The organism is Nocardia sp. NPDC050712 (assembly GCF_040654295.1).
GTDB lineage: Bacteria > Actinomycetota > Actinomycetes > Mycobacteriales > Mycobacteriaceae > Nocardia.
On record NZ_JBFAHT010000001.1, the window covers coordinates 1,747,023 to 1,801,941 of the forward strand.

Sequence of the window (54,919 nt, forward strand, 5' to 3'; positions counted from 1 at the left end):
CGATCCCACGGCTCGATGTCCATCCGGATCCGGCGGGCGACGAGATAGCTGCCGCCGGTGAGCCATTGGGCCGCGGCCGGGTTGTCCTCGGCCCCGACCCAGACGTGCTTGTCGAGCCGGTCGGTCTGGTCGGCGGTCAGATTCCGGGTGCCGTCCTTGAAGCCGAACATGTTGCGCGGGGTGGCTTGTCCGCGGGTGGTGCTCGAGGTGCGGCCGAAACCGAGCTGCGACCAGCGCACGCTGACCACGCCGAATCCCATGCGCGCCAGGTTCCGGATGGCGTGCACGGCGACCTGCGGGTCGTCGGCGCAGGCCTGCACACAGATGTCGCCGTAACTGCGGGAGGGTTCGATCGCGTCCTTGGCGAAGATCGGCAGGTCGGTCAGCGCGGCCGGGCGATGCGCGGCCAGTCCGAATCGGTCGGCCTGGCCCGGCGCGGCCGCGCTCGGCCCGAACAGGCCGGGGCCGAACCCGATGGTCAGGGTCAGCGCGGCGGGCGAAAGACCCAGTGCCTCACCGGTATCCGGCGGCGGGAGCAGTTCGCCGTGGCCGACCGCGCCGCCGTCGACGGTTTCCAACCCCCTGGTCATCCGCTCCGCGGCGAGCGTCCAGCGTCGCAGCAGGTCGACGAGTTCGGCGCGGGAGGTGGTGATGACATCGAAGGACGCGAAATGCAGCCGGTCCTGCACAGCGGTGACGATGCCGGCCTGCCGGCCGCCGCGGAACGGCACGACGCGGTCACCGGGGTTGTCCGCGGCCGGGTGCGTCGCACTACTGATCGCGGCGCCGGCGGCGGCCGCACCGGCCACCACCCCGGCACCCGCGGCCGCGCCGCCCAGCAGGGCGCGGCGGGAAACTCGGCGCGACGGCTGGGCGTCGGCCGCGGGTGCGTCGGTCATGGCGGGTCCTTCTCCGGGTGTGACGTACTTACTGTCCGAGCACCAGCGCGGGTACCTGGCTCAGGGTGGCGGACAGCGCATCGATCTTGTCCGACAGATCTTTTCGCTGCGCCGCGGTGACGGTGTCGTAGGCGGCGAAACCATCACCCTGGCGGAACTGGCTGATGCCGTCGCGCACCGCCTGGAACTGGGCGGTGATCTTGTCCATCAGCGGCGCGTTCTTCGCCGCGATCATCGGCTGCAATTCGGCGATCAGGGTCTCCGAGCCGTCGATGTTGGCGGCGAAGTCCCACAGGTCGGTGCGCGAGTAGCGGTCCTCCTCGCCGCCGACCTTGGTCGCGGCGATCTCGTCGACCAGGGCCTGCGGGCCCTTCACGAAGGACTGGTTCTCGAAGCTGAAGTCCGGCTTCTTCACCTCGTCCCGCAGCGCGGTGACGTCCGCGAGCAGCGCGTCGGCCACGGTGTCGATCGAGGCCTTGGTGTCGGCCTTGGCGTTGTCGAGATCGGCCTGGGTGATCTGATCGGCCTTCTCGCCCACCTGGCTCTGCTGCGGAGTCCACAGAAAACGCTCCAGGCGGTGGAAGCCGGTGAACTCCTGCTTGCCGTCTTCGGTGTCGTCCCAGCGCATATCGATGGCCGGGTCGAGGTCGGCGAACGACTCGGCGACCGGTTCGACCCGCTCGTAGAAGGTGCGGGTCAGCCCGAACTGGGCCTTGGCCGCGGCCAGATCGCCGGACTTGATCGCGGTGGTGAACGTGGTGGTCTGCGCGACCAGACCGTCGAGCTGCCCGCGCACGTAATCGAGGTAGCGCGCCTTGGCCTGCTCGACGTCGGGGGCCTCCGACTTCGCCTTGCTGTCGCCGGTCACCTCGAGCTTGCCGCGAATGCCGTTGCCCACCATGCCCGGCTTGCACGCGGTCTCATAGGTTCCGGGCTCGGTGATCTCGACGACCAGCTTGCCGGTGATTCCGGGTCCGATGTTCTCGACCTCGCCCAGCACCCGGTTGTTCTTGCCGTAGACGTAGAACTCGGTGACCTTCGACCCGTTGTTGGCGACGTTGAAGGTCACGGTGCCCGTCGAGGCGGTGCCGGCCGAGAGCTCGCAGGCGCCCTCGGTGGAGGTGACCGCGATGGCTCCGGCCGTCGAGTCGGACTTCGCGGTGCACGCCGTCACGATCATCGGCGCGGTCAGCAGCAGGCCGACGGCGGTGACCGTCCGGCGAGACAGATTCGGTTTCACTCAGTTTTTCCTTTCACCAGCCGGCAGTTACGCAGCCGGAGCCTGCTCACCCGCCGCAGCGAGGGAAGATCGGTTCGCCGCGGGCCGGCGGGGGCGCAGGAACAGCGTCAGCACCACGATCAGGTAGCCGGCCCAGGCGATCAGCTGCAGCACCGTCGGATCCGGGCGGAAGTTGAACAGGCCCGCCAAGGTGGTTCCGTACCAGGACGATTGGTCGTAGTGGGCGCTGATGTCGAAGGCGATGTCGGAGATGCCGGGTATCCAGCCGACGATCTGCAGGGCACGAATGCCGTAGGCCAGGATGCCGGCCGCGACGACCACCAGCACCGCGCCGGTGTAGGTGAAGAACTTGCCCAGATCGACGCGGATCGCGCCGAAGTAGAGCCCGATGGTCACCAGTACCGCGATCGCGATGCCCAGGACCAGGCCGAGTAGCGGCCAGCTGCTGCCCGAGGTGTTCTCGGCATAGCCGACCATCAGCAGCGCGGTCTCCACGCCTTCGCGCCCGACCGCCAGGAACGACAGCGACAGCACCGCCAGCGGGCCCACTTCGGTGGCGCGCGACATCCCCGCCCGGAGGTCACGAGAGATGTGGGCGGCGGCGCCGCGCATCCAGAGCACCATGCCGGTGACGATGACCACCGCGATCAGCGAGGCGACCCCGGCGATCGCCTCGGCCGCCAATCCGCTGACCGTCGAGGTGCCGTAGTGGATGCCGGCGAAGATCGCGATCACCATGAGCACGGCCGCGGCGACGCCCGACCAGAGCCACTTGAGGCTGTCCCGCCGTTCGGACTTCACCAGGAACGCCGCCAGGATCATGACCACGACCCCGGTCTCCAACCCTTCCCGGAGCCCGATCAGCCCACTGCCGACCAGCTGGGTAGCGACGGAGGGTGTCGAAACCGCGAGCAGTACTGCCACTTCACCTCGTCCTTTACAACTCAGACCCCAGCTAAGTAGGCAAGCCTGTGCTTATCTCGTCGCGCCAGCGTACCGCCGATCCGCCCGGACCACTAACAGGATGTGTGCGGTGGCCAGGGAAAATCGGACATTCGGTCTCACCCGATCTGGGTGAAGCGCATCCGGGTGGGCCGGACCACGCTGGAGGGTCCGGAGTTCGACCCCGATGGGAGCGTCCATGTGCCAGCAACCCAAACCTGCCAGTTCCGCGACCGCGCGGGTCAACCAGGAGGCCACCCAGCGCTACGACATGGCCGACCGGACGGACTTCACCGATGCCCAGCGCGGCCTGATCGCCCCGCTACCGGGCCCGGTGTACGCCGACGCCGACACCTCGAAGGTGGTCTTCGATCCCGCCGATTTCGACTATCTGCGTGGTGACCCGCCGACGCCGGACTCGGTGAACCCGAGCCTGTGGCGGCAGTCGCAGCTGATCGGCATGGGTGGGTTGTACGAGGTGACCAAGGGTGTCTACCAGGCGCGCAACAACGACATCGCCAACCTGACCGTCGTCGAGGGCGAGGACGGGATCATCGTCATCGACTGCATGGCCGGGGTGGAGTCCGCCCGCCAGGGCATGGCGCTCGTGCGCGAGCACGTCACCGACAAACCGGTGCGGGCGGTGATCTACACCCATACCCACGTCGATCACTACGGGGGCGTGAAGGGCGTGGTGTCCGCCGAGGAGGTCGCCTCGGGCAAGGTGCCGATCATCGCGCCGGGGCGGCAATTCGACAAGTTCGCCCTCGGCGAGAACGTGATCGCCGGAAACGCGATGGCGCGCCGCAGCTTCTACGCCTTCGGCTCCATGCTGCCATCAGGTCCGCAGGGTTTCGTCAGCTGCGGAATCGGTCTGGTGGCCACGCGGGGCCCGCAGGTTTCCTATATGTCGCCGACCGATCTGATCACCGAGACCGGGGCCCGCCGCGAGATCGCCGGGATCGAATTCGAATTCCTCTATGCCCCCGACACCGAGGCGCCCGAGGAGATGCACATCTGGATTCCGCAGCTCAAAGCGCTGACCTGCGCGGAGAACGCGAACCACTCGCTGCACAATATCCAGACCCTGCGCGGTGCCCGCACCCGCGACGCCCGCAATTTCGCGCGCTACCTCGACGAGACGCTGGAGCGCTGGGGCGCCGAGGCCGAGGTGCACTACGGCCCGCACACCTGGCCGGTGTGGGGCAACGACAATGTCACCGCGTTCCTCGAATCCCAGCGTGACACTTACAAATACATCCACGACCAGGCGCTGCGCCTGGCCAACAAGGGCTACACCCCGCTCGAGGCGGCCGAGGTGATCGAGCTGCCCGACGAACTAGGCCGCACCTGGGCCAATCGCGGCTACCACGGCACGCTGCACCACGACGTGCGCGCGGTGTACACCAAGGAACTGGGCATGTGGGACGGCGACCCGGTCTCGCTGCACCCGCATCCGCCCGCCGAAGCCGCCGCCCGGTTCGTCGAATTCGCCGGAGCCGACAGCATTCTCGCCGAGGGCCGGCGCGCGTTCGACGCCGGCGACTACCGGTGGGCCGCCCAGATTCTGCACGGCCTGGTCTTCGCGCAACCGGACAACCAGCAGGCCAGGGATTTACAGGCCGACGCCTACGAACAGATGGGTTATCAGGCGGAGGGGCCACAGTGGCGCGGCATCTTCTTGTCCGCCGCCCTGGAACTGCGCGCGGGCGTGCAGCCGCCGCCGTACGTAACCGCCAGCCAGGACAGCATCCTGGCCATGCCGATCGAGATCCTGTTCGACTTCGTCTCGGTGCACGTCATCGGCGAGCAGGCCGCCACGGCGGACCTGCGCATCGACCTGGACTTCACCGATGTCGGCGAACAGTGGCACCTGTGGGTCCGCCGGGGCGTCCTCAACGCCCGCCGCGGCAAGTCCGGCCGTCCACAGCTGTCGGTGACCGGCCCGAAGCCGTACCTGGTCTCGGTCCTGCTCCAGCCCGGCACCGCGGCCGAGCTGGCCCAGAGCGGCAAGATCGCCCTCGACGGCGACGCCGCCACCCTGGACCGCTACGCACTCCTGCTCGACGAGTTCGACCCGGCTTTCCCGATCGTCACTCCGTGACGGCGGCGCGCTCGGCGGCGCCGATGATGTTGCGGACCATGCCGCCGAAGACGACGGCGTGGAAGGGGGAGATGGCTTTCCAGTAGAGGTGGCCGGCCAGGCCGTGGGGTTCGAAGAGGGCGCGCTGGTGGTAGCGGGTGACACCGGCGGGGGTGGTGGTGACGGAGAGTTCGAGCCAGGCGCGGCCGGGGACCTTCATTTCGGCGCGCAGGCGCAGCAGGTGGGGGCGGTCCAGGTGTTCGACGCGCCACCAGTCCAGGGCCTCGCCTTCGCGCAGGCGGCGCGGGTCGCGGCGGCCGCGGCGCAGGCCCGCCCCGCCGGCGACGCGGTCGATCCAGCCGCGCAGCGACCAGGCGAGCGGGAAGGAGTACCAGCCGTTCTCGCCGCCGATGGCCTCCAGTACCGACCACAGGGTGGCGGGGTCGGCGCTGGTGTCGCCTTCGCGCACATCGGAATACAGGGTGCCGCCGGACCAGTCGGGGTCGGAGGGCATCGGGTCCGAGGGCGCGTCGGCGGAGCTGGCGTCGGACCAGCGGGTGGGAATGTCGACATCGCGAATCTTGGTGAGCGCCAACGCGACCGCGCGGCGGTACGGGATGAGCCCGGCGTCGGGATCCGGAATGTGCTCGGCGATCCGGTGATCGGCGCAGACGACGTCGTTGACGAGCGATTCCATCAGCGGCACCGCGATCGAGCGCGGCACCGGGGTCACCAGGTTCACCCACTGCGCCGACAGCCACGGGGTGAGGACCGGCACGGGCACGATGACCCGGCGCGGCAGGTCGGCCACGGTCGCGTAGCCGCGCATCATGTCGAGATAGGTCAGTACGTCGGGGCCGCCGATGTCGAACCCGCCGTCGACCTCGGGCGGCAGCGCGGCCGCGTGCACCAGGTAGTACAGCACGTCGCGCACCGCGATCGGCTGGATGCGGTTGCGCACCCAGCGCGGGGTCACCATGACCGGCAGCCGCTCGGTGAGATAGCGCAGCATCTCGAAGCTGGCCGAGCCGGATCCGATGATCACCGCCGCCCGCAGCACCGCCGCGGGGGTGCGCGCGTCGAGCAGGATCTCGCCGACCTCGGCGCGCGAGGCGAGATGCCGGGACAGCGACTGCCCCGGCGGCGTGATCCCGCCCAGGTAGACCAGCCGGGTCAGGCCCGCCTTGTCGGCCTCGGTGGCGACGATGTGCGCGGCTTCGCGATCGACGGTGTCGAAATCGCTGCGGGTCAGCGAATGGACCAGGTAATACAGCACTTCCTGACCGTCGAGGGCGGCCCGCACGTCGTCCGCCTCGGTGACATCACCGCGCAGCACCTCGACCTGATCCCGCCACGGCGCGTCCTGCAATTTGCGGGGATCACGGGCCAGCACCCGCACCGCATGCCCGGCGCTCAGCAATTCCGGAACCAGGCGGCCACCGATGTACCCGGTCGCCCCGAACACCACACAGCGCACGCGGATCACCTCTTCCGGTCGTTGTTCTCGACGATAGTGACCCCGGGCGCTGAACACTCCGCCCGGGCGAGGGGCGGTTGTCGGCGCGTTGCAGGCACAATCAGGTCATGCCCGACCGTTCGAACCCCTCGTCCGAGCTCGCCGGCTACCCGGTCCGCGCGGCGGCCGAGCGGCTCGGCATCCCGACGGCGACGCTGCGCAGCTGGACGCGGCGCTACAACGTTGGCCCGCAGCCGGAGCGCCCCGGCCGGCACCGCCTGTACACCGAGGCCGATATCGCGGTGCTCACCCGGATGGTGGAGCTGATCAAGGCCGGGGCGACACCCGCCGGGGCCGCCGTGACGGCGCGCGGCCCCGCGCTGCCGCTGGGCGACAAGGTCGCGCTGCTGACCGCCGCGTTCGCGCTGGAGAGCCGCTCGGTCTGCGCGCTGCTGGAGTCGCACCTGCGCGACTACGGCGTGATCGACACCTGGGAGCGGCTGTGCCGTCCCGCGTTCGCCGACATCGTGGCGCGCCAGCTCGGCGGCGAGGGCTGCGTGGACGTGGAGCATCTGCTGTCCTGGTGCATCACCGCCGCCCTGCATCGCGCCGCGCCACCGCCGAGCGTGCCGCCCATCCCGCTGGTGCTCGCCTGCACCAGCGGCGAGACGCATGCCCTGCCGGTGGAGGTGCTGCGGGCCGCGCTGGCCGAGCGCGGCGTCGGCGCGCACATGCTCGGTCCCGATGTGCCGACCGCCGCGCTCGGCGACACCCTGGCCCGGCTGACCGGCCCGGCCGCGGTCCTGCTGTGGTCGCAGCAGGAGGCGACGGCGCTCACTTCGGCGCTGCGCTCCTGCGCGGACGCGGGCGCGACCGTCTATGTCGCCGGGCCCGGCTGGGACACCCTCATCCTGCCGGGTGTCGCCACCCGGATCGCGACGCTCGAGGAGGCGGTCGAGCGGTTCGCCTGAGCCGCGGCCGGTTACACCGTGCACAGCGGCACGATCTCCTCGTATCCGCCGGTATTGGGTGAGGTCAGGAACAGGCAGGAGTCGACACCCGCCGCGGCGACGGCGTCGCGGATCTCGGCCCAGCGCTCGGCGTCCACGGCAGCGGTCCGGGACAGTACGAAGCCGGAGGTGCGTTCCGGGTTGACCACCAGGGCCCACGAGTAGTCCGGATCGACGGCTGTCACAACGTAATTGGTGCGCGGATCGGCCTCGCCGCGGAAGCTCACTCCGAGCTGGGCGTTGGTCGCGGTGTCTTTCACCTTGGCGACGCCGGTGATCTCGTTGGGGCCGCCGCTCCAGGTCGTGCACGAGTTCCGCACGGTGATGTCACCGGCCGGATTCAGGGTGTAGTTCGCCCGGGTATCGCGGGCGCACACCAGATTGAACGGCTGCGGGATCGCCGCCAGCTGCTGCCATGTGCCCAGGTACCGCTCCACCTGCAGCTGCGGCACCGGCGTGACCGGCTCGGCTCCCGCGGACGCGGGAACCAGAGCCAGTGCGCCGGCCGTCGCGGCGACGGTGCACGCCGCCAGTCCGAATCGAATGCTGTTCATCGTTCCTCCACCCGTGAGCTGCGTCAGTTGATCTACCGAGGGGACATACCCGGGACATCCCGGGGGAAACGATGCAGAACCGATGCGGAACCTACATTCCGTTGAATTCGATGATCGGCGCCGGATACGTCGAGGCGAGCAGCCCGGCCCGCCACGGCCGATGGATCGTCTCGTCGGGCAGCTCCGCAAGTTCGGGCAGCCAACGGCGCACGTAGGCGCCGTCGGAGTCGTAGCGGTCGGACTGGCGCAGCGGGTTGAGCACCCGGCTGGACCGGGTGTCGGTGCCGGTGCCCGCGACCCACTGCCAGTTCAGCCGGTTGTTGGCGATATCGGCGTCGACCAGCCAGCGCTCGAAGTGCGCCGCGCCCAGCCGCCAGTCCACCTTCAGCGACTTGGCCAGGAAGCTGGCCGCGATCAGCCGGGCCCGCCCGGGCATCCAGCCCTCTTCCAGCAGCTGGCGCATGCCGGCGTCGACGATCGGATAGCCGGTGCGGCCCGCCTCCCAGGCGGCCAGACCATCCGGCTCCAAACGCCAGGAACGACTTTCGGAACGGTAGTCCCGCACGGCGACCTCGGGCCGGTCGGCCAGCACCTGGTGATGGAAGTCGCGCCAGGCCACCTGCCGGGCAAAGGCGTAGCCGCCGGAGGTGCCGGTGTCGGTGCGGTGCACGATCTCCACCGGGGAGAGGCAGCCGAAGTGCAGATACGGGGACAGCCCGGAGGTGCCCTCGACCCCCAGCTGGTCCTTCTGCTCGTCGTAGGCCGCGACGCCGCCGGAAAGCCAGCGCGACAGCAGCTTCCGGCCGGTGGTCTCGCCGCCGACCCGCAAGCCGGGCGACCCCGGCGCCTTGCACAGCTCGTCCAGTTCGGGAATCGGATCGCTGAGGACCGCGGGCACGGTGAACTTCGCGGGCGCGGGCAGTGGCTTGCGCATCGGCGTTTCGATCCAGCGGCGGAAGTAGGGGGTGAACACCGCGTAGTGGCCGCGGCCGGTATCCGGCTTCATCTCGGCCGGATCGACGGCGGTGATCGTCGCCGGATGCGTGCGCACATGGCATCCGCTGTCCGAAAGGCGTTCCCACAGCGCGGTTTCCCGGGCCCGGCTGAAGCTGCTGACGTCCTCGGCGACATGCACGGCCGAGGCTCCGACCTCGGCGGCCAGCCGCTCGACCACGTCGACCGTCTTGCCGCGGCGCAGCACCAGCCAGCCGCCGCGGGCGCGGAGCTCGGCGTCCAGCTCGGTCAGCGCGGCCAAGAGGAAGCGCAGGCGGTTCGGCGCGTGCCTGGTCTTGTGGACGATGTCGTCGTCGAGAACGAAAAGCGGTAGCACCTCGGTCGATTCGCGTGTCGCGGCCGTGAGAACGGGGTTGTCGCGCAGGCGCAGATCGCGGGTGAAGAGCGCGATGGCGGTCGGCATCCTGTCAGCATACCCGGATAGCGATGCACAAATGATGCACTGTCCCGGTAGAGTGTTCGTGTCGAACCGACCGGTCTGCGGCGTGTTCGCGCGGAGCGGGGGTCCTCCTCGGTTACCGTCGGCGTCCATGACATCGATGCGTAGTTGCCGGTGGGTTGCCGCCACCGTGCTCGCGGGCCTCCTCTGTGTCACCAATTCGCCAGCGGCAGCGGGATTCCCGGCGGTCAACAGCGACGCCTCGCGGCTGTTGCAGGCCACCCTGTGCGAGACCTCCTGGGACTACACGGAAAAGGGCTTGCGGGCCATCGCGGCCGCGCAGAACATGTACTACACCGAGATGACGAAGTGGCCGCACGAGGAAGCCCGCCGCCGGCTCTTCGGCGCACCCGAGGCCACCAACGCCGCCCGGCGCAAGGCCTGCGCGCAGCCGCAGGACTACCTGGAACTGGTCGGCGAGCTCGAGGTGCAGTACGCGGGCAAGGTCAAGAAGGAATACGAGCGCGCCGCCGAGCTCAAGCAGTTCCCCGAGAAGCGCCGCACGGCCTTCGAGCGCGCGGTGTGCCTGGATCTGCCGGACGTGCAGAAGAAGGGCGGTTCCCCCTCGACCGCCATCTGGAATCGCTGCCGGTCCCAGGGGTTGCTGTCGTAGTTCTCAAAGTGAACCTTGCGCCGTGAAAATAGCGCGGAAAATGGCCTGCAATATACGAGGTTTGTATACGAGATGTCCTGGGGCGGCGTCGATTTCGGCTCTATACGGCGTCAGTTTCATAAATTAGCATTGCTCACTATGTTTGGAATTGGGTGGTTTCACAAGATCACGCGCTGCCTGGACACCGAGCTGAGCCTGACCCGGCTGTTTCGGAAGCAGACACTGCAAGACGTGATCGCGGGACGCACGGTGCTGATCACCGGCGCGTCCTCGGGTATCGGGCGGGCCGCGGCCACCCGGATCGGTGCGGCGGGAGCCACGGTCGCGCTGGTGGCCCGGCGGGAACCGGAACTGCGCGAGGTCGCCAAGGAGATCGAGACGCTGGGCGGCAAGCCCTACGTATACCCTTGCGATCTCACCGATTTCGACGCATTGGACGCGATGGTGGCACAGGTGCTCGCCGATCACGGCGGGGTCGATGTGCTGATCAACAACGCGGGCCGGTCCATCCGGCGCCGGCTGGACGAGTCCTACGAGCGCTTCCACGACTACGACCGCACCATGCAGCTGAACTATTTGGCGCCGGTGCGATTAATGCTCGCGGTGGTGCCGGGCATGCGCGAGCGCCAGTTCGGCGCGATCGTCAACGTGCTCTCGATCGCCAACATGGCCGGTGCGCCCGGCTACGCCGCCTACACGGCGTCGAAGGCCGCCCTGGACGCGCTCTGCGCCAACCTCCAGGTCGAAACCCGTTCCGACAACGTGCGATTCAGCTCGGTGTTCATGCCGATGGTGCGCACGGCGATGATCGCGCCCAACGAGCTCTACAAGAACGCCCGGGCGCTGACCCCCGAACAGGCCGCGGAAGCCATCGTCGCCGGCATCATCGACCGGCCCCGGCGCGTCGCCCCGATCCTGGGCCGGTTCACCGTGCTGCTGGATCAGATCATGCCGGAGAAGCTGGACGACATCCGCGCCAAATTCTTCCGCAAGGGCCTGTGACCGCTCAGCGGGACAGGTAAGCGGCGGACTGGGATTCGGCGATCCGGATCAGATCGCCGAGGGCCAGATCCAGGTCGACGATGTGCAGGCCCCACGTCGCGTCCGGCACGTCACGCAGGGTCCGGCTGCCCGGTTCCGGCGTCGCCAGCAGCACGTGCGCGTCACCGGCGCGCACGCATTCGACTCGATAGGTCTCGGCGGGGACGATCCAGGGTGTCGGCGCCGCGGCGGTGAGCCCGTTGTAGTTCAGCGCCGCGCCCAGACCGACGACCGTCGGCGCGACACCCGACCGCACGATGGTCCGTGCGACGCGGGATTCGTTGTCGCGCAGCGAAGCCGGGTTCGTGCACGCCACCTCGTAATCGGGACCGTAGGGGGCCGTCGGCGCGTCCGGCGGCGCCGGATTGCGGCCGAAGCGGGCGTTCGCCGGTGGCGTGGATCCGTAGGTCTGCCAGGCGATCACACAGCCGGTCTGCTGTTCGGCCCGGCACAGCGGCAGGTGCTGGAAGTCGCCGCCGACGTCGGCGTTCTTCGGCACCGCCACATTGCCGCCGAGCAGCATCGCCGAGACGACGCGAGCACGCACCGCGGGAACGGGATCGACCTCGGTGCGCAGCAACTGCCGCAGCATGCCGGTGCCCTGGGAATGCCCGATCAGCAGCACGCCGCGACCGCGGTTGTGCACCGTCAGATACTCCCGCCAGGCCGCGAGCACGCCCGCGTAGGCGATCCGGGTCGTCTCGGCGCGCTGCTGCGGGTCGGGGTTGCTGTTCTCCCTCAGCAGCCCGGCCAGGGTGCGCTGGCGGTAGACCGGCGCGTATACATCGCACACCTGCGAGAACCGGGCCGCCTGCTGCCTCGCGACGGCCTGGACCTCCGGGGTAGCGCTCGGCCCGGCATTCACCGAAAGATCCTGCGAGACCGTCGGATAGACATAGAAGCAGTCGATATCCCGCTTCGCCGCGGGCTCCTCGCGAGTGTCGGGCTGCCCCGCCCGCCGGACCGTGGTGGCCAGGCTGCCCGCACACGGATTGTCGGCCGGACCCGGCTCGCACAGCCACTCCACCCCGGCCGGTTCCGCACTCGCCGCACCGGGCTGCGCGACCAACACGCCACCACCCAGCAGTGCGGTAATGATCAGTCGCGTCCACCGGCGCTCGCGCATCCCACGTCCCTCTCCGGAAGCCCTGGGCCGCAGCGCGACCCGGGGTGATCTCGGCGAGCAGCCTAGCGGGTGGTGATCGCCGCGCCCAGCCCTTCGGCCCAGGTCCGCGCGGCCGCGAGATCGCTGGCGTCCGGCCGGCCCTTGCGGATGCCACCGACCAGCTTGAACGGGAGGTAGGTGTCATGGGCTCGGCAGGAGAAGGTGTCGACCACGTCGAAACCCTTCTGCGTCAACTGCCGCACCAACGGTCGCGAGAAGCGCTGGAACCCCGCATCGGGAAAACCGCTGGTAGCGAAGACGAAGGCCTTGGTCTGCGGAGCTGGGGGCAGCGCTTGGACGAACTCGCGCAGCCGAGCGTGGAAGGACCCCAGGAAGATTCCCGATCCGAAGCCCACCAGGTCGTACCCGGCGAGCTGGGTCGCGTCGACTTCCTCCGGCGTGACCACCCGGGCTCCGATCACCTCTCCGACAACATCGGCGATCTGCTTGGTGTTGCCATGCGACACCGAGGTGCACACGATGATGGCCTTCATGCTGACGCTCCTTCTCCGATCGATCACGGAACTCCCGGCGTCAGCCTAACCCGCGCGTCCGGTGACGTGAAACACGTTGTGGCACTGCCCTCCTCGTCGGATGTCAGGCGACCAGCGCGAGACGCGGAACCCGGCTGACCCCACCGGCCCGGCCCATGAGCCGGGCCACGGCCTCGGCCACCCGCTGCGGCTGCTCCATGATCACCGAGTGCCCGGCCCCCTCGACCAGCACCAGGTCGGAGTACTCGACGGCGCTCGCCATCGCGACCGAATGCGCGGGCGGTGTCATCAGATCGGCCGAGCCGCACAGCACCAGCGTCGGAATCCGCGACAGCAGGGGCAGGGCCGCGGTGCGGTCGAACACCATGAACGCGCTCAGGAAGGCGGCCATCGTCACGATCGGCGTCTGGTTGTGCATGGCGTTGGCCAGGGTGAGGACGCGCGGGCTGACCTTGCGGTTGCCGAACTCGGCGGTGCGGATGATCGGGGCGAACACCTTGGCGGCCAGCAGTTTCGCGTGCCGCATCAGGGTCGGGGCCCACCGCACGGCGGTCTGGAAGGCCGACACCGCCGGGTTGCGCAGCAGGCGGCCGAAGCCCGCGTCGGCCAGGCCGCCGGCTGCCGTGGCGATCAGCGCGACACCGGTGATGCGGGTGCCGATCTGGTGCGGGTTGCGGGCGGCGTAGGTGAGCACGGTCATGCCGCCCATCGAGTGGCCCACCAGGACGACCGGACCGGCGGGAGCGACGGCGTCGAGCACGTCGCGCAGATCGTCGGCGAGCTGTTCGAGGTGGTAGGTCTGCCGGGACGCGGCGGCGGAGTCGCCGTGGCCGCGGTGGTCGTAGCAGACGATCCGGGCGCCGGTGTAGCGGCGCAGCAGCGCGTCGCGGACGTCGGTCCACGATTCACTGCGCAGGCAGTGGCCGTGCAGGAGCACGACCGTGAGGTCCGCGTCCCGGGGTCCGTACTCGCGCACCGCCAGCGGCACACCGTCGGTCGCCGGCACCGTGGCACGACGCTCCGCCTGGGCGGCGATCGTGGTGGTGGTCGACATGCTGTGCTCCGGTTCGCTGGGGGTTCCTCAACTTTCCGCCGGAACCGCCCAGCTCCCCAGAGCCCCGAGTGCTGGGGCCGCCGCACCGCAGGGGGACCGGATCCCCACCCAGGGTGCGGCGTTCAGACAGCCAGCTCCGCGACGCGATCGTGGGCGGCCGCCAGCGAGGCGCTGAGCCGCTCGCCGCCGAACTCGTCGTTGCCGGCGTAGACGAACTCCAGGTCGTCGAGCCCGATGAAGCCGAACACGGTGCGCAGGTAGGGCTCGACCTGGTTGAGCCCGGCCAGCGGACCGCCGGACTGGTAGCCGCTGTCGCCGGTGGAGACGATGACGTAGGCGCGCTTACCCGCGGGCAGCAGTGGGGTGTAAGGGTTTTCGGCCTCGGGGTCGAAGCCGAAGGTGCGGCCGACGCGGACGATCTGATCGATGTAGGCCTTGAGCATCGCGGGAATGCCGAAGTTGTACATGGGAACTCCGAGCACCAGCACGTCGGTGCCGAGCAGTTCGTCCACCAGGTCCTCGCTCACCGCCAGGTCCGCGCGCATCTGCGGGGTGCGCGTCGCGGGGTCGGCGAACGCCGCCGCGATCCAGCCCTCGGTGACGTGCGGCGGGGGCCGCACCCCGAGATCGCGGTGCGCCACGGTGACTTCGGAACGCTGGCTCACCCAGCGCGTGACGAAGTCGTCGGTCAGGGTGCGGGTGTGCGAGCGGGGTCCGCGCGGGCTGGCGTCGAGGTGCAGCAACTTGGTCATGTCGGCAAGCGTGCCGGAGCCGCCCATCAGGCGTAAGAGCGCACAATTCTGTAACTCGGTACCATTTTTGTCACCATGACGCGACGCAAAGACGACCTACTCCTGGACTGCCCCATCGAGGTGACCCTCGATGTGATCGGCGGCAAGTGGAAGGGCATGGTGCTGTACCAGCTGATGGATGGCACCGCCCGGTTCAACGAGCTGCGCCGCGTCATTCCCGGCGCGACCCAGCGCATGCTGACCCTGCAACTGCGCGAACTCGAACGCGACGGTGTGATCACCCGCACGGTGTACCCCGAGGTGCCGCCGCGGGTGGAGTACGAGCTCACGCCGTTCGGGCGCAGCCTCGGCCCGCTGCTGGAGCTGATGGAACGGTGGGGCGAGCGGTACCTCGCCGAGGTGCGCGATACCGAGCCCGCCCCGGTCCGGGCGGCCGGATAACCCGGCCTCAGCGCGCCAGGAAGCCCTTGTCGACCGGTACCTGCGCGCCCGTGACGGCACCCGCTTGCGTGCCCGCCAGCCACACCACCACATCGGAGATCTCGTCCGGCTCGACGAGCCCGTCGGTCTTGAGCAGGTTCGGCGGGTAGCTGTAGACGAAGGCCGGATGTTCCTCGAACAGCTTGTACATCGAGGTGTCGGTGCCCAGTGGAGTGTTGGTGCCATAGGGGAGCAGGACATTGGCGCGGATGCCGTATTCGCCGAGTTCGACGGCCAGCGACTTGGTCAGCCCGACGACCCCGAATTTGCTGGCCGCGTAATGGCCGCACCCGGGCGGGGCCTTGACCCCGGCCGAGGAGCTGACGGTCATGATCGAGCCGCCGTTGCCCGCCGCGATCATCGCCGGGACCGTGGCCTTGATGGTGTTCCACACGCCGGTCAGGTTGATGTCGATGGCTTCGCGGAACTGCTCGGCCGAGATCTCCCAGATCCGGCCCCAGCTACAGACACCGGCGTTGGCGACCACGACGTCCAGGCGGCCGAAGGTGGTGATGGTGTCGGCGACGACCGCCTGCTGGGCGGCCAGATCGCGGACGTCGAGCTGACGGGTCACGACCTTGCGCCCCTCGGCCTCCACCAGGCGCGCGGTCTGCGCGAGATCGTCGGGTTCGGCCATCGGATACCCGCTGAACTCGGCGATCGGCGCGCAGACGTCGACCGCGACGATGTCCGCGCCCGCGCGGGCCAGGCGGACCGCGTGCGAACGGCCTTGGCCGCGTGCGGCTCCGGTGATGTAGGCGACTCTGCCTGTCAGCGTCTGCTCCGGTTGTGCGGTCATTTCCCTGCCTCGATTCTTTCGGTGCCGGCCGCGTGCCGTGGTGCGGCGGGCCGGAACTGGTAGTCGCTCAGCGCGGAGTACCGGCTGAACCACAGTGCGCCGCTGATGGTTTGCGGCCGGTAGTAGAGCGCTTCGCCCTGTGAGTTGACGAAGTAGGTGCGCAGGCCGGGGTTGCAGTCGACGACGTAGGTGCTGATCACCTTGTCGTGGCGGCGCATCTTGGCCACCCAGCGCCGCAGCGCCTCGGCGCGCACCTGCGCGACTCCGGTTCCGCGCCGCCGGGTTTCGGCGATGACTCGCACGGCATGGCGTGCGGTGAGATCGACGAAGGTGTGCCAGGCGATGCCGACATAGCCCTGCGGCCCGACCAGCGACCAGCGGTTGGGCAGACCCGGGTGCGCGCTGCCGCCGTAGGCGCGCACACCGTTGGCGCGATAGTCCGCGGCGAGGTCGAAACCGTTGGGGCCCAAGACGGTTCCGCTGCGGTAGGCCTCGGGATCGGTGAACAGCTCGTAGCCGGTGGCCAGGACGATCAGGTCGTAGGGGCGTTCGGCGCCGTCCGCGGTGCGGATGCCCGGCTCGGTGACGCGGTCGATGGCGTCGGTGATCAGGCGCACCGTCGGCGCGGCCAGCGCGGTCAGGAAGCCACTGGACAGGATCGGCCGCTTGGCCAGGATCCCGTAGGCGGGGACCAGCGCCCGGCGGTCGGCCGGGTCGGCGACCTTCGCGCGCAGCAGGAGCCGGTAGAGCCCGCGCCAGATCTTGTCGTACTGCGGCAGCGCCTGCGCCAGCAGCGGGCGCGGTAGCAGCGGCAGCACATTGCAGATCAGTTGCAGCGGCAATTCCATTGCGGCCAAGGCCAATCCGTTGATCGCGGCATTGACGCCGGGCAGCGCGAGCAGTCGCTGCGTCCGCGCGGAGAGTTCGGCGTCGGGCTTGGGCAGGATCCACGACGGGGTGCGCTGATAGACGTCCACCTGCGCCGCGGTCTCGTAGATCGCCGAAACGATCTGGACCGAACTGGATCCGGTGCCGATCACCGCGACGCGCTTGCCGCGCGGGTCGTAGCCGGGATCCCAGGCGTTCGGCCGCAGGATCGTGCCGGAAAACGCGTCGGTGCCCGGGATGTCGCCGGCGGACTTGGCATTGATGTAGCCGCCCACCGCGTTGATCACGAACCGCGCCCGCAGCGGCTCACCTCCGGCCAGATGCAGCACCCACAGCTGCTCGTCGTCATCCCAGACTTCGCGCCGGACCTCGGTATCACCGCGAAAGTACTGATACAGGCCGAGATCCGCGGCGACCTGCCGGTTGTAGCGCTGGATCTCGGGGCCGTCGGGGAACAGGCGCGACCAGTCGAATTTCCGCGCGAACGGGAACTGGTAGAACAGCGTCGGCACGTCGACGAACAGGCCGGGATAGACATTGTCGCGCCAGCTGCCGCCGAAATCGGCGGCGCGGTCGAGGATGACGAAATCGGTGATGCCCGCCTGCCGGAGATGGTGGGCGGCGGTGATGCCGCCGGGCCCGGCCCCGATGATCGCGACCTCGGCATATTCACTTGTCATACGGTTACTTCCTACGAATCACGTTTCGGCGCAAGGCCGTTGAGCAAGAGATCGCTGGTGCGCGTGCGCGCGTCGTCGGCGTCGGTGAATCCGGCGACGGTGAACGGCAGTAGCTCCAGACTCAGCAGCACGCGGACGATCCAGTCGCCGGCGTGCAGGGGTGTCAGCCCGGCGTCCACCTCGCCGCGCTCTTGGGCCTGGATCACCAGGCCCGCCCAGAAGGCCGCCCAGCTGTGGGCGAGTTCGTCGCCGTAGTGCTCGAGCAGGGTGGCGATGATGCTGTCGGTGCGCAACGGCGGGGCCAGCATCGGCGGTGTGCTGGCGTGCTGGTAGATCATCGCCGCCGCCTCGCCCACCTGCTCGCGCAAGGTCGGCCGCGGGGCGACGGTGGCGGCCAGGCCGTCGATGAAGGCGTTGCACAGGAAATTCAGCCCGGCGTTGATCGCGGTTTCCTTGTCGCCGAAGCAGTTGTACACGGTGCCGCGCGCGACGCCCGCGGCCTTGGCGACATCGGTCAGCCGGAACCCGCGGACGCCGGCCCGGCGCACGCATTCGGCTGCGGCCAGTACCAGTTCGATCGGCGGGTCGGCGGGGAGTGCCCGTGCGGCCGCATTGTTCATGTTGAACACATTACGTCAAAGTGTTCAATCGTCAAGAGGCGATTCCGCGTCGCGGACGGCGGTCAGTTGGGCTGAGGCGCTTCGGCTCTCAACGCGTCGACGGCCAGGCGGGACGCCCGGGACATGGCGAGATCGACGTCGATGCGACGGGCGCCCAGCTCGTCGGTGCGGGCGAAGATCGCCAGCGCGTACCGCCCGCCGTCCGGGTACTCGACCACGCCCGCCTCCATGTGCAGTCCCGGCAGGGTTCCGGTCTTGGAGGCCACCCGCACCTCGTCGGGGAAGCCCGCGGCGATACGAGTCCAGAACATCTGATGGCGCAACAGATCTCGCGTCGCCGCACAGGCCGCCGGCGTGCCGGCGGTGTCCTGCCAGATCATGGTGAGCAACCGGGTGATGTCGCGGGCGGTGCTGGCGGTGGTGTGCTCCGGCTGGAAGACCCGCATCCCGGCCACCTGCTCGCGGGTGAGCGTCGGGTAGATCGCCGCGAACTCGGCGCTGTCGCGGGCGCCCACGTCGGCGAGCATCGATTCGAGCAGCTGGCGCGGCCCGCCGAGCACGCGGGTGCGGTCCAAGCCGAGTTCGGCGGCGAGCAACGCCGGTGTGTCCCTGCCGATTCGGTGCAGCAGCAGATCGGCGGCGGTGTTGTCGCTGACCGACATCGCGAAATAGGCCAGATCCCGCAGCGAGATCTCCAGATCGTCCGCGCAGCCCGCGGTACCCCAGCCGCCGAGCCGATCCGCGGCCCGGATCAGCACCCGCTCGGTCGGATCGAGCTGACCCGCGTGCACCTGGCGGCAGAACTCCAGCACCAGCACGATCTTGAAGATCGACGCGATCACCACCTGCTCGTCGGCCCCGAGGGCGACCTCGCGGCCGTCGGCGAGATCGACCGCGTGCAGGGTGCCGCGCACCGGGATCTCGTCGAAGAGCCGCTGAATCCGTTCCACTACCGCCACCCGGCCACGATAACCGGCACCGATACCCGATCGAATATCGTTACCCGGGTGGACTTGGCCCGGCACCTGCACTACTTCCTCACCGTCGCGGGTGAACTGCACTTCGGGCGGGCCGCCGAAACCCTCGGCATCGCCCAGCCGCCGCTGAGCCAGTCCATCCAGCGGCTGGAACGCGAACTCGGCGTCCAGCTCTTCGACCGGTCCCGCCGCAGCATCACCCTGACCGCGGCCGGGGAACTGCTGATCGAGGAGGCTCGCGCGCTGCTGGCCGCCGAACAGCGCCTGCGGACGCTGATGCGCAAGGCCGGAGCGGGCGACCTCGGCGCGTTGCGCGTCGGGGTGCTCGCGGAGACACCCGCGCCCGCGCTACAGGCGCTGCTGCGGTTGCTCGGCGAGCAGGCCCCGGAACTCACCGTCGACCTCCAGGAATTGACCACCGCCGAACAATTGCGGCTGCTGGCCACGGCCGAACTGGATGTGGGACTGGTGCTGCAACCCATCGACGCTCCCGATCTGGTGTGCGGTCCCGCCGCGGCCGTCCCGCTCGGGGTGGTGCTGCCGCGCACCTCCCCGCTGGCGCGCCTGCCCGAAATCGCGCTGGCCGATCTGGCCGGCCACGACCTGATCCTGCCGCCGCGCGCCACCGCCGCCGGCTGGCACGACCACGTGCTCGAGGTATGCCGGGGTGGTGGCTTCGAGCCCGGCCGGATCCGGCACGCCCGCAACCAGGAATTCGCGCTCGGGCTGGTGCTCGCGGGCAGCGGGGTGGCATTCCAGCAGGAAGCGCTGGCGCGCCGCGAGCCGCGGGTGGCGTGGCGGCCGTTGACCGGGAATCCGCTGGTGCGCCGGGTCGCGGCCGTGTGGGCCGGTACCGCCGTGCACCCGGCGGTACCGCGGTTCGCGCGCGCCGCGACCGCGGTCATCGCCGGGGACGAGGCGCCCGCGCCCTTGATCGCGCCGGGGGCGAGTCAACCGTGGTCGGTTGTCTACGCGCGCAACGCTGTTGATCCGCGGTAGCGATGAAGCCGGTCAGCGCAGCTGCGCGACAGCATCTTTCGCCGCCGCGGCGACCAGCGCGTTGTTCGGTTCGGTCTGCGCGTCCGCGTGGGTGGACAGCACCGCGATGACGATCGGCGCACCGCCGCCGGCGGGCCAGGTGACCGCGACGTCGTTGGCCGAACCGTAGGCGCTGGAGGTGCCGGTCTTGTCGCCGGTCGTCCAGTCGGCGGGCAGGCCGGCGCGGATCCGACTGCCGCCGGTCGTGTTGGCCTTCAGCCACGTCACCAGCTGCTCCCGCTCGGGGGCGGGTAGGGCGTCGCCGAGGGTCAAGGCCTGGTAGTCGCGGACGATCGCGGCCGGGGTGGTGGTGTCGCGTTCGTCGCCGGGGATGGCGGTGTTGACCTCGGGCTCCCAGCGGTCCAGCCGCGACACCTGATCGCCGATGCTGCGCAGGAACGCGGTGACCGCCTGCGGGCCGCCGAGCAGTTTCAGGATCTCGTTCGCGGCGGCGTTGTCGCTGTAGGTGATGGCGGCGTCGCAGAGTGCGTGCACCGTCATGCCGTCGGCGATGTGCTTGCCGCTGATCGCCGAGCCCTCGGCCTTGGCCACGTCGGCCTCGGTGAACCGGATCACCTGGTCGAAGTATCCGGTGGCCAGTGGATGCGCCTTCAGCAGCGCGGCGCAGGCCAGTGTCTTGAACGTCGACAGCATCGCGAACCGCTCGTCGGCGCGGTGGCCGGCGGACTTCCCGGAAGAGGTGTCGAGGGCGAAGACGCCGAGCCGGGCTCGATGCTGGGTCTCGAGGCTCGCCAGCCCGGAGTCGGGCGTCGGCATGACTGCGGTGGCGGTGGCGGCCGGTTCGGCCGCGTCGGTCCCGCAGGCGCCGAGCAGGGGGAGTAGCGCCGCCGCCAGGATCGCGATCTTTTTGCTCTTGATCATGCCGACACGACAACACGCGGGCGGGCGGGCTGTCCAAGACCAGTCCACGTGTCGGCCGATACTCGAACCCATATCACCCCAGCGTGTGGCCGGTGAAGAAATATCGGAGCCGGGCCGTGGCGTTGCAAACTGACATGCCCTTCGCACTCTCGATCCTCGATCTGGCGACCGTGTCGCGCGGTCAGACCGCGCGCGACAGCTTCCACAACAGCGTTGCCCTCGCGCAGGCCGCGGAACGCAGCGGATTCCGCCGCGTCTGGTACGCCGAGCACCACAACATGCGGTCCATCGCGTCGAGCGCCACGAGCGTGCTGATCGGCTACGTCGCGAACCACACCGACACGATCCGGCTCGGCGCCGGCGGCGTCATGCTGCCCAACCACTCGCCGCTGGTCATCGCCGAGCAGTTCGGCACCCTGGAATCGCTGTTCCCGGGTCGCATCGACCTCGGGCTGGGCCGTGCGCCCGGCAGCGACCAGAAGACCCTCTACGCGCTGCGCCGCGAGCCGTCGACCGCCGAGAACTTCCCGCGCGACGTGCTCGAACTTCAGGGCTACCTGACCGGCGAATCCCGAGTCGCCGGTGTGCAAGCCGTACCGCGCGCGGAAACCGTTGTCCCGCTCTACATCCTGGGCTCCTCACTGTTCGGCGCCCAACTCGCCGCCCACCTCGGCCTGCCCTACGCTTTCGCCTCCCACTTCGCACCGGACGCGCTATACGAGGCCGTCGCCGTCTACCGCGACACCTTCAAGCCCTCCGAGCAACTCGCCGAGCCCTACGTCATGGCCGGCGTCAACGTCTTCGCCGCCGAATCCCACGACGCCGCCGTCGAACACAAAACCATCGCCTACCGCACCCGCGCCCGCGCCATGATCGCCCGCGGCCCCGCCGGCGGCGACTTCAGCGACGCCGAAATCGACGCCTTCCTCGCCTCCCCCAACGGCCGCCAACTCTCCGGCATGACCCGCTACACCGCCGTCGGCACCCCCGACGAAGTCGGCACCTACCTCGCCGAATTCGCCGCCTCCATCGGCGCGGACGAATTGATCACCACCCACCAGGCTCCCGATATCGCCGACCGGGTGCGGTCGGTGGAGCTCACGGGACAGACGCTGGCAGTGCAGTCGGCCACGCCGTAAGCCGCCGCCGATCAATCCCACGCCCACAACTGCCAGTAAGGCAGCTCTGGGACCGCGCCCGGCTCGGTCTCGATCGGTTCGACCTGACGGTGTACTCGGGGTGCCAATTCTTAAGAGCGCGTGCGAATCTCGCAATGACATCCGCGGGTGCGCTGTAATGCACGGCAGGCGAACAGTTTGGTGGTCGCTGCCTCGGCTGTGGTGTGTGACGACAGCGACGGCGAGGTCGGACGCCAATTCAATGTGTGCTTTCGAGCCCGTGTCATCGGGGGCGATCTCGGACGAGTCCACTGAACTCCGGTTTGTCGCTCCGGCGGAATTGGAAGGCTTGGAGATGCACCACACGCAGCGGCTCCGGCTGGCGCACTTCCTAGAGCACGGCTCGAAGCCCTACCTCGGCTGACCGAAGCTATGCTGCCGTGCGGAATCGGCCGGGGAGCGAGGCCGTGCTGAGGTTAGCGGTGAGCTCGAGCGCGCTCAAGGCAGCTGAGCATGAATTCGGCGGCTGCACTTAACCTTTCGCCGCGCTGCGGATCGGGTCGATTGACAAACATCACAAGGCAAGTCAGGGTGAGGTCGCCCGCTCTCGGCGGGCGGCTTCAGGCCATGGGGGGTTGATGAGCGAGGGCGCTCGACGTACGACGTTGGTTCAGTCGGGTTTCGTGGCGATGATCCTCAGCGCCGGTTCGGCATTGATCGCGGTAGTTAGCGAAGTACCCGGGTGGCGGGTTGTCGTGGTCGTCATGTCGGCTGTGTTCGCTGTGCAGCTGGCGGGAATCGTTATCGGCTGGCGTGCGGTGCCGACGGGGCGTGTTCGAAAAGGGCTCGGTGCGGCATTTCTGGCTGCTTGGGTCGCGTGCCTGGTGCTGTTGTTGGTCGGGTTGCTAGGGGAGTTCGACACTCTCCTGTTCCCGTTTTACCTGGGCGTTCTAGTTGGCCTGGTTTTGCAGGGATACGTCTGTATCGGCAAGGGGCGCTGACGGTGCGCGATAGCGGCCGGGGGCGAGGCCGTGCCGGCGTTTGAAGGCGGCGGCGAACGCGTATTCCGAGGCGTAGCCGACCTGTTGGGCGATGACTGCGAGGGTGGCGTCGGTGTCGCGGAGGAGGCGGGCGGCGGTGGTCAGGCGCCACCAGGTCAGGTAGGTGAGGGGTGGGCGGTCGATCAGGGTCGTGAAGCGGCGGGTGAGGGTGGCGCGGGACATGCCGGCCAGGGCGGCGAGTTCCGGGATGGTCCACGGGTGGGCGAGGTCTTCGTGCATGGCGCGGAGGACGGCCGCGATGCCGGGATCCCGTAGGGCCGCGGACCAGCCGGTTGCCGGTTGGGTCGATTCGTCCAGCCAGGTGCGCAGGATCAGCAGCAGGAGTACGTCCAGGAGGGCTATTACGGTGCTGCTGCTGCCGGGGAGTTCGCGTTCCAGTTCGCTCGCCAGGAGGTCGACGGTGGCGCGTACCGCGGCGTCGTGGCCGAGTCGCGCGGGCAGGTGCAGGATCTCGGGCAGGCCCTGGAGCAGCGGATGCGTTCGGCCGGGGTCGAGTTGGTAAGCGCCGCAGAGTAATACCGTTTCGGGCTCGCCGGGGGCGGAGGACAGGGCGTGGCCCCGGCCGTGGGCCAGGAACGCTACGTCTCCGACGTGCAGCATCAGGGGCGGGCCGTCGTCAGGGGTGAGCACACAAGAACCGGCCAGGACGATGTGGAATCCGGCGCCGGGCGCGGCCTCGAAGTGGTCCTGCCAGGGGGCGGTTCGGTGCGTGCGAGAGGAGTGCGGCACGCCGATGCGCATTGCCGCGATCACGTCACTCAGCACATCCACGAAAACCATTGTGGCACAACACGCAGCATTGAGTTTTTCGCGTATTAATCTGAGCTACCGAATCATTGGCTGGCTCAATGAGGCTTCCTACGGTTGATTCATGTCGAATCACACCATTGCCGTTTACGGCGCGAGCGGCTTCCAAGGCGTCCTCGTGCTCACCGAACTCGCGCGTCGCGGCCTCACCGCGGTGCTCGTCGGCCGCGACGCCGACAAATTGAAAGCCGCCGCGGCCCGAGCCGGCACGCCCGATGCGGAACTGCGCGTCGCCGCAGTGGACGACCACTCGGCTCTGGTAGCCGCGTTTCAGGACGTGGACGCGGTCATCAACTGCGCGGGCCCGTTCACTCCGACCGGCGACCGCGTCGTCGCCGCGGCCATCGCGGCCGGGACGCACTACGTCGATACCTGCGGCGAGCAACCGTTCCTGCGGCACGTCTACGAGACCTACCCCGCCGCGGCGGAATCCGCCGGTGTCACCGTCGTCCCGGCGGCCACCGACGGCGGCATCCCCGGCGACCTGCTCGCCCACCTGCTCGGCGATCACCTCGGCCCACTGGCCGAACTCACCTCCGTGCACCGCTTCGGCGGCGAGACCGCCATGTCCCGCGGCTCGCTGCGCAGCATGCTCGGCATTGCCGAGGCCATGACCGACGGCGGCGTGGCCTATGTCGACAAGGCTTGGCGGAGCGGTCCTTTCGCGCCGCTGGCGCCGGTGCCGCTACCGGGCGCGCCGGAACCTGTTGCCTTGGCACCTTTCCCGCTGCAAGAACCGATCTCCGTCCCGCGGCACCTGGCCGTACGGACCGTCCGGGGCGCGGTGGAGGAGTCCACCCGCGCCCTGTTCGCGACCCCGCTGACCGACGAGACGATCGCGACCCTGCCGGTCGGCCCGGACGCCGGACAGCGCGGTGCGGGCACCTGGACCATCGTGCTCGACGCGGTGGCCGAGGACGGCCGCCGCGCCCGCGGGGTGGTCTCCGGCCCCGACACCTACGGCACGACCGCCTGGACCGCCGTGGCGGCCGCGCAACGGCTCGCCAGGGGCACCGCGCCCGCCGGTGTGCTCGCTCCGGCCCAGGCTTTCGACCCGGCCGATTTCCTGTCCGCGCTCGCCCCGTTCGGGGTGCGGTGGGCCATCGAGGACCGCTAGCGGAGTGAGCTGGTTCACTGTGGGCTCGCGCGATGTCGGAGCTACCTTCGCGCCCGGGTAAAATCGGTGGTTCTTGTGTTCGATGCGCCGCACAATCGAGCAGCAACCGCCCAGCACCGCTCAATCCGTGAGGAGCCCGTCTGTGATCACCGCGACCGACCTGGAGGTCCGGGCCGGAGTCCGCACCCTGTTGACGGCTCCCGGGCCGGCGCTGCGGGTGCAGGCGGGCGACCGGATCGGTCTCGTCGGGCGCAACGGCGCGGGCAAGACCACCACGTTGCGCATCCTGGCCGGCGAGGGCGAGCCCTACGCCGGAAAGATCTTGCGCTCCAGCGATGTCGGCTACCTCCCGCAGGACCCGAAAGAGGGCGACCTGGACGTGCTGGCGCGCGACCGGGTGCTGTCCGCGCGCGGCCTGGACGCCCTGCTGCACGACATGGAGAAGCAGCAGTTGCTGATGGCCGAGGTGGCCGACGAGAAGGAACGCGACAGGGCGGTCCGCAAGTACGGCCGCCTCGAGGAGCGGTTCTCCTCGCTGGGCGGCTACGTCGCCGAGAGCGAAGCGGCCCGCATCTGCAACAGCCTGGGCCTGCCCGACCGCGTGCTGACCCAGTCGCTGCGCACCCTCTCCGGTGGTCAGCGCCGCCGAATCGAGTTGGCGCGCATCCTGTTCGCCGCCTCCGACGGCAGCGGCGGCCGCTCGGACACGGTGCTGCTGCTGGACGAGCCGACCAACCACCTCGACGCCGACTCCATCACCTGGCTGCGTGGCTTCCTGCAGAGCCACGACGGCGGCCTGATCGTGATCAGCCACGATGTGGAACTGCTCGGCGACGTGGTGAACAAGGTGTGGTTCCTCGACGCCGTGCGCGGCGAGGCCGACGTCTACAACATGAACTGGAAGAAGTACCTGGACGCTCGCGCCACCGACGAGCAGCGCCGGGTCCGCGAGCGCGCGAACGCCGAGAAGAAGGCGAGCGCGCTGAAGATGCAGGCCGCGAAGCTGGGCGCGAAGGCGACCAAGGCCGCCGCCGCGCATCAGATGACCAAGCGTGCCGACAAGCTGATGGCCAGCCTGGACGACATCCGGGTCGCGGACAAGGTGGCGCGGATCAAGTTCCCCGAGCCCGCGCCCTGCGGCAGGACCCCGATGATGGTCAAAAACCTCACCAAGCTGTACGGGTCGCTGGAAATCTTCACCGGCGTCAACTTCGCCATCGACAAGGGCAGCCGCGTGGTCATCCTGGGCCTCAACGGCGCGGGCAAGACGACGATGCTGAAGCTGCTGGCCGGCGTCGAACAGCCCACCGCCGGTGGCTTGGAGCCGGGCCGCGGCCTCAAGGTCGGCTATTTCGCGCAGGAGCACGACACCCTGGACGACAACGCGACGGTCTGGGAGAACATCCGCCACGCCTCGCCGGACGCGGGCGAACAGGAGCTGCGCAGCCTGCTGGGCGCGTTCATGTTCACCGGTCCGCAGCTCGAGCAGCCCGCGGGCACGCTCTCCGGCGGTGAGAAGACCCGCCTGGCGCTGGCCGGGCTGGTGTCCTCCTCGGCGAACGTGCTGCTGCTCGACGAACCGACCAACAATCTGGACCCGGTATCGCGCGAACAGGTGCTCGACGCGCTGCGCACCTACGCCGGCGCGGTGGTGCTGGTGACCCACGATCCCGGTGCGGCAGAGGCGTTGTCGCCCGAGCGGGTCATTTTACTTCCCGATGGCACAGAAGATCACTGGTCGGCCGAATACTTGGAACTTATTCAGCTTGCGTGATTTTCATCACAAACACCCGTTGATCACGGCCCGTTTGTTGCTTAGCCTTGAATGACGCGCTGCTCGGCGACTCGGAGGAAGCCATGAGCGATCGGCCATCATCAGGCAAGTCCACACTGGGTAAGGGCACACGCGTCACGGGAAAATCACGTGACCGTCTGCAATCCCAACTCAAGAAGCAGTACGAGGCGGGTGCCAGCATCCGGTCATTGGCGCGGGCGACGGGGCGCTCCTACGGCTTCATACACAATGTGCTGGTGGAGTCGCATGTGCAGCTCCGCAGCCGGGGAGGCGCTAACCGGCGCAAGGCACAGTAGCCCTCAGAAGCCCGGGACGCTCCCGTCACCCTCGACCAGCAGGTTGGCGAGACTCCGGAACAACGGCAGGCCCGTCTTGATCTCAAGATAAGCGAACTGGCCCTGCGGGTTGACCTCGAGGAAGTAGTACTCACCGTCGAGGCCGAGTCGCAGATCCAGAACGCCGAAACTCAGGCCCAGCGCGCCCATAAGGGTGGCCAGAGACTTGCTGACCGAGGCGGGCAGCTGTTCCCGGCTGAACTCGACCGAGGTGTCGAGGCGGGAGTCCACCCGGCCGACCCCGGCCTGGGAATCGATGCGCACCGTCCACTCGGCGCCGTCGACCCAGACCACGCGCAGATCGCAGTCGGCGTCGATGTAGTCCTGGAATGTGGTCGGGGCGGATCGGATGCCGGTCAACTTCGGAAAGTCGGCGCGGGTGATCAGCCGGGTCTCGGCGAATTCACCGCGCCCCGTGCCGGTGCGCTTGTAAACCACTGCGCCCGGCCGGGATTCGGTGAAGCTGCGAGCCTCGTCGGGGTCGTTGGTGATCAGCGTCTCCGGCACGATGAATCCGGCCCGCTGTGCGGTCTCCAACTGCACGATCTTGCGGCTCGCGGTGCGGTCCGCCCCCGGATCGTTGATCCAGGCGGCGGGGATGGACCAGAGCAGGCCCTGGATGAAGCCGTCGCACTCGGCCTGGCGGAACGCGTCGTCGGACGCGCGCACCCCGGCGGGCACCCGGGCCGGATGCGGCCGCCGCCACCACACCGAGCGGACGTCGTCCAGGCCCAGCAGGTGCGACATCGAGCGGGAGGTGCCGTCGCGATCGAGCCGGAAGCTACCGGACTCGCGCGGGAAATCCCGGAGATCGAGATGAATCGGGTTGAGCCCGTGGTGTTCTCGCAACGTCGCCGCCATCGCCGTGGCGTGCAGATCGTCGGTTTCGGAGACTATGAGGACCGAACCCGGCCGGCGCGCCACCATGGCGGGTCAGTCCAGACTGTCGCAGTTGATGCCGTCGTCGCTGCCGTTCTGGGACTTGGTCTGGCAGTAGGTGTAGGTCGCACCGTTGCCGCCGGCCACGTCGACCAGCTGCAGCCGGTCCGCCCAGGAGGTGGTGAGTTGTTGCAGCAGTTCGTCGCCCAGGGCGGGGGACGGCTCCGCGGTCAGCGTCATCGGGCGGTCGACCAGGTCGACGCGCAGCCGCCGGGTGAAGTCGGCCAGGGCGCCGGGGCGGATGTCGACCAGCACGGAATGGCCGGCCGTGGCCGGGGCGTCCAGGGTTGCCGAATCGCGCAGCCGCAGCACGTCGGCGCGCTGGAAGGTCCAGGTGCCCTCCTCGACGCGCACGCTGATATCGCGCGGCGATTCGGCCACCAGCACGCCTTGCAACGCGGGAGCGCGGTCGCCTGAGGGACGGGCGCCAAGGTTGTGGATTGCGTCGGTCATAGCGTGCACTCCGATCTGCTCGCGATTTGCCAGGGGCCCCGAGCGGGAACTGGATCATAACGCGGGCAGAACGCAGACCGGCCCGGATCGAAAGATTTCACGGCCGGTGGCAAACGGGGTCGTGGACCCGGATGGGCTTGCACCGAAAGATTTTCGGTACCGAACCGACGGGCGCGTAGCAACCATGGAGTTATTTCCGTTCGGGAAATTGTCCAGGTGAATTGCCCGGAATTGGCGGCGGCGCCGGGAGTGCCTGTGTTATTGCAGCCCGAACAGCTCGGGACGCTCGGAGATGGTGCGAAAACGCTCGCGCGGATCGGCGGCCAGCTTGCGGGCGGTCAGGTCCATGACGCCGCCGGTGACCGTCACCACCGCCGAGATGGTGCCGTCCAGCTTGCGGATCTCCTGGTGCATCCGGAAGGTCTTGCCCTCGCCCCAGATGAATTCGCAGGTCACGGTGACCTCGTCGCCGGCGCGCAGCTCGCGCTGGTACTTGATGTTGTTCTCCAGCACCACGGGCGCGTAGCCGGTGCTCAGCAGTTTGTCCTGCCCGACCCCGGCCGCGCGCAGCAGTTCCCAGCGCGCGTGCTCGGCGTACTGCAGATAGACGGCCTGGTTGACGTGGCCCAGGCTGTCGAGTTCGTATCCGCGCACGGTGATCGGGACAGAGAAGGTCATGCTTTGCCGAACCTGTCCCGAGCCCGGATTTGTTCCCGTTCGCGGTGATATCTGGGCCACATTCGCGGCAGCCGCGCTCTCACCGCCGGTGGGCGTTGCGCTCGGCCCACCAGGCGGGCGCGTCGACGAAGTGATTGTCGAATTCCTCCTGGGAGGCCAGCAGCTCCTCGAAAGTGGCCTCGCCCTTGCCGATCCGATCCAGCAGGCGGAAGTACTCGAAGCGCTGCACGCCCGGCATGAGCGCGATCAGGATGCGCGCCGAGCTGTCCGGGGTGGCGCCGAAGGCGTGCGGCATGAACTTCGGGACCACGAGCGAGCCGCCCGCGGCCACCGTGACGATCTCGTCGCCGGCCAGCACCTGCAATTCGCCGTCGGCGACGTAGAACAGCTCGTCGGAGGTGGTGTGGAAGTGCGGGGTGGCGCCGTCGGCGCCCTGCGCCATGGTGACCTCCAGCGTGCTGACCGCGCCGCCGGTGTCGTTCGCGTCGATGAGCAGGCGGACCTGGGTGCTGGGATTGCCGAGGACCTCGGCGTCCTGGGGCTGACGGATGGCGGCGGGGCGGGTGCTGGTGGTCATGCTGTCTCCAAGTGATTCGCTCTTTTATAATTCGCTCCCGAACTATATCTGAGCGAATAGAATCTTGTCCATGGGTGATGTGCAGAAAGATCCGGTGGACCTGATCACCGCGCAGTGGCAGCGCGAACGGCCCGATCTGGACCTGGAGGCGATGGCGATCCTGGGGCGGCTGGGCCGGCTCATGACCGTGGCGATGCCGAAGATCGAGGCGATTTTCGGCGCGCACGGTTTGCAGCGCGGCGAGTTCGACGTGCTCGCGGCGCTGCGGCGCTCGGGGGAGCCCTTCGAGCTCAACCCCTCGGTCATCGCCGACACCCTGATGCTCTCGCGCGCGGGGATGACCGGGCGCCTGGACCGCTTGGAATCCGCCGGCCTGGTGCGCCGCACGGCCGACGCCGCCGATCGCCGCGCCATCCGGGTCGCGCTCACCCCGGCGGGCCGGGAGGTGATCGACACGGTCGTGGCCGAGCACGTCGAGAACGAAACCCGGCTGCTCGCCGTGCTTTCCGCGCGGGATCGCGCCGAACTCGACCGCATCGCGCGGACGCTGCTGGCCAGCCTGGCGGCGGAGTGAGCCGCTAGCCGGTGTGCTTGGGCAGCAGGTCCAGGAAATTGCGGATCATCGCCCGATCGTCGTCGGCGCGGTGGGCCACATACACCGTGGTGTCCGCGTCGGTGCCGGTCAGCGGCAGGACGCGAACGGCGGCCGGAGCGGTGAAGGTCGCGCTGCGCGGGGCGATGGTGACGCCGAGCCCCTCGGCGACGAGATAGAGGACCGTGGTCCAGGTGTTGCCCTCCTGCACCACGCGCGGACGATGCCCGGCCTCGTGCAGCGGCGCGAGATTCTTGTCGTGCGCGAGCCGGCCGGCGGCCCGGGGGAAGAAGACCAGCGGATGCGCGCCGAGTTCGGCTCCGGTGATGGACGACCGGCCGCTGTCGGGATGACCGGCGGGCAGGACCGCCACGAACGGCTCGGTGACCAGGGGATCGACCCGAATTCCGGGCAGGTCGTCCGGGTCGCGCACGATGGCGGTGTCCAGGCTGCCGTTGCGCAGCTGTTCCATCATGCGCGAGGTGTAGCCCTCGACCAGGTCCACCTCGACCAGCGGGTAGCGCTCCCGGAACAGCCGCACACCGCGCAGCGGTTCCAGCGGCAGCACCGACGGGACGAAGCCGAGGTGCAGCCGCCCCTGCTCGCCCTGGCCGACACGGGCGACCTCGTCCAGATCGCGGGCGGCGTGGCCCAGGATCGTGGTCGCGCGGTCGCGCAGCACCGTGCCCGCGGGGGTGAGGGCGACGCTGCGGGAGGTGCGATCGAACAGGCGGGTGCCGAGCAGGGCTTCCAGGCGCTGGATCTGCTGGGTGAGCGCGGGCTGGGCGATGTGCAGGCGGGCGGCGGCCCGGCCGAAGTGCAATTCGCTCGCGACCGCGAGGAAATAGCGCAGGTGACGCAGCTCGACTCCGTCGATCATAAGGTGAGCTTATCAATCGCAGGTATCAAGTATTGGACGTTATGATTCGGCGCCCGCATGCTGGTGCGGTGCCCCAGTCAACGGATTTCCTCGCCCCCGAACAGCGCGACGCCATCGTCGTGGAACCCATGAGCACCCCTGAGGACGCTCGGGCCTTCAAGGAGATCAACGAGGAGTGGATCCGGGCCTACTTCGCGCTCGAACCCGCCGACTCGCATCTGCTGGACAACCCGGAGACCGAGATCGTGGCCAAGGGCGGGCAGGTGCTGATCGCCCGCGACGGCGCCGAGGTGGTCGGTTGTGGCGCTGTGGTGCCCGAGGGGCACGGCGTCTACGAGATCTCGAAGATGGGTGTGGCGCCGCGGCAGCGCGGCCGCGGCATCGGCCGCCTGATCCTCGAGGCCGCCGTCGACTACGCCCGCGCTCAGGGCGCGACCACCCTCTATCTGGAAAGCAACAAGCGGCTCGCCAACGCGGTGCACCTGTACGAATCGGTTGGATTCGCGCACGTGCCGCCGGACGCGGTGCGGCAGAGCCCCTACAGCCGCGCCGACGTGTTCATGAAGTACGACCTCTAGGTGGCGGCGCGGCCGATGACCAGATCGGCCAGCCTGGACAGCGATTCGAGATTGCGGGGGCCGAGCAGCACGCCCTGCGCCAGGCCCGGCAGCAGGCGGCCCGGCCCGCCGCTGACCACCTCGGTCATTCGGATCTCGGTGGATTCCTCGCCGCTCAGCTCCAGCCGGATCGTCGCGCTGCCGAAGGGCCAGGCACGGGCCTCCAACTCCAGCATGCGGGGCGGATCGACGGCGCGTACCACGGTGGTGTCGTCGATCGTCAACGGCCAGGGGCCGACGCTGTGGTGGATTCGGGTGCCGACCTCGGGCCACCCGGCATCAACGTCGCGGATGTGCGACGCGCCCACGACCCAGCCGGTGTACAACCAGCCATCGGCCAGGACGTCGAACACCTGTTTCGGTGGTGCGTTCACGACAAACTTGACTTCGACCATCGGTGCACCGCTTTCCTCGGACCGGCGGGTTGCCGGGTGTGTGCGTCGACTACCGCTGCCACTCCACGGTAAACCCGTCGGCCGTGCGGGCGCTCTTCCCACAGGAGCGTTATCGATGCGCCAGGTGGGCGGGGGCGCAGTCGAGCCGGTCGGCCAGGCGGGCGCTCTGGCGCGCGGAGGCGCGCAGCACGGCGGCCAGGCCGGTACGCAGGTGGTGGGGGCGAGCCGGCGGGTCGGGACGGACCGGTGCGTCGGGCCGGGCCGAGTTGGCTTGGGCCCGTACGGCTTCGACGGCCAGTCCGGCGGCGATGGGTTGCATGGTTATTCCTCTCCCGTGGCTCGGGTGCGCGCCGGACCGCTGCTGGATCGGATGATCAGCTCGGTGGGCAGTACGACGCGTTCTTCGGTGTAGGACGGATCCAGGAGCATGCGGCCGAGTAGCTGCCCCTTCTTCCGAATCGGTTGGCGGACAGTGGTGAGTCCCGCGCTGTCCGCGGCCGGGATGTCATCGAAGCCGGTGACCGAGATGTCGCGGCCGGGGACCAGGCCGCGGCGGCGCAGGGCCTCGAGCACGCCCAGGGCCAGCACGTCGCCGCCGGCGGCGATGGCGGTCGGGGGATCGGGGCGGTCGAGAATCAGCTCGGCCGCGGCGATTCCGGATTCGATCGAGTTGTGGCCGCCGGTGACGACGAACGATGTCGCGTTCGCGCCCAGGCCCTCGCGCACGCCCTGCACGCGCAGTCGCGCGTTGTTGTAGAGCACCGAGAGGTCGGTGATTTCGCGGGGCGTGGCGGGGGAGCGCCCGGAGTCGACCACCAGCGCGACCGTGGTGTGGCCCAGCTCCGCCAGGTGCGCGCCGATGGCGTGCGTGGCGGTGACCTCGTCGATCACCACGCGCCGCCCGGGGAAGTCGTCATCGGAGTGCGCGAACGGCAACCCGCGACTCGAGATCACCTCCAGAGCGGGATGATTCGCGTCGACACAGTAGGCGGCCACGCCGTCGACCACGGCATTGCGCACCGTCTCCACCGATTCCCGGATGGCCTCGTCGTCCGCCCCCGTCTCGTAGCGCGGCAGCGGAATCAGCAGCAGCCCGGTGCGGCTCTTCTCGGCGACCTCGCTGAGCCCCGCCAGCAGCCCGACCGCGAACGGATCCGAGAACGCGTACGACAACTCCTCGGTGAGCAACAACCCGATCGCCCCCGCCCGCCGCCCCCGCAGCGTCCGCGCCGCCGCGTCCGGCCCCGAATACCCGAGCTCCCTGGCCGCCCCGAAAATCCGCTCCCGCAACGCAACCGACAACTGTTCCGGCTTGTTGTAGGCATTCGACACCGTCGTCAGCGAAACCCCGACCGCCGCCGCCACGGACTTCATCGTCGCCTTGGGAGGCATGAACCCGCCTATCTGTATCGTTCTACTTTATCGTTCCACTAAAACGATACAGAAGAAGGTACGCGGCCGCCAGCCGGAGATAGGCGCGGGTCGGGTCAGTCCTTGCGGCGGACCGAGGCTTCGACGAGATCGAGGACGGCGGAGAGGTTTTCGTTGGTGTGGCCCGAGGCGATGCGGGCGATGAGGCCGTCCAGGACGAGGTCGAGGTAGCCGAGCAGGACATCGGTGGGGACGTCGTCGCGCAGGGCGCCGGCGGCCTTGCGGCGCTCCAGGCGGGCCAGGGTGGCGGCGGTCAGTTCGGCCGAGCGCTGGGTCCAGCCGGCTCTGAAGTCGGGGTCGGTGCGCAGGCGTCTGGCGATCTCCAAACGCGTTCCGAGCCAGTTGAATTGCTCGGGGTGGGCGAGCATGTCGCGCATCACCTGCACGAGGCCCTGGTTGGCGGCGACGTCGGCCATGCGCTCGGCGTCCTCCTGGGCGAGGGCGAAGAACAGCGCGTCCTTGTCGCGGAAGTGATGGAAGATCGCGCCGCGGGACAGGCCGATGGCCTCCTCCAGGCGGCGCACGGTCGCGCCGTCGTAGCCGTACTCGCCGAAGCAGCGCCGGGCGCCGTCGAGGATCTGGTTGCGCCGGGCGACAAGGTGATCGTCGCTGACCTTGGGCATGGCGGACTCCTCCGGGCGCTGAGACAGGGTGGTGCGTGGGGCAATACCGAACAAAGCGATGATGCGGAGAGGTCCGCGCACCGCACACTGCGTGACGCAGAAAATGCGGTGCGCGGACCTGTCTTCGAGCAAGCGAACCGGTGACTAGCCCCGGATCATGTTGCGCAGCACGTACTGCAGGATGCCGCCGTTGCGGTAGTAGTCGGCCTCACCGGGGGTGTCGATCCGGACCACCGCGTCGAAGGTGATCTTCTCACCGTTCTCCTTGGTAGCGGTCACCTTCAAGGTCTTCGGAGTCACACCCTCGTTCAGCTTGGTGATGCCCTCGATGTCGAAGGTTTCGGTGCCGTCCAGCTTCAGCGACGCGGCCGACTCGCCGGCCGGGAACTGCAGCGGGACAACGCCCATGCCGATCAGGTTCGAGCGGTGGATGCGCTCGAAGGACTCGGTGATGACCGCCTTGACGCCCAGCAGGCTGGTGCCCTTGGCCGCCCAGTCGCGCGAGGAACCCGAGCCGTACTCCTTGCCGCCCAGCACGACCAGCGGGATGCCCGCGGCCTGGTAGTTCTGCGAGGCGTCGTAGATGAAGGCCTGCGGGCCGCCGTCCTGGGTGAAGTCGCGGGTGTAACCACCCGAGACGTCGTCCAGCAGCTGGTTGCGCAGCCGGATGTTGGCGAAGGTGCCGCGGATCATCACCTCGTGGTTACCGCGACGCGAGCCCAGGGAGTTGTAGTCCTTGCGCTCCACACCGTGCGAATCCAGGTACTGCGCGGCCGGGGTGCCCGGCTTGATCGGGCCGGCCGGGGAGATGTGGTCGGTGGTGACCGAGTCGCCCAGCAGCGCGAGCACGCGCGCGCCCTGGATGTCGCTGACCGGGGTCGGCTCCATCTTCATGCCGTCGAAGTACGGCGCCTTGCGGACGTAGGTCGAGTTCTCGTCCCACGCGAAGGTGTCGCCCTCGGGGGTGCTCAGGCCCTTCCAGCGCTCGTCACCTTCGAAGACGGTGGCGTAGGAGCTGGTGAACATATCCCGGCTGATCGCCGACTTGATGGTGTCGTCGATCTCCTGCGGGGACGGCCAGATGTCCTTCAGGAAGACGTCGTTGCCGTCGGTGTCCTGGCCCAGGGCGTCGGTCTCGAAGTCGAAGTCCATGGTGCCCGCGAGCGCGTAGGCGATGACCAGCGGCGGCGAGGCCAGGTAGTTCATCTTCACGTCGGGGGAGATGCGACCCTCGAAGTTACGGTTGCCCGAGAGCACCGCGGTGACCGAGAGGTCGTTGTCGTTGATCGCCTTGGAGATCTCCTCCGGCAGCGGGCCGGTGTTGCCGATGCAGGTGGTGCAGCCGTAGCCACCGACGAAGAAGCCCAGCTTCTCCAGGTACGGCCACAGGCCGGCCTTCTCGTAGTAGTCCGAGACGACCTGCGAGCCCGGCGCCATGTTGGTCTTCACCCACGGCTTGGAGGCCAGGCCCTTCTCGACCGCGTTGCGCGCCAGCAGGGCCGCGCCCAGCATGACCGACGGGTTCGAGGTGTTGGTGCAGGAGGTGATGCCCGCGACCACGACGGCGCCGTGATCGAGCACGAAGTCACCGCGCTCCGGATCGGAGACCTTGACCGGCTTGGACGGGCGGCCGACATTGCCGTTGGCGGCCGAGGGCAGCACGGCGTCGTCCTCGGCGAAGGACAGCACGGCCGGATCGGAAGCCGGGAAGGACTCCTCGATGGCCTCGTCCAGGTTGGTGTGCGGGGTGACCGACGCGGGGCCGCTCTCCGCGTCGTTGGTGTAGTTGTGGATGTCCTTGCGGAACGCGGTCTTGCTGTCCGACAGCAGGATCCGGTCCTGCGGGCGCTTCGGGCCGGCGATGGACGGCACCACGGTGCCCAGGTCCAGCTCCAGGTACTCCGAGTAGACGGGCTCCTTGTCGGCGTCGTGCCACAGGCCCTGTTCCCGGGCGTAGGCCTCGACGAGCGCGAGTTGCTCGTCGCTGCGGCCGGTCAGGCGCAGGTAGTTGATGGTCTCGCCATCGATCGGGAAGATCGCCGCGGTGGAACCGAATTCCGGGCTCATGTTGCCCAGGGTGGCGCGGTTCGCGAGCGGCACCTCGGCGACGCCCTTGCCGTAGAACTCGACGAACTTGCCGACCACGCCGTGCTTGCGCAGCATCTCGGTGACGGTGAGCACCACGTCGGTGGCGGTGACGCCGGGCTTGATCTCACCGGTCAGCTTGAAGCCGACGACGCGCGGGATCAGCATGGAGACCGGCTGGCCCAGCATGGCGGCCTCGGCCTCGATGCCGCCGACGCCCCAGCCCAGCACGCCCAGGCCGTTGACCATGGTGGTGTGCGAGTCGGTGCCGACACAGGTGTCGGGGTAGGCCTGGCCGTTGCGGACCATGATGGTCGGCGCGAGGTATTCGATGTTGACCTGGTGCACGATGCCGACGCCCGGCGGGACGACCTTGAAGTCGTCGAAGGCGCCCTGGCCCCAGCGCAGGAACTGGTAACGCTCGCCGTTGCGCTCGTACTCCAGGTCGACGTTGCGCTCGAGGGCGTCGGCGCGGCCGAACACGTCGAGGATGACCGAGTGGTCGATCACCATGTCGGCGGGGGAGAGCGGGTTGACCTTGCTCGGGTCACCGCCCAGGGTGGTGACGGCCTCACGCATGGTGGCGAGGTCGACGATGCAGGGCACGCCGGTGAAGTCCTGCATGATCACGCGGGCCGGGGTGAACTGGATCTCGGTGTCCGGCTCGGCGGCGGGATCCCAGTTGGCGATCGCGCGGACGTGGTCGGCGGTGATGTTCGCGCCGTCCTCGGTGCGAAGCAGGTTCTCCGCGAGAACCTTCAGGGCGTAGGGGAGTTTTTCGGTGCCCGGCACGGCCGAGAGACGGAAGATCTCGTAGGAGTTGCTTCCGACCTCGAGGGTGCCCTTGGCGCCGAAAGTATCGATACTCTTCGTCACGTCAGCTCCACTCGTCTGTGAGGGTGGCCGTCGGCGGGGCTGTGCCGTCGGCCTACGTTTCCGGAGGATTACAGCCCCGTCAGGTGCTGGTTCCTCGCCTGCCTGATCCTAACAGTACGCTTGTCCTGTGAAACGCCGGGGGCCGCTCCTGGGCGGCGTGGCGGGCTGAGCCGGCGGCCGATTAGCGGGCGTCGCCCCGCGAATGCGACACTCCGTCACGTACTGTGCTTTCGAGCTATTCGGGGTGAGTGCACCCCGTAGTGATGGATGCCCGTCGCCTCGCCTGCCGATGCGGCTCGACAGACCGGATGGAAGATGACCGTCTCGCACACATCGGTATTCACGCCCATGGCGGCGGAGCTCCCGCCGCCGGTCACCGAGAAGACCATCAGGAATGTCATCATTCCTGATCTTGCGGACGATCACGTCGCCAATTTGACGACCAAGCCCATGCCGCGGCTCGCGGCGATCGCCGCCGAGGCCCGGTCCCAGGGGATCGAGCTCAGCATCGTCGTTGTTCCCGGTAATCCCGGACACGACTCGAGCCTACGTGACCTGGCCACCGAGGTCGGCAAGAGCGAGCACGGCACCGTCGTGGTCTTCAGCGACGACTGGGTGGGCACCTACAGCGACACCGTCAGCCGGGTCCGGCTGGAATGGGCCGAGGATGCCGCCAAATATAAGGGCGGCGGGCACACCACCGAGGCCGCGCAGATCTTCACCGACCGGCTGGAGACGGGCGACGGCCTGTCCTGGACCGCGATCACCAGCGTGTTGCTAGCGGGCACCGTTCTGGTCGTCGGCGGGCTCTACTGGGTGAAATCGCGCCGGTCCGAGTCCGGCTCCGAGTCCGAATTGCCGGTGTCCGGTTCGTCTCGTTCTTAATTTCCGAACGGTCGGTTCGCTTTTCGATCCTTCCTCTGTTTTTGGGTTGGTAATCGCTCTGACCAGCATAAATTACATGGATGTGTTTCTGTTACTAGAGTTTCTTTAGTGACTGAAGTGTCGTACGGTTCCTGTGAGCTCAATACCGCCAGGCTGGATTTCTGATCCATGGAGGTGCGATGCGCAGGAACGGCGACCCCGTCCAACGACGTCCCAGATCGGTCGCCCTCGGGTTGCTGATCTGCGCGATCGTCTGTGCGACGGCAGGGCCGGGCCGCGCCGTTCCGCCCGCGCCACCCAATCCCAGCGACGGCCAGATCGCCGAGGCCGGCGCGCAGGTCGACTCCCGGGTCGGTGAGGTCGGGGCGCTCATCAACGAGGTCGCCGGCGCCGAAGAGCAGTTGCAGGAACTCGACGCCGCGGTCGCGGCCAAGCGCGAAGCCGTCAACAAGGCGCTGGTCGATCTGCGGACCGCCCGTGAGGCCGCCGATGCCGCCACCGCCCGCGTGCTCCAGACCCAAGGCGAATTGGCTTCGGCCGCAGGCGAAGTCGAGCAGGCCCGGAAGGGTTTCGACAGCTTCGCCACCCAGGCCTACACCCGGCCCGGCATGGACTCGATGCTGAGCCACCTGAGCGCGGAAAGCCCCGGCGACGCCATCGACCGGTCCCAGATCATCGGTCTGGTCACCAAGAACAAGCAGCAGATGCTGACCGAGCTGCGCCGCGCCCAGATCGACCTGGGCAACAAGAACTCCACCGCGCGCCAGGCGAAGGCCGAGGCCGACGCGGCCGCGGCCGAAGCCGAGCAGAAGAAGGCCGCGGCCGAGCAGGCCGTCGCCGCCGCCAAGGCCGAACTCGAACAGCAGACCGTCCGGCGTGACCAGTTGCAGCGCGATCATGCCGCCGCGCAGGCCCGGCTGGAGCAGGCCCGCACGAATGTGGCCGGGCTGCAAGGCCAGCGCGAGGCCTTCGTCGCCTGGGACGAACGCCGTCAGGCCGAGGAGACCGCGGCCCGCCACGCCGCCGCGGCGGCCCGTGCCCGCGCCGGCGGTGACCAGGAGGCGCTGGACCGCGCCGCCGCGCTCGCCGAAGGTCATCGCCCGCACGCCGCGCTCGACGACGGTGGCACACCGCGCCGCAGCAAGAGCCGGCCCAGCCGCCCGTCGGTCAGCGGCTCCGAGGCGATCGAGATCGTGGTGGACCGCGCGCTGTCCCAGCTCGGCGTCATCTACGCCTGGGGCGGCGGCGACGAGAACGGGCCCACCCTCGGCATCCGCGACGGCGGCGTCGCCGACGAGCACGGCGATTTCGAGAAGATCGGCTTCGACTGCTCGGGCCTGATGATCTACGCCTTCGCCGGCATCGGCTACTCGCTGCCGCACTACAGCGGCTACCAGTACACGATGGGCACCCGCGTCCCGGTCGACGAGCGGCAGCGCGGCGACATGCTGTTCTGGGGCGCCAACGGTTCCGCGCACGTCGCCCTGTATCTGGGTGACGGGCAGATGGTCGAGGCGCCGCAGTCCGGCGACGTGATCAAGGTGACCTCGGTGCGCGAGGGCGGGATCATGCCCTACGCGGTCCGCCTCGTCGACTGAGTCAGGCCTGTTTCGAGGCCAGCTGGATGACGGTGATGTCGGCGGGCGCGCCGATGCGGGTGGGCGGGCCCCAGGCGCCGGCGCCGTGGGTGACGTAGAGCTGGGTGTCGCCGTAGCGGTCGAGGCCGGCCACGGTCGGGTTGGCGAGTTCGGCCAGGAGCGGGCCGGGCCAGAGTTGTCCGCCGTGGGTGTGGCCGGACAGCTGGAGGTCGACGCCGTGGCGGACGGCGTCGTGGATGGTGACCGGCTGGTGGGAGAGCAGGACGACGCCGCGGGCGGGGTCGCGACCGTTCAGCGCTTTGCCGAAATCCGGCCCGCTGCCGTACCTTTCGCCCGCGAGATCGTTGACGCCCGCGAGGTCGAAGCCGGGCATTTCGACGCGCGCGTTCTCCAGCGGGACCAGGCCCAGGTTGCGGAGGTGATCGAGCCATTCCGGGGCGTTGTGCAGGTAATCGTGGTTGCCGGTGACGAAGTAGGTGCCGTGGCGCGAGCGCAGCCCGCCCAGGGGGACGGCGGCCCGGCCCAGGTCGTGGACCTCGCCGTCGGCCAGGTCGCCGACGACGGCGATCAGATCGGGCTGCGTGGAGTTGATGGTGTCGGTGATGCGCTGGGTGTGGGCGCGGCCCAGGATCGCGCTGAGGTGGATGTCGCTGACCACGGCGATGCGCATGCCGTGCGCGCTACGGGGGAGCCGGGCCAGCGGCACGGTGATCTGCTTGATCTGAGGTGGGCGTCCGAGGAATGAGGCGGTGCCGGCGCCGACGGTTCCCACGGCCGCCACCGCGACGGTCGCCGCGATGCCACGGGATACCAGCAGGCGGCGAGAGAGCTCGGGGGCATCCGTGGTGTGGGCGTCAGCGCCGGCCGGCTCGGACGGCGGGGCCTGTCCCTGCGCGGCAGCGGGATCCGTCGGCGATTGCGCTGGTACCGACGGCGCTGCCTGGTCGGCAGGCGAAGAAGTACTGCGCCGCAGTGCGACTCGCATCAGCACGGGCCGCAGGAGTTCGCTGACGAGCAGGCCGAGCAGTAGGTAGATCAGGACCGCGCCCCAGAGGAAACCGGGCCACGCGGCCAGCGGCTGGAGCGGGAACGGTATTCCGAGATTGGGGCCGGCGACGGCGGTCACGGTCAGTGCCGGAAAGACGAAGGCCGCGACGGTTCCCGCGCGGCGGGCGCGGGAACCGGGGGCCGTGGTGTCGCGGATCAGCCGGCGCCACACATACCAGTGCACCGCTGTCAGGAGGCCGAGGACGATCAGTACGGCGAGCACGTTCACGAGTGGATGGTGTCCTTCGGTGGGCACGAACGATGGGTACGACGTGATCGATGATTCCGGATCGCGCCGCCGCCGGCCGTAACCGCCCGCCGCTCAGTCCTCGACGCGGCGGAAGACAGCGCCGATTTCCACCATCCGCGCGGCCACGTAGTCCAGGTCGTGCAGTGCCTCCGGCGTGTGGATTCCGGGTGGCACGGGCGCGCCGCGCAGGCCGAGCAGGCGTTCGACGCCGAGGGCGATGGCCAGGGCGGTCAGCGGGCGCTGGCCCTCGGGGTGCACGAGCTGGTGCCGGGTGACCAGGGGAGTGCCCGTCCGATCGGTGCCCGCCAGGTCGATCCGGAGTTCGGTGGACGCGGGTTCGCCGCGCCGACGGCTCGCGGATTCGCCGATCGCGAGGTCGAATCGGACGTTCGGCGCGCCCGTGGCCAGCGCGAGGCTGGGGACGTCCAGGATGCCCACGATCTGCCCGGGCAGCAGGGTGCCGTCGACACTGGGCACCTCGGTCGCCGCGTCGGATTCGGCGATCCAGGTGAACACACCGTCGCGGCGCACCAGTCCGGCCGAGGTGGCGGTCGACCAGCGCTCCAGGTCCGCCAAGCCCGCGGGTCCGCCCGCGTCCTGTTCGTCGAGGACGGCGCCGAGGCGGATGGTGTCGATCCGATCGAACGCGCGCGCCGCGTCCAGGGTCGCGAGGACGCCGAGCCCGGCCATGTAGTGGCTGGCGATCAGAATCGGTGCCGCACTTGCCCGTTGGGCGCTCGCGACGATCTCCGGCGCGATATCGACCAGGCCGCTGGAGATGCTCAGGTAGGGCAGACCGCGATCTTGCGCGTAGCCCAGCCCGCGCAGGTGCTTGTCCCACAGCGTCGCCACCACCGCCGAGTGCTCGCGGTCCGGTGGCAGGCCGAGATCGTCGCGCGCCAGGTCGATGGTCACGGCGTCCGCGGCACCTAGCCGATCGGCTACGCGTTGCGCGCGGGCGAGGTCGCGGCCCGCGATGGTCAGCGGCAGGGCCGGGTGCCATCGGCGCAGCAGGGTGGCGGTGTCCGCGCCGGCCTGGCCCGAACCGCCCATGATCAGTACTGATGTCGACCGCCGCACGGCAAGTCCTCTCGTCGAGCAATAAGCTACATTTTGTAACCTACACTTTGTAGCTAAACTCGGCGGACAGCGCAAGGAGGACGCATGCCCACACCGACGCGGCGCCTGCCCAAGCAGGACCGGCGGGAACAGTTGCTCGACACCGCCCTGGAGGTCGTGCGCGCCCGCGGCGCCGACGAGCTGACCCTGCTCACCCTCGCCGAGGCGGCCGGGGTCAGCAGGCCGATCGTGTACGACCACTTCGGCACGCGGCCCGGTCTGCTGCTGGCGCTCTATCGGCGCCTGGCCGAACGGCACCGTGCCGAAACGGCGCGGGCGTTGGCGGGGGCGCCGCCCGCACCCGAGGCGATCGCCGAAGTGATGAGCGCGGCGTATTTCGCGTGCGCCACCGATATGCCGGAATTCACCGCGATCTCCGCGGCCCTGAAGGGCAACCTCGAGATGGAAACGCGGCAGCGCGACCTGCTCGACGAGTACACGGAACTGATGGCCGCCGCCCTGTCGCCCCATTCTGCGCTCGACCTCGACGCGCTGCGCCTGCGCTGCGTGGGTGTGCTCGGTGCCGCCGACGCGATTGCCGCCGAACTGAACTCGGGCCGGATCACCGAATCCGCCGCGGTCGCGGCGCTGGCCGACCTGATCGCCGGCGGTCTGGTCCCGGGCCGGTAGCGGCAAGGAGGCCGGGTCCGGTCCCGGCCGGGGGCGGCGTCCTGCCACCCGGCCGGAACCGCCGCGGCGGCTAGCCGGCCGCGGGCGGGGTCAGCGCCGCCTGCATCGCGACCCCGTCGACATAGGTGTGCTTCTCCTGCACCGCGCCGTCGGCGACCAGCACCAGATCCATGATGTCCACGTCCACGGGATTGCCGACCACCGAGGTGCCGGTCAGCGTCCACTGCACCGTCCAGAAGTCCGCGCCGACGCGCAGGTTGACCAGTTCGAAGGTCAGGTCCGGGACCAGCGCGAAGTTGGCGGCCGCGGCGGCCCGGATCTCGTCGCGCCCGCGCGCGGGTTTGCCGCCGGAGTGCAGGTGGAAGATCGAGTCGGGGGCGTGCAGGGCGGCGATGCGGTCGGGATCGCGGTCGGCCCAGCAGGCGTGGTAGCGCTCGAAGAGTTCTTGCGTGGCTTCGGACATAGCGGGAATCCTTCTGAGATACAAACAGGTTGACTGTATGTTCCTGCACGGGTGCGCCCCGGTCAAGAGGGTGCAATAGACTTCGACGTCGCCATGAACGCTGATCGCCGCACCCAAGCCGAACGCTCGGCCTCGACCCGAGCCGCCGTCATCCGCGCGGCCCGAGACCTGTTCGGCCGGTACGGATACGGCGCGGTCAGCACGGTCGCGGTCGCCGAGGCGGCCGGTGTCAGCCGCGGGGCGCTCTATCACCAGTTCAGCGAGAAACGGGACCTGTTCGAGGCGGTCTTCGAGGACCTGGAGCGCAGCCTGGTCCAGGCGATCAACGCGGCCGTCGCGCAGGCGCGGGCCCCCGACCCGCTCGCCGGTCTGGTCGTGGGCTGCCTGGCCTGCCTGCAGGCCTCGATCGCGCCGGACGTGCGGCGTATCGCCCTGCTCGACGGGCCGGCGGTGCTCGGCTGGCAACGCTGGCGCGATATCGAACTCCGGCACACCATCGGCCTGGTGGAGGACGCGCTGGCCGCGGCCATCGAGGCGGAACAAGTCCGGCCGCAGCCGGTGCGCCCACTGGCGCTGGTGATCGTCGGAGCGCTCGACGAGGCCGCGCAAATTCTCGCGCACTCCGAGGACATCGCCACCGATTCGGTAACCATTCGCGGGGTCGTAGAGCAGCTGGTTTCCGGCCTCGCGATGGATTGAGAACATTACGAATTCCCGTGATAGCGGAGCCGGTTGCGGCGAGTACGGCTATTCAATGGAATAGTTGGCACGGCACGCACAGGACCAAAGCGAAAGCGGGGATGTTGGTGACTTCGACGGACAGTGTGAGCGGGGCGAACTTGGCGAAAGATGCGCCGGAGCCCCCGTCGGGCACCCTGGAACGTGACGTCCAGACCCTGGAGAAGGCGATCTACGAGGTCAAGCGCGTAATCGTGGGCCAGGATCGCCTGGTCGAGCGGTTGCTCGTCGGCGTTCTCGCGCGCGGCCACGTGCTGCTCGAGGGCGTTCCGGGTATCGCCAAAACCCTTGCTGTGGAGACCTTCGCGAAGGTCGTCGGCGGGTCGTTCTCCCGTGTTCAGTTCACGCCCGACCTGGTGCCCACCGACCTCGTCGGTACCCGCATCTACCGGCAGGGCCGCGAGGAATTCGACACCGAGCTCGGCCCGGTGGTGGCGAACTTCGTGCTCGCCGACGAAATCAACCGCGCGCCCGCCAAGGTGCAGTCGGCATTGCTCGAGGTGATGGCCGAACGGCATGTGACCATCGGCGGTAAGACCTACCCGATGCCGAATCCGTTCCTGGTCATGGCGACCCAGAACCCGATCGAGAGCGAGGGCGTGTACGCGCTGCCCGAGGCGCAGCGCGACCGCTTCCTGTTCAAGGTCGTCGTCGACTACCCGACGGTCGAGGAAGAGCGCGAGATCATCTACCGGATGGGTGTCACCCCGCCGGAGGCCAAGGCGATCCTGAACCCGGAGGAACTGGTCCGGTTGCAGAAGGTCGCGGCCGGCACCTTCGTGCACCACGCGCTCGTCGACTACGTCGTCCGCGTGATCGCCGCGACCCGCACCCCGGCCGAGTTCGGCATGCCCGACGTCGCGAACTGGATCTCCTACGGCGCCTCCCCGCGCGCCAGCCTCGGCATCATCGCCGCCGCCCGCGCGGTCGCGCTGATCCGCGGCCGCGACTACGTGGTGCCCCAGGATGTCGTCGAGGTGATCCCGGACGTGCTGCGGCACCGGCTGGTGCTGTCCTACGACGCGCTCGCCGACGAGGTCACCCCCGAGGACGTGATCAAGCGCGTGCTCCAGACCGTCGGCCTGCCGCAGGTCGCCCCGCACGCCGTGGCCCCGAACGCCGCGCCCGCTCCGGCCCCGGGCCCGCCCGCGCCGCCCGCCGGTAACAATGCCGCCGCGCCGCAGTCGATCCCGCAGCCGCCGCAGGCCGCCCCGGCGATGTCGCAGGCGTCCGGCAACAACCAGCCCAAGTGACGGCGGCGCGGACACCCATGCCCACGCACGCACCACCGTCCTTCCGTGCCGGTGAGCTGACCGACCCGAAGCTGACGGCGGCGCTGCGGACCCTGGAACTCACCGTGCGCCGGCGCCTGGACGGCGTCCTGCACGGCGATCACCAGGGTCTGATCCCCGGCCCGGGTTCCGAGCCGGGTGAGGCGCGCACCTACCAGCCGGGCGACGATGTGCGCCAGATGGATTGGTCGGTCACCGCCCGCACCACCCACCCGCACGTGCGCCAGATGATCGCCGACCGCGAGCTGGAGACCTGGATGGTGGTCGACCTGTCGGCCAGCCTTGACTTCGGCACCGCGAACTGCCAGAAGCGTGATCTCGCGATCGCGGCGGCCGCGGCGATCACCCATCTGACCAGCGGCGGCGGCAACCGGATCGGCGCCGTGGTGGCGACCGGCGAGCAGCTGGTGCGGATTCCCGCGCGCAGCGGCCGGGTGCACGCCCAGACGCTGCTGCGCGATATCGCGACCACCCCGCACGCGCGCGACGGTGTCCGCGGTGATCTGAAGGGCGGCATCGAGTCGTTGCGCCGCCCGCAGCGCAAACGCGGTCTGGCCGTGGTCATCTCCGACTTCCTCGGCGATATCGACTGGCAGCGGTCGCTGCGCGCGATCTCGGCGCGCCACGATCTGCTCGCGGTCGAGGTGCTGGATCCGCGCGATCTGGAACTGCCCGACATCGGCGATGTGGTGCTGCACGACCCGGAGACCGGGCGCACCCGCGAGTTCAGCGTGACGCCCACGCTGCGCGCGGATTTCGCGGCCGCCGCCCAGCGGCATCGCCAGCAGGTCGAGCAGGCGCTGCGGTCCTGCGGCGCGCCGGTGCTGACCTTGCAGACCGACCGGGACTGGATCGCCGACGTGGTCCGGTTCGTGTCCACCCGGCGCCACAGCTTCGGCGCCCCGAGCGGACGGGCCCCGCGTCAGTGAGTATTTCGCATTTCACCGCGCTGATCTGGCTCGGTTTCTTCGCCGTGATCGCGCTCATCCTGCTCGGCTATGTGCTGGTGCAGCGCGGCCGGCACAAGCGCATGCTGACCTTCTCCAATATGGAGTTGCTGGAGAAGGTGGCGCCCGCGCGGCCCTCACCGCTGCGGCACGCGCCGATCGCGCTGATGCTGGTCGGGCTGGTGCTGCTCACCATCGCCGCCGCCGGTCCGACCGCGGTCAAGAAGGTGCCGCGCAACCGCGCGACCGTCATGCTCGTGATGGATGTGTCGCTGTCCATGCAGGCCACCGACGTGGCGCCGAGCCGGTTGCAGGTGGCGCAGGACGCGGGCAAGGATTTCGTCGACGGGCTGCCCGAGGGCCTCAACATCGGGTTCGTGACCTTCGCGGGCACGGCCTCGGTGATGGTGTCGCCGACCACGAATCATGAAGCGGTCAAGGCGGCTATCGACAATGTCCGCCTGGCCGAACGCACCGCGACCGGTGAAGGCATCTTGACCGCGTTGCAGGCGATCGACACCCTGGCCTCGGTGCTGGGCGGCGCGCAGGAGCCGCCGCCGGCGCGCATCGTGCTCATGTCCGACGGTAAGCAGACGGTCCCGGCCTTCGAGGACGTCGACAATCCGCGGCACGAGTACGTCGCGGCCCGCCTGGCCAAGAACAAGAACGTCCCGATCTCCACCATCTCGTTCGGCACCAGCTGGGGCGCGGTGGAGATTCCGCGCGAAGGCGGCGGCAACGACGAGGTGCGGGTCCCGGTGGACGACGAGGCGATGCGGGAGTTGGCCAAACTCTCCGGCGGCGAGTTCTATACCGCCGCCTCGCTGCAAGAACTGACCAAGGTCTACGACACCCTGGAACAGCAGATCGGCTACGAGCTGACCAGGGGCGACGCCAGCCGGCCGTGGCTGCTGTTCGGTCTGCTGATCACCTCCGCGGGTGTCATCACCGGCTTGCTGCTGCGTCAGCGTCTTCCGTAATCGGCACCTGCCCGCGTTGTGGGCGGGCACAATGCAAGACCCGAAACTCTGGGGTGCCCGGGCGGTGGCGCGCGAACTCGAACAGATAGGTTGAAACCCATGTCGAACATCACATCCCGGTCGGTCCTGGTGACCGGCGGCAACCGCGGCATCGGTCTCGCGGTCGCGCAGCGTCTGCTCGCCGACGGGCACAAGGTGGCCGTCACGCATCGTGGGTCGGGGGTGCCGGACGGTCTGTTCGGTGTGAAATGCGATGTGACCGACAATGATTCGGTGGACGCCGCGTTCTCCGAGGTGGAGGCGCACCAGGGGCCGGTCGAGGTGCTGGTCGCCAATGCCGGTATCACCGACGACACGCTGCTCATGCGGATGACCGAGGAACAGTTCACCAAGGTCGTCGACGCCAACCTGACCGGCGCGTTCCGCTGTGCCAAGCGCGCGAACCGCGCCATGCTGCGGGCGAAGTGGGGCCGGATGATCTTCCTCGGCTCGGTCGTCGGCATGATGGGCCAGGCGGGGCAGATCAACTACGCCTCCTCCAAGGCCGGTGTCATCGGCCTGGCCCGCTCGGTCACCCGCGAACTCGGCTCGCGCAACATCACCGCGAACGTCGTGGCGCCCGGCTTCATCGAAACCGATATGACCGCGGACCTGCCCGAGGACATGAAGGAAATGGTCGAGAAGTTCATCCCGCTGCGCCGGGTCGGCCAGCCCGAGGACGTCGCGGCCGTGGTCAGCTTCCTGGCCTCCGAGGACTCCCGCTACGTCGCCGGCGCCGTCATCCCGGTCGACGGCGGCATGGGCATGGGCCACTGAGCCTGCCCGCTCGCACCCGTTAGCCCGCAAGAACTTTCAACGAGGAGAACCGACCAACCCATGAGTGGACTGCTCGAAGGCAAAACCGTCCTCATCACCGGCATCATCACCGATTCCTCCATCGCCTTCTCCGCGGCCGCTGTCGCGCAGGAGCAGGGGGCGCGGGTGATCATCACCGGGATCCCGGAACGGTTGCGACTGATCGACCGGATCGCCAAGCGGCTGCCGCAGGAGGTGCCGCCGGCCATCCCGCTGGATGTCACCAACGAGGAGAACCTCGGCGAACTCGCGGACAAGCTGCGCGAACTCGCGCCCGAGGGCATCGACGGTGTGCTGCACTCGATCGCGTTCGCGCCGAAGACGCTGATGGGTCCGGACGCCGTGCCGTTCCTCGAAGGCCCCGGCCCGGATGTGGCGAAGTCGTTCGAGATCTCCGCGTGGAGCTACGCCTCGCTGGCCCGCGCCGTGCTGCCCGTGATGAACGAGCGCGGCTCCATCGTCGGCATGGACTTCGATCCGCGCGTCGCGATGCCGTACTACAACTGGATGGGCGTTTCCAAGGCGGCGTTGGAGGCGGTGAATCGGTATGTGGCCCGGGAAGTGGGCTACGCCAAGAAGATTCGCTCGAACCTGGTCGCCGCGGGCCCGGTGAAGACGCTGGCCGCCAAGGCGATCGCGGGCACCGCGACCGACGACGCGAAGCAGCTGCGTCAGCTGGACATGTACTGGGACGGTTCCTCGCCGATCGGCTGGGACGGCGCCGACGCGCGGGCCGTGGGCAAGTCGATCTGCGCGCTGCTGTCGGACTGGCTGCCCGCCACCACGGGTTCGATCATCTACGTCGACGGCGGCGCCAGCCACAACATGTGGTTCCCGCCGGAGGGCTTCGGGGCCAACTGATCCGATGGCCGCCGACGCACTGCTACTGCTGTCCTTCGGCGGCCCGGAGCGCCCCGAGGACGTGATGCCGTTCCTGGAGAACGTCACCCGGGGTCGCGGGGTGCCGCGCGAACGCCTCGAAGAGGTCGCGCAGCACTACCTGCACTTCGGCGGGGTCTCGCCGATCAACGCGCTCAACCTGGCGATCATCGCCGCGGTCGAGGGCGAATTGGCCGCGGCCGGCATCGACTTGCCGGTCTACTTCGGCAACCGGAACTGGCATCCGATGGTGGAGGACACCGTGGCGCGGATGGCCGCCGACGGTGTCGGGTCCGCGCTGGTGTTCCCGACCTCGGCGTGGGGCGGGTACTCCGGCTGCCTGCAGTACCAGGAGGACATCACCCGGTCCCGGGCGGCGGTCGGCGCGCCCGCGCCCGAGCTGGTGAAGCTGCGGCAGTATTTCGATCATCCGCTGCTGATCGAGTCGTTCGCGGACGCGATTCGCGCGGCGGTGCAACAGATTCCGGCGGATCGGCGCGAGCGGATCCGGCTGGTGTTCACCGCCCACTCCATCCCGGTCTCCGCCGACGAGGCCGCGGGCCCGCCCGCCGACGGCGGCCGTCTCTACAGCCGGCAGGTCGCCGAAGCGGCCCGATTGTGTGCCGCCGCTACCGGTTTCGGTGAGTACGACGTGGTCTGGCAGTCCCGGTCGGGGCCGCCGCAGGTGCCGTGGCTGGAGCCCGACATCGTCGATCACCTGGACACGTTGTCCGGCAAGGGCGTCGACGCGGTGGTGGTGTGCCCGGTCGGGTTCGTCTCCGATCACCTCGAGGTGATCTGGGATCTCGACAACGAGGCGAAGGAGCGGGCCGCCGAACTCGAGATGGCCTTCGCGCGTGCCGCGACGCCCGGCACCGATCCGCGTTTCGCGCGCCTGGTCGTGGAACTGATCCGGGAGCACCTCGACGGCGGCGACCCGCGCCGCCTCGGCGCGGTTCCCGGCTACGGCTGCACCGAGAACGGCGCGCCGTGCGCCGTCGGCTGCTGCGCTGTGTCCCGGCCCGCCCGGCGCTAGCCGGGAGGGCCGGTCCGGCTCCCGGTTGCGCTGTCGTCGGCGTGCGCTAGCATCGGTGCGTTCCTCGGCCCGTGGGCCGCTGTTCTTTTCGACGGGGGAGGCCCATCGTTGTTCGGTGATGTCTTGAGCCATGCCAATTTGCTAACCGTGCAGGCGTTTCAGCTGACCGCGGTGACGGAGACCGTCGAGGCGCGCCGGGGTGGCGGCGGCGGTTCCAGCAGCTCCTGTAATCCCGACTACGAGGATTGCGACGACAACAGCTGGATCTTCTGGGTGTTCCTGGTGATCGTGCTCGGCGTCGTCGCCTTCTTCGTCATCCGCTGGATCGTGCGCCAGCAGTCCAACCGGCCGCCGCAGCAGCAGTTCCAGCCGCCGTATCAGGCGCCGCCGCAACAGTTCCCGCAGCAGCACGGGCAACAGCCCTACGGGCAGCAGCCGCAGTACGGGCAGCAGCCGCAGTACGGGCAGCAGCCGCCGCAGGGTTACCCGCAGCAGGGCTACGGGCAGCAGCCGCCCCCGCAGTATCCGCCGCAGGGTTATCCGCAGCAGCAGGGTGGTTATCCGCAACCGGGCTACCCGCCGCAGCAGCAGGGCTATCCGCAGCAAGGCTATGCGCCGCAGCAGTATCCGCCGCCGGGGCAGTACAGGCAGTAATCCGGGCTAGCGGCCGCCGCGCGCGGCCGCGTGCACGGCGACCAGCCGGGCCGCGCGAATGGCGTTCCAGAGGGGCCGCAGCAGATCCTCCTGCGCGCTGACGGCCGACGCGGAGGTGGGCGCCGACGCCGGTTCCCGCTGCGCCACCGTCAGGATCGCGGCGACGTGGTCGGCGGAGTCGAGGATTCGCCTGGCGCGCAACGGAATCGATTCCGGATAGTCGTGCCGGGAGGAGGCGGCCAGCTCGGCCTCGATGAGTTCGCGGGGGTCGTAATCGGTCGCGCTCGCCGAGGTGGTGTGCAGCTTCATGAGCGCGTCGGCGGCGTCGCGGACCGCCTCGCGCATCGTGTACTCGGCTTCGCCGAGCGGCATCTCGTCCAGCGGGGCGGGCGGCATCGGCGCGGTGTAGACGGTCCACTGCAGGGAGTTGTCGTCTTCGAGGTAGGGGATCAGCCCGGTGGCCGTACCGCCCGGCACACCGATCAGCAGGCCCTGTTCGGCCTCGACGGCGTCGGCGGCGAACTCGGTGCCGACCGGCAGGCCGCGCACGTCACCCGGCACCGGCAGCACCAGGCGCAGCTGCGACCCGGGCTCGGCCATCGCCTCGCGAATCACCTTCAGCAGGGCCATGACTCCGCTGCCGGTGGTGTTGCCGTGCGCGGACCACGGCAGGTCGGTGCGGCCGCCGGTGATCGGGTCGCCCGCGGCGATGGTGTGGCGCGGGGCCCAAGCGTGTAGTGCTTCCAGCACATCGTCGGGCGCGCTCGAACCGGCCAGCCACGAGCCGGCCCACACCGTCAGGGTGGCACTTGGAGAGCACATAATTATCGAGCATAAAGGGTCCGCGCAACTGATGGGCGTCGCCTGTACAACCCTTGTGAGCTGGCCCCTTCTCACTCCTCGGTAACGAAGTCGATCAGCCGCTCCACCGCGCCGATCAACGGCGGCTCCAGGTCACGGAAGGATTCCACGGCGTTGTAGACCCGCCGCCAGCCCTCCTGCGGCGTGCCCCAGCCGAGGCGGCGGCAGATGCCGGTCTTCCAATCCTCGCCACGCGGCACCGTCGGCCAGGCCTCGATGCCGACCGCCGCCGGGCGCACCGCCTGCCACACATCGATGAACGGGTGCCCGGTGACCAGTACGTACGGCCCGAGCCCGGTGGTCAGCTGGGTTTCCTTGGAGCCGGTGACCAGGTGGTCGACCAGCACGCCCACCCGCTGACCGGGGCCGGGTTCGAAGTCGGTGAGCCGCTGGGCGAGATTGTCCAAACCCTCGAGGTGTTCCACCACAACACCTTCCACGCGCAGATCGTGCCCCCAGACCCGTTCGACGAGCGCCGCGTCGTGCACGCCCTCCACCCAGATCCGGCTGCCGCGCGCCACCCGCGCGCGCAACCCCTCCACCCGCGTCGACCCGGACGCGGAGCGGGTAGGTTGCCGCGGCGCGGTCGCGGCGGGTTTGACGAGGGTGACGGGCTCGCCGTCGATGAGGAAGGCCGCCTCTCGCAGGGCGAACAACCGCACGGTGCCGCGCGCGTCCTCGAGCTTCACGAACTCGCCGTCGTAGCTGCGGTCGAAACCGACTACGGCGCCGCAGAATCCGCTCGCCGCGTCCTCGACCACGAGGTCGCGTTCGGCGGGCACGGCCGGAACCGTGCGCTTCGCGGCCCGAGAATGTCCGGAGAAGATGTCGCCGCCGTAGATGTCACGTCCGCTCACCCCGCTGAAGGTAGCACCGCCGGGTGCCCGGTCCCAGTGCGCGCAGCGGAAGTGGCCGAAGAATTACCGGGCAATAACGGCACCCGGCGAACCGTTTGGATGGCGATGCGAGACAATGCGATCAGAGGTTCGAATCGGGTGTGAAATGCCCAGGCATATTCCGCGTGCCGCTGGGTATGACGCCCGTCGGCTCCGGCCTCGAACTGACCGAACGCATGTGGAAAGGGGCCGGTGGCCGATGCTCGACGAGCGGCGCGCGGAGCGTGGAGATCTCGACCGGCCGGCCGGCGCCGGTAGCGATCGGGATGCCACGCTGCTGCTGATCGAGGACGATCCGGGCGACGCCCTGCTGGTGGAGGAGCTGGTCGCCGACGTCGGTCCCGGGCTGCGCCTGGAATGGGTGCGGACCCTGGCCGAGGCCGCCCAGCGCCTCACCGGCACCGCACCCGACTGCATCCTGCTGGATCTGCACCTACCCGACGCCCAGGGCCTGGAGGCCCTGGCCCGGGTCCGCGCCTGCACCGACGAGGTCGCGGTGGTGGTGCTGACCGGCCTCGATCAGGAGCAGACCGGCCTGGCCGCGGTCGCCGCCGGCGCGCAGGACTACCTGGTCAAGGGCCGGGTCGAGCCCGAGCTGTTCGGTCGTGCGGTGCGCTATGCGATGCAGCGCAAGCAGGCCGAGCGGGCCACCGCCGAACTGCGCGCCAGCCAGATGCTGGCGCAGGAGAACGCGCGCCTGGAACGCGGCCTGCTGCCGACCCCGCTGCTGCACGGCGCGCGCCGGGTCGACGTGGTCGCCCGCTACCGGCCCGGTCGCGCCCAGTCGCTGCTCGGCGGTGACTTCTACGACGTGGTGCAGATGCCGGACGGCACCGTGCACGCGGTGATCGGCGATGTCTCCGGGCACGGCCCCGACGAGGCGGCCACCGGGGTGGCGCTGCGCCTGGCCTGGCGCACCCTGGTGCTCAGCGGGATCAGCGGCACCGAACAGCTGGGTCTGCTGGAGCAGATGCTGCTGGCCGAGCGCACCGGTGCGCAAACCTTTGTGACGGCCACGACGTTGGTGTTGGATCCGGACGCCCAGCGGGTACAGATCATCCGAGCCGGGCATCCGGGCATGCTGGCCCGGACCGAGACGGGCGTGGAATGGCTGGAGGTACCCGGCGGTCCGGCTCTCGGATTCGTTCCGGGACAGGTGGTGTGGACCGTGCACGACCTGCCGCTGCCGGCGGGCCAGGCCCTGGTTCTCTTCACCGACGGACTCTTCGAAGGGCGGATCGGCCCGGGCTCCGAGCGGCTCGGCGAGGAGGGCCTGCTCGAGATCGCGCGCACGCTCGGCAACCGCGCACCGGAGGACTTCGTCGACGAACTCATCGACCGCGTCGAACTGGCCACCGGCGGCGGCTGGGACGACGACCTCGCCGTGATGTATCTGCACTGGACCGCAAGGAGTTCCGAAACCCGATGATCCCGACCGTGGAGCGACCCCGAGGCGCCGGACGGCTCACCGTACAAGGCTGGTTCCAAGTGGTACTGGCCTCGATGATCCTGCTGGCCGCGATCGGCACCATCCTCGGTGCGCAGGTGATCCGGCAGACCAACCATGTCACCGACCGGCTGCTGAACCGCTCGCTGCCGGCCGCCGCCGAGACCTACCGGTTGCAGAGCGCGCTGGTGGATCAGGAGACCGGTCTGCGCGGTTACGTCATCGCCGATGACCGGGAGCTGCTGGTGCCCTACATCGAGGGCAAGGCGGTCGAGGCGGACGCGGCGGCGCGCCTGCGGGAGCTGCTGGCCGGCCGCGAGACGCTGCTGGCCGATCTGGAGGCCGTGGAGAGCGCCGCGCAGACCTGGCGTACCGATTACGCCGAGCCGGTGGTGAGTTCGGGGGCCACCGGGCCGGTGGCCGCCCCGAATGTGGGGCGCGGCAAGGAGCTGTTCGACGCGCTGCGCGTCCGGTTCAACACCCAGAACACCGACCTCACCACCAGCATCGCCGACGACCGGGCCGAACTCTCGCAGACCAGGCAGCGGCGGGACCTGGCGCTGGGCGGGATCGTCGCGGGCTTCGTCCTGCTCGGCGTGGTGATGCTGGTGCTGATCCGCCGGCTGGTCGCCCGCCCACTTGGCTATCTGAAGGACGCGTCGTCCCGGGTGGCGGCGGGTGATTTCGATCATCACATCACCGTGCACGGCCCCGCCGACCTGGCGACTGTCGCGCAATCGGTGGAGGCGATGCGCGAGCGCATCGTCGAGGAGCTGGCCGCCTCGCGTACCCAGGAGGCCGCGCTGGTGCGCCAGGCCGGGGATATGGACGCCCAGACCGTCG

Annotated in this window: 57 protein-coding genes (2 of these 57 only partly in view); 26 read left to right on the top strand and 31 right to left on the bottom strand. The window is 69.3% G+C overall.

The window, feature by feature from the left end:
* The 3 genes from efeB to efeU all read right to left on the bottom strand — a co-directional run.
* Positions 1-899 carry the 5' portion of an iron uptake transporter deferrochelatase/peroxidase subunit gene (efeB, locus tag AB0H76_RS08425; protein ID WP_357319197.1) on the bottom strand. Its footprint begins 418 nt before the window's first position, so the window shows 899 of its 1,317 coding nt (coding positions 1-899); the start codon lies at positions 897-899; its stop codon lies beyond the left edge, outside the window.
* Between the two features lie 28 nt (positions 900-927).
* Positions 928-2,079: an iron uptake system protein EfeO gene (gene efeO, locus AB0H76_RS08430; RefSeq protein ID WP_357320529.1), complete on the bottom strand. Its 1,152-nt coding sequence runs from the start codon at positions 2,077-2,079 to the stop codon at positions 928-930.
* An 87-nt stretch (positions 2,080-2,166) separates the two neighbouring features.
* Positions 2,167-3,063 carry an iron uptake transporter permease EfeU gene (gene efeU / locus AB0H76_RS08435; RefSeq protein ID WP_357319200.1) on the bottom strand — a complete coding sequence of 299 codons (897 nt, stop codon included), beginning with the start codon at positions 3,061-3,063 and terminating at the stop codon, positions 2,167-2,169.
* A gap of 217 nt (positions 3,064-3,280) precedes the next feature.
* Here efeU and AB0H76_RS08440 point away from each other — a divergent pair, with 217 nt between their 5' ends.
* Positions 3,281-5,185: an alkyl sulfatase dimerization domain-containing protein gene (locus tag AB0H76_RS08440; RefSeq protein WP_357319202.1), complete on the top strand. Its 1,905-nt coding sequence runs from the start codon at positions 3,281-3,283 to the stop codon at positions 5,183-5,185.
* On the opposite strand, the gene AB0H76_RS08445 is transcribed toward AB0H76_RS08440, so the two are convergent.
* On the bottom strand, positions 5,175-6,650 hold the full coding sequence (locus tag AB0H76_RS08445; protein ID WP_357319205.1) for an SDR family oxidoreductase: 1,476 nt from the start codon (positions 6,648-6,650) through the stop codon (positions 5,175-5,177). The genes AB0H76_RS08440 and AB0H76_RS08445 overlap by 11 nt on opposite strands.
* Positions 6,651-6,748: 98 nt before the next feature.
* Here AB0H76_RS08445 and AB0H76_RS08450 point away from each other — a divergent pair, with 98 nt between their 5' ends.
* Complete coding sequence (locus AB0H76_RS08450) at positions 6,749-7,591, top strand: MerR family transcriptional regulator (protein WP_357319208.1); 843 nt, start codon at positions 6,749-6,751, stop codon at positions 7,589-7,591.
* 11 nt (positions 7,592-7,602) lie between these two features.
* Here the strand turns inward: AB0H76_RS08450 and AB0H76_RS08455 are convergent, their stop codons facing one another.
* On the bottom strand, positions 7,603-8,184 hold the full coding sequence (locus AB0H76_RS08455; RefSeq protein WP_357319211.1) for a lipocalin family protein: 582 nt from the start codon (positions 8,182-8,184) through the stop codon (positions 7,603-7,605).
* A gap of 91 nt (positions 8,185-8,275) precedes the next feature.
* On the bottom strand, positions 8,276-9,601 hold the full coding sequence (locus AB0H76_RS08460) for a deoxyribodipyrimidine photo-lyase (protein ID WP_357319214.1): 1,326 nt from the start codon (positions 9,599-9,601) through the stop codon (positions 8,276-8,278).
* Positions 9,602-9,728: 127 nt separating this feature from the next.
* On the opposite strand from AB0H76_RS08460, the gene AB0H76_RS08465 reads away from it, so the two are divergent.
* Both AB0H76_RS08465 and AB0H76_RS08470 read left to right on the top strand, forming a co-directional pair.
* Complete coding sequence (locus AB0H76_RS08465; RefSeq protein WP_357319217.1) at positions 9,729-10,250, top strand: hypothetical protein; 522 nt, start codon at positions 9,729-9,731, stop codon at positions 10,248-10,250.
* 138 nt (positions 10,251-10,388) lie between these two features.
* Positions 10,389-11,252, top strand: coding sequence for an SDR family NAD(P)-dependent oxidoreductase (locus AB0H76_RS08470; protein ID WP_357319219.1), 864 nt, complete (start codon positions 10,389-10,391; stop codon positions 11,250-11,252).
* Positions 11,253-11,256: 4 nt separating this feature from the next.
* On the opposite strand, the gene AB0H76_RS08475 is transcribed toward AB0H76_RS08470, so the two are convergent.
* The 4 genes from AB0H76_RS08475 to AB0H76_RS08490 all read right to left on the bottom strand — a co-directional run bounded on the left by AB0H76_RS08475 (position 11,257) and on the right by AB0H76_RS08490 (position 14,756).
* The gene (locus tag AB0H76_RS08475) at positions 11,257-12,417 is read right to left on the bottom strand and encodes a DUF3089 domain-containing protein (protein ID WP_357319221.1); all 1,161 of its coding nucleotides are present in this window, start codon (positions 12,415-12,417) and stop codon (positions 11,257-11,259) included.
* Between the two features lie 62 nt (positions 12,418-12,479).
* Positions 12,480-12,950 (bottom strand): flavodoxin family protein, encoded by a 471-nt coding sequence (locus tag AB0H76_RS08480; protein ID WP_357319223.1) that lies wholly within the window; start codon positions 12,948-12,950, stop codon positions 12,480-12,482.
* A 103-nt stretch (positions 12,951-13,053) separates the two neighbouring features.
* On the bottom strand, positions 13,054-14,004 hold the full coding sequence (locus AB0H76_RS08485) for an alpha/beta hydrolase (RefSeq protein ID WP_357319225.1): 951 nt from the start codon (positions 14,002-14,004) through the stop codon (positions 13,054-13,056).
* 122 nt (positions 14,005-14,126) lie between these two features.
* The gene (locus AB0H76_RS08490; RefSeq protein WP_357319227.1) at positions 14,127-14,756 is read right to left on the bottom strand and encodes an NAD(P)H-dependent oxidoreductase; all 630 of its coding nucleotides are present in this window, start codon (positions 14,754-14,756) and stop codon (positions 14,127-14,129) included.
* Positions 14,757-14,831: 75 nt separating this feature from the next.
* On the opposite strand from AB0H76_RS08490, the gene AB0H76_RS08495 reads away from it, so the two are divergent.
* The gene (locus tag AB0H76_RS08495; protein ID WP_357319229.1) at positions 14,832-15,197 is read left to right on the top strand and encodes a helix-turn-helix domain-containing protein; all 366 of its coding nucleotides are present in this window, start codon (positions 14,832-14,834) and stop codon (positions 15,195-15,197) included.
* A gap of 7 nt (positions 15,198-15,204) precedes the next feature.
* Here the strand turns inward: AB0H76_RS08495 and AB0H76_RS08500 are convergent, their stop codons facing one another.
* The 4 genes from AB0H76_RS08500 to AB0H76_RS08515 all read right to left on the bottom strand — a co-directional run bounded on the left by AB0H76_RS08500 (position 15,205) and on the right by AB0H76_RS08515 (position 19,182).
* A complete protein-coding gene (locus AB0H76_RS08500; RefSeq protein ID WP_357319232.1) occupies positions 15,205-16,035 on the bottom strand; it encodes a mycofactocin-coupled SDR family oxidoreductase in 831 nt (276 codons plus the stop codon).
* Positions 16,032-17,603: an NAD(P)/FAD-dependent oxidoreductase gene (locus AB0H76_RS08505; protein ID WP_357319235.1), complete on the bottom strand. Its 1,572-nt coding sequence runs from the start codon at positions 17,601-17,603 to the stop codon at positions 16,032-16,034. The genes AB0H76_RS08500 and AB0H76_RS08505 overlap by 4 nt, the downstream gene beginning before the upstream one ends.
* An 11-nt stretch (positions 17,604-17,614) precedes the next feature.
* Complete coding sequence (locus AB0H76_RS08510; RefSeq protein ID WP_357319238.1) at positions 17,615-18,223, bottom strand: TetR/AcrR family transcriptional regulator; 609 nt, start codon at positions 18,221-18,223, stop codon at positions 17,615-17,617.
* 62 nt (positions 18,224-18,285) lie between these two features.
* Entirely contained in the window at positions 18,286-19,182 is an 897-nt protein-coding gene (locus tag AB0H76_RS08515) for a serine hydrolase (RefSeq protein WP_357319241.1), read from the bottom strand.
* A 48-nt stretch (positions 19,183-19,230) separates the two neighbouring features.
* Between AB0H76_RS08515 and AB0H76_RS08520 the strand changes: the two genes are divergently transcribed.
* Positions 19,231-20,199 carry a LysR substrate-binding domain-containing protein gene (locus tag AB0H76_RS08520; protein ID WP_357319244.1) on the top strand — a complete coding sequence of 323 codons (969 nt, stop codon included), beginning with the start codon at positions 19,231-19,233 and terminating at the stop codon, positions 20,197-20,199.
* Between the two features lie 12 nt (positions 20,200-20,211).
* Here the strand turns inward: AB0H76_RS08520 and bla are convergent, their stop codons facing one another.
* Positions 20,212-21,120 carry a class A beta-lactamase gene (gene bla / locus AB0H76_RS08525; RefSeq protein WP_357319247.1) on the bottom strand — a complete coding sequence of 303 codons (909 nt, stop codon included), beginning with the start codon at positions 21,118-21,120 and terminating at the stop codon, positions 20,212-20,214.
* 134 nt (positions 21,121-21,254) lie between these two features.
* Here bla and AB0H76_RS08530 point away from each other — a divergent pair, with 134 nt between their 5' ends.
* Both AB0H76_RS08530 and AB0H76_RS08535 read left to right on the top strand, forming a co-directional pair.
* Positions 21,255-22,259: an LLM class flavin-dependent oxidoreductase gene (locus tag AB0H76_RS08530; RefSeq protein ID WP_357320533.1), complete on the top strand. Its 1,005-nt coding sequence runs from the start codon at positions 21,255-21,257 to the stop codon at positions 22,257-22,259.
* A gap of 662 nt (positions 22,260-22,921) precedes the next feature.
* Positions 22,922-23,239 (top strand): hypothetical protein, encoded by a 318-nt coding sequence (locus AB0H76_RS08535; RefSeq protein WP_357319250.1) that lies wholly within the window; start codon positions 22,922-22,924, stop codon positions 23,237-23,239.
* Here the strand turns inward: AB0H76_RS08535 and AB0H76_RS08540 are convergent.
* Positions 23,189-24,070 carry an AraC family transcriptional regulator gene (locus AB0H76_RS08540; protein ID WP_357319253.1) on the bottom strand — a complete coding sequence of 294 codons (882 nt, stop codon included), beginning with the start codon at positions 24,068-24,070 and terminating at the stop codon, positions 23,189-23,191. The two genes, AB0H76_RS08535 and AB0H76_RS08540, sit on opposite strands and share 51 nt — an antisense overlap.
* Positions 24,071-24,170: 100 nt before the next feature.
* Here AB0H76_RS08540 and AB0H76_RS08545 point away from each other — a divergent pair, with 100 nt between their 5' ends.
* From AB0H76_RS08545 to AB0H76_RS08555, 3 genes are all read left to right on the top strand, one after another.
* Complete coding sequence (locus AB0H76_RS08545; protein ID WP_357319256.1) at positions 24,171-25,223, top strand: saccharopine dehydrogenase NADP-binding domain-containing protein; 1,053 nt, start codon at positions 24,171-24,173, stop codon at positions 25,221-25,223.
* A 142-nt stretch (positions 25,224-25,365) separates the two neighbouring features.
* The gene (locus AB0H76_RS08550) at positions 25,366-26,997 is read left to right on the top strand and encodes an ABC-F family ATP-binding cassette domain-containing protein (RefSeq protein WP_357319258.1); all 1,632 of its coding nucleotides are present in this window, start codon (positions 25,366-25,368) and stop codon (positions 26,995-26,997) included.
* Positions 26,998-27,080: 83 nt separating this feature from the next.
* Positions 27,081-27,314 carry a helix-turn-helix domain-containing protein gene (locus AB0H76_RS08555; RefSeq protein ID WP_209891557.1) on the top strand — a complete coding sequence of 78 codons (234 nt, stop codon included), beginning with the start codon at positions 27,081-27,083 and terminating at the stop codon, positions 27,312-27,314.
* A 3-nt stretch (positions 27,315-27,317) separates the two neighbouring features.
* On the opposite strand, the gene AB0H76_RS08560 is transcribed toward AB0H76_RS08555, so the two are convergent.
* The 4 genes from AB0H76_RS08560 to AB0H76_RS08575 all read right to left on the bottom strand — a co-directional run bounded on the left by AB0H76_RS08560 (position 27,318) and on the right by AB0H76_RS08575 (position 30,000).
* On the bottom strand, positions 27,318-28,280 hold the full coding sequence (locus AB0H76_RS08560) for a hypothetical protein (protein ID WP_357319261.1): 963 nt from the start codon (positions 28,278-28,280) through the stop codon (positions 27,318-27,320).
* A 6-nt stretch (positions 28,281-28,286) separates the two neighbouring features.
* Positions 28,287-28,745, bottom strand: a complete 459-nt coding sequence (locus AB0H76_RS08565; protein WP_357319264.1) for a hypothetical protein — start codon at positions 28,743-28,745, stop codon at positions 28,287-28,289.
* A 258-nt stretch (positions 28,746-29,003) separates the two neighbouring features.
* Complete coding sequence (locus AB0H76_RS08570) at positions 29,004-29,423, bottom strand: acyl-CoA thioesterase (protein WP_357319267.1); 420 nt, start codon at positions 29,421-29,423, stop codon at positions 29,004-29,006.
* A gap of 79 nt (positions 29,424-29,502) precedes the next feature.
* Positions 29,503-30,000, bottom strand: a complete 498-nt coding sequence (locus tag AB0H76_RS08575) for a cupin domain-containing protein (protein WP_357319270.1) — start codon at positions 29,998-30,000, stop codon at positions 29,503-29,505.
* Positions 30,001-30,070: 70 nt separating this feature from the next.
* Between AB0H76_RS08575 and AB0H76_RS08580 the strand changes: the two genes are divergently transcribed.
* The gene (locus AB0H76_RS08580; RefSeq protein ID WP_357319272.1) at positions 30,071-30,574 is read left to right on the top strand and encodes a MarR family transcriptional regulator; all 504 of its coding nucleotides are present in this window, start codon (positions 30,071-30,073) and stop codon (positions 30,572-30,574) included.
* Between the two features lie 4 nt (positions 30,575-30,578).
* Here the strand turns inward: AB0H76_RS08580 and AB0H76_RS08585 are convergent, their stop codons facing one another.
* Positions 30,579-31,472: a LysR substrate-binding domain-containing protein gene (locus tag AB0H76_RS08585; RefSeq protein ID WP_357319275.1), complete on the bottom strand. Its 894-nt coding sequence runs from the start codon at positions 31,470-31,472 to the stop codon at positions 30,579-30,581.
* A 68-nt stretch (positions 31,473-31,540) separates the two neighbouring features.
* Here AB0H76_RS08585 and AB0H76_RS08590 point away from each other — a divergent pair, with 68 nt between their 5' ends.
* The gene (locus AB0H76_RS08590; protein ID WP_357319278.1) at positions 31,541-32,050 is read left to right on the top strand and encodes a GNAT family N-acetyltransferase; all 510 of its coding nucleotides are present in this window, start codon (positions 31,541-31,543) and stop codon (positions 32,048-32,050) included.
* Here AB0H76_RS08590 and AB0H76_RS08595 read toward each other — a convergent pair.
* The 5 genes from AB0H76_RS08595 to AB0H76_RS08615 all read right to left on the bottom strand — a co-directional run bounded on the left by AB0H76_RS08595 (position 32,047) and on the right by AB0H76_RS08615 (position 37,499).
* Entirely contained in the window at positions 32,047-32,484 is a 438-nt protein-coding gene (locus AB0H76_RS08595) for an SRPBCC family protein (protein ID WP_357319281.1), read from the bottom strand. The two genes, AB0H76_RS08590 and AB0H76_RS08595, sit on opposite strands and share 4 nt — an antisense overlap.
* A 109-nt stretch (positions 32,485-32,593) precedes the next feature.
* A complete protein-coding gene (locus AB0H76_RS08600; protein WP_357319284.1) occupies positions 32,594-32,803 on the bottom strand; it encodes a hypothetical protein in 210 nt (69 codons plus the stop codon).
* 2 nt (positions 32,804-32,805) lie between these two features.
* Positions 32,806-33,876 carry a LacI family DNA-binding transcriptional regulator gene (locus AB0H76_RS08605; protein ID WP_357319287.1) on the bottom strand — a complete coding sequence of 357 codons (1,071 nt, stop codon included), beginning with the start codon at positions 33,874-33,876 and terminating at the stop codon, positions 32,806-32,808.
* Positions 33,877-33,971: 95 nt separating this feature from the next.
* Positions 33,972-34,538 carry a TetR/AcrR family transcriptional regulator gene (locus AB0H76_RS08610; protein ID WP_209891591.1) on the bottom strand — a complete coding sequence of 189 codons (567 nt, stop codon included), beginning with the start codon at positions 34,536-34,538 and terminating at the stop codon, positions 33,972-33,974.
* 144 nt (positions 34,539-34,682) lie between these two features.
* Positions 34,683-37,499 (bottom strand): aconitate hydratase, encoded by a 2,817-nt coding sequence (locus tag AB0H76_RS08615; protein WP_357319290.1) that lies wholly within the window; start codon positions 37,497-37,499, stop codon positions 34,683-34,685.
* A 315-nt stretch (positions 37,500-37,814) separates the two neighbouring features.
* Between AB0H76_RS08615 and AB0H76_RS08620 the strand changes: the two genes are divergently transcribed.
* Together AB0H76_RS08620 and AB0H76_RS08625 are read left to right on the top strand one after the other, a co-directional pair.
* Complete coding sequence (locus AB0H76_RS08620; RefSeq protein WP_357319293.1) at positions 37,815-38,384, top strand: DUF6676 family protein; 570 nt, start codon at positions 37,815-37,817, stop codon at positions 38,382-38,384.
* A gap of 179 nt (positions 38,385-38,563) precedes the next feature.
* On the top strand, positions 38,564-39,982 hold the full coding sequence (locus AB0H76_RS08625; RefSeq protein ID WP_357319296.1) for an NlpC/P60 family protein: 1,419 nt from the start codon (positions 38,564-38,566) through the stop codon (positions 39,980-39,982).
* A 1-nt stretch (position 39,983) separates the two neighbouring features.
* On the opposite strand, the gene AB0H76_RS08630 is transcribed toward AB0H76_RS08625, so the two are convergent.
* Both AB0H76_RS08630 and AB0H76_RS08635 read right to left on the bottom strand, forming a co-directional pair.
* Positions 39,984-41,285 carry a metallophosphoesterase gene (locus AB0H76_RS08630; protein ID WP_357319299.1) on the bottom strand — a complete coding sequence of 434 codons (1,302 nt, stop codon included), beginning with the start codon at positions 41,283-41,285 and terminating at the stop codon, positions 39,984-39,986.
* A 66-nt stretch (positions 41,286-41,351) separates the two neighbouring features.
* Entirely contained in the window at positions 41,352-42,359 is a 1,008-nt protein-coding gene (locus tag AB0H76_RS08635) for a saccharopine dehydrogenase (protein ID WP_357319302.1), read from the bottom strand.
* 84 nt (positions 42,360-42,443) lie between these two features.
* Between AB0H76_RS08635 and AB0H76_RS08640 the strand changes: the two genes are divergently transcribed.
* Positions 42,444-43,028, top strand: coding sequence for a TetR/AcrR family transcriptional regulator (locus AB0H76_RS08640; protein ID WP_357319305.1), 585 nt, complete (start codon positions 42,444-42,446; stop codon positions 43,026-43,028).
* A gap of 70 nt (positions 43,029-43,098) precedes the next feature.
* On the opposite strand, the gene AB0H76_RS08645 is transcribed toward AB0H76_RS08640, so the two are convergent.
* Complete coding sequence (locus AB0H76_RS08645) at positions 43,099-43,491, bottom strand: nuclear transport factor 2 family protein (RefSeq protein WP_357319308.1); 393 nt, start codon at positions 43,489-43,491, stop codon at positions 43,099-43,101.
* A 93-nt stretch (positions 43,492-43,584) separates the two neighbouring features.
* Between AB0H76_RS08645 and AB0H76_RS08650 the strand changes: the two genes are divergently transcribed.
* From AB0H76_RS08650 to AB0H76_RS08685, 8 genes are all read left to right on the top strand, one after another.
* Entirely contained in the window at positions 43,585-44,190 is a 606-nt protein-coding gene (locus AB0H76_RS08650) for a TetR/AcrR family transcriptional regulator (protein WP_357319311.1), read from the top strand.
* Positions 44,191-44,291: 101 nt separating this feature from the next.
* Positions 44,292-45,482: a MoxR family ATPase gene (locus AB0H76_RS08655; protein ID WP_357319314.1), complete on the top strand. Its 1,191-nt coding sequence runs from the start codon at positions 44,292-44,294 to the stop codon at positions 45,480-45,482.
* 17 nt (positions 45,483-45,499) lie between these two features.
* Positions 45,500-46,450, top strand: coding sequence for a DUF58 domain-containing protein (locus AB0H76_RS08660; RefSeq protein ID WP_357319317.1), 951 nt, complete (start codon positions 45,500-45,502; stop codon positions 46,448-46,450).
* Positions 46,447-47,448, top strand: a complete 1,002-nt coding sequence (locus AB0H76_RS08665) for a VWA domain-containing protein (RefSeq protein WP_357319320.1) — start codon at positions 46,447-46,449, stop codon at positions 47,446-47,448. The genes AB0H76_RS08660 and AB0H76_RS08665 overlap by 4 nt, the downstream gene beginning before the upstream one ends.
* A gap of 99 nt (positions 47,449-47,547) precedes the next feature.
* Positions 47,548-48,264, top strand: coding sequence for a 3-oxoacyl-ACP reductase FabG1 (gene fabG1 / locus AB0H76_RS08670; RefSeq protein WP_357319323.1), 717 nt, complete (start codon positions 47,548-47,550; stop codon positions 48,262-48,264).
* 60 nt (positions 48,265-48,324) lie between these two features.
* Positions 48,325-49,164, top strand: a complete 840-nt coding sequence (gene inhA / locus AB0H76_RS08675; RefSeq protein ID WP_357319326.1) for an NADH-dependent enoyl-ACP reductase InhA — start codon at positions 48,325-48,327, stop codon at positions 49,162-49,164.
* Between the two features lie 4 nt (positions 49,165-49,168).
* A complete protein-coding gene (locus AB0H76_RS08680; RefSeq protein WP_357319329.1) occupies positions 49,169-50,218 on the top strand; it encodes a ferrochelatase in 1,050 nt (349 codons plus the stop codon).
* 147 nt (positions 50,219-50,365) lie between these two features.
* Positions 50,366-50,872, top strand: coding sequence for a hypothetical protein (locus AB0H76_RS08685; RefSeq protein ID WP_357319332.1), 507 nt, complete (start codon positions 50,366-50,368; stop codon positions 50,870-50,872).
* 6 nt (positions 50,873-50,878) lie between these two features.
* Here AB0H76_RS08685 and AB0H76_RS08690 read toward each other — a convergent pair whose 3' ends face one another.
* Complete coding sequence (locus tag AB0H76_RS08690; RefSeq protein WP_357319335.1) at positions 50,879-51,694, bottom strand: hypothetical protein; 816 nt, start codon at positions 51,692-51,694, stop codon at positions 50,879-50,881.
* Positions 51,695-51,765: 71 nt separating this feature from the next.
* Positions 51,766-52,590, bottom strand: a complete 825-nt coding sequence (locus AB0H76_RS08695; protein ID WP_357319338.1) for a DUF3097 domain-containing protein — start codon at positions 52,588-52,590, stop codon at positions 51,766-51,768.
* Positions 52,591-52,828: 238 nt separating this feature from the next.
* Here AB0H76_RS08695 and AB0H76_RS08700 point away from each other — a divergent pair, with 238 nt between their 5' ends.
* Positions 52,829-54,058, top strand: coding sequence for a fused response regulator/phosphatase (locus tag AB0H76_RS08700; RefSeq protein ID WP_357319340.1), 1,230 nt, complete (start codon positions 52,829-52,831; stop codon positions 54,056-54,058).
* A protein-coding gene (locus tag AB0H76_RS08705; protein WP_357319343.1) for an ATP-binding protein crosses the window boundary here: on the top strand, positions 54,055-54,919 show its 5' portion. It continues 722 nt past the right edge of the window; the window shows 865 of its 1,587 coding nt (coding positions 1-865); the start codon lies at positions 54,055-54,057; its stop codon lies beyond the right edge, outside the window. The genes AB0H76_RS08700 and AB0H76_RS08705 overlap by 4 nt, the downstream gene beginning before the upstream one ends.

Bases quoted from the DNA above. Each gene is read 5' to 3' on its own strand.
- efeO (WP_357320529.1), bottom strand. From the start codon at position 2,079: ATGATCGTGACGGCGTGCACCGCGAAGTCCGACTCGACGGCCGGAGCC.
- AB0H76_RS08440 (WP_357319202.1), top strand. From the start codon at position 3,281: ATGTGCCAGCAACCCAAACCTGCCAGTTCCGCGACCGCGCGGGTCAAC.
- AB0H76_RS08450 (WP_357319208.1), top strand. From the start codon at position 6,749: ATGCCCGACCGTTCGAACCCCTCGTCCGAGCTCGCCGGCTACCCGGTC.
- AB0H76_RS08455 (WP_357319211.1), bottom strand. From the start codon at position 8,184: ATGAACAGCATTCGATTCGGACTGGCGGCGTGCACCGTCGCCGCGACG.
- AB0H76_RS08460 (WP_357319214.1), bottom strand. From the start codon at position 9,601: ATGCCGACCGCCATCGCGCTCTTCACCCGCGATCTGCGCCTGCGCGAC.
- AB0H76_RS08465 (WP_357319217.1), top strand. From the start codon at position 9,729: ATGACATCGATGCGTAGTTGCCGGTGGGTTGCCGCCACCGTGCTCGCG.
- AB0H76_RS08470 (WP_357319219.1), top strand. From the start codon at position 10,389: ATGTTTGGAATTGGGTGGTTTCACAAGATCACGCGCTGCCTGGACACC.
- AB0H76_RS08475 (WP_357319221.1), bottom strand. From the start codon at position 12,417: ATGCGCGAGCGCCGGTGGACGCGACTGATCATTACCGCACTGCTGGGT.
- AB0H76_RS08480 (WP_357319223.1), bottom strand. From the start codon at position 12,950: ATGAAGGCCATCATCGTGTGCACCTCGGTGTCGCATGGCAACACCAAG.
- AB0H76_RS08485 (WP_357319225.1), bottom strand. From the start codon at position 14,004: ATGTCGACCACCACCACGATCGCCGCCCAGGCGGAGCGTCGTGCCACG.
- AB0H76_RS08490 (WP_357319227.1), bottom strand. From the start codon at position 14,756: ATGACCAAGTTGCTGCACCTCGACGCCAGCCCGCGCGGACCCCGCTCG.
- AB0H76_RS08495 (WP_357319229.1), top strand. From the start codon at position 14,832: ATGACGCGACGCAAAGACGACCTACTCCTGGACTGCCCCATCGAGGTG.
- AB0H76_RS08500 (WP_357319232.1), bottom strand. From the start codon at position 16,035: ATGACCGCACAACCGGAGCAGACGCTGACAGGCAGAGTCGCCTACATC.
- AB0H76_RS08505 (WP_357319235.1), bottom strand. From the start codon at position 17,603: ATGACAAGTGAATATGCCGAGGTCGCGATCATCGGGGCCGGGCCCGGC.
- AB0H76_RS08510 (WP_357319238.1), bottom strand. From the start codon at position 18,223: ATGAACAATGCGGCCGCACGGGCACTCCCCGCCGACCCGCCGATCGAA.
- bla (WP_357319247.1), bottom strand. From the start codon at position 21,120: ATGATCAAGAGCAAAAAGATCGCGATCCTGGCGGCGGCGCTACTCCCC.
- AB0H76_RS08530 (WP_357320533.1), top strand. From the start codon at position 21,255: ATGCCCTTCGCACTCTCGATCCTCGATCTGGCGACCGTGTCGCGCGGT.
- AB0H76_RS08545 (WP_357319256.1), top strand. From the start codon at position 24,171: ATGTCGAATCACACCATTGCCGTTTACGGCGCGAGCGGCTTCCAAGGC.
- AB0H76_RS08555 (WP_209891557.1), top strand. From the start codon at position 27,081: ATGAGCGATCGGCCATCATCAGGCAAGTCCACACTGGGTAAGGGCACA.
- AB0H76_RS08560 (WP_357319261.1), bottom strand. From the start codon at position 28,280: ATGGTGGCGCGCCGGCCGGGTTCGGTCCTCATAGTCTCCGAAACCGAC.
- AB0H76_RS08565 (WP_357319264.1), bottom strand. From the start codon at position 28,745: ATGACCGACGCAATCCACAACCTTGGCGCCCGTCCCTCAGGCGACCGC.
- AB0H76_RS08570 (WP_357319267.1), bottom strand. From the start codon at position 29,423: ATGACCTTCTCTGTCCCGATCACCGTGCGCGGATACGAACTCGACAGC.
- AB0H76_RS08575 (WP_357319270.1), bottom strand. From the start codon at position 30,000: ATGACCACCAGCACCCGCCCCGCCGCCATCCGTCAGCCCCAGGACGCC.
- AB0H76_RS08580 (WP_357319272.1), top strand. From the start codon at position 30,071: ATGGGTGATGTGCAGAAAGATCCGGTGGACCTGATCACCGCGCAGTGG.
- AB0H76_RS08585 (WP_357319275.1), bottom strand. From the start codon at position 31,472: ATGATCGACGGAGTCGAGCTGCGTCACCTGCGCTATTTCCTCGCGGTC.
- AB0H76_RS08595 (WP_357319281.1), bottom strand. From the start codon at position 32,484: ATGGTCGAAGTCAAGTTTGTCGTGAACGCACCACCGAAACAGGTGTTC.
- AB0H76_RS08600 (WP_357319284.1), bottom strand. From the start codon at position 32,803: ATGCAACCCATCGCCGCCGGACTGGCCGTCGAAGCCGTACGGGCCCAA.
- AB0H76_RS08605 (WP_357319287.1), bottom strand. From the start codon at position 33,876: ATGCCTCCCAAGGCGACGATGAAGTCCGTGGCGGCGGCGGTCGGGGTT.
- AB0H76_RS08610 (WP_209891591.1), bottom strand. From the start codon at position 34,538: ATGCCCAAGGTCAGCGACGATCACCTTGTCGCCCGGCGCAACCAGATC.
- AB0H76_RS08620 (WP_357319293.1), top strand. From the start codon at position 37,815: ATGACCGTCTCGCACACATCGGTATTCACGCCCATGGCGGCGGAGCTC.
- AB0H76_RS08625 (WP_357319296.1), top strand. From the start codon at position 38,564: ATGCGCAGGAACGGCGACCCCGTCCAACGACGTCCCAGATCGGTCGCC.
- AB0H76_RS08640 (WP_357319305.1), top strand. From the start codon at position 42,444: ATGCCCACACCGACGCGGCGCCTGCCCAAGCAGGACCGGCGGGAACAG.
- AB0H76_RS08645 (WP_357319308.1), bottom strand. From the start codon at position 43,491: ATGTCCGAAGCCACGCAAGAACTCTTCGAGCGCTACCACGCCTGCTGG.
- AB0H76_RS08650 (WP_357319311.1), top strand. From the start codon at position 43,585: ATGAACGCTGATCGCCGCACCCAAGCCGAACGCTCGGCCTCGACCCGA.
- AB0H76_RS08655 (WP_357319314.1), top strand. From the start codon at position 44,292: ATGTTGGTGACTTCGACGGACAGTGTGAGCGGGGCGAACTTGGCGAAA.
- AB0H76_RS08660 (WP_357319317.1), top strand. From the start codon at position 45,500: ATGCCCACGCACGCACCACCGTCCTTCCGTGCCGGTGAGCTGACCGAC.
- fabG1 (WP_357319323.1), top strand. From the start codon at position 47,548: ATGTCGAACATCACATCCCGGTCGGTCCTGGTGACCGGCGGCAACCGC.
- inhA (WP_357319326.1), top strand. From the start codon at position 48,325: ATGAGTGGACTGCTCGAAGGCAAAACCGTCCTCATCACCGGCATCATC.
- AB0H76_RS08680 (WP_357319329.1), top strand. From the start codon at position 49,169: ATGGCCGCCGACGCACTGCTACTGCTGTCCTTCGGCGGCCCGGAGCGC.
- AB0H76_RS08690 (WP_357319335.1), bottom strand. From the start codon at position 51,694: ATGTGCTCTCCAAGTGCCACCCTGACGGTGTGGGCCGGCTCGTGGCTG.
- AB0H76_RS08700 (WP_357319340.1), top strand. From the start codon at position 52,829: ATGCTCGACGAGCGGCGCGCGGAGCGTGGAGATCTCGACCGGCCGGCC.